Origin of the sequence: Ruegeria atlantica (assembly GCF_013032005.1) — a bacterium.
Lineage (GTDB): Bacteria > Pseudomonadota > Alphaproteobacteria > Rhodobacterales > Rhodobacteraceae > Ruegeria > Ruegeria atlantica_A.
The window spans coordinates 1-57671 of record NZ_WQBE01000007.1; the positions used below are offsets into that span (position 1 = coordinate 1).

At 58.6% G+C, this 57671-nt stretch carries 52 protein-coding genes (1 of these 52 running past the window's edge); 19 read left to right on the forward strand and 33 right to left on the reverse strand.

All coding sequences use genetic code 11. The features are described from left to right. Positions 1–147: 147 nt before the first annotated feature. The 4 genes from GOX21_RS13750 (at position 148) to GOX21_RS13765 (ending at position 4480) form a co-directional block, all read left to right on the forward strand. Entirely contained in the window at positions 148–1146 is a 999-nt protein-coding gene (locus tag GOX21_RS13750; RefSeq protein WP_170377919.1) for a helix-turn-helix domain-containing protein, read from the forward strand. Positions 1147–1269: 123 nt separating this feature from the next. Further along, a complete protein-coding gene (locus tag GOX21_RS13755; RefSeq protein WP_170377921.1) occupies positions 1270–2835 on the forward strand; it encodes a DUF4153 domain-containing protein in 1566 nt (521 codons plus the stop codon). After that, positions 2832–3509: a response regulator transcription factor gene (locus tag GOX21_RS13760; protein WP_170377924.1), complete on the forward strand. Its 678-nt coding sequence runs from the start codon at positions 2832–2834 to the stop codon at positions 3507–3509. Before GOX21_RS13755 ends, GOX21_RS13760 begins: the two co-directional genes overlap by 4 nt. After that, positions 3506–4480 carry a sensor histidine kinase gene (locus GOX21_RS13765; RefSeq protein WP_170377926.1) on the forward strand — a complete coding sequence of 325 codons (975 nt, stop codon included), beginning with the start codon at positions 3506–3508 and terminating at the stop codon, positions 4478–4480. Before GOX21_RS13760 ends, GOX21_RS13765 begins: the two co-directional genes overlap by 4 nt. An 89-nt stretch (positions 4481–4569) precedes the next feature. Here GOX21_RS13765 and GOX21_RS13770 read toward each other — a convergent pair whose 3' ends face one another. The 3 genes from GOX21_RS13770 to GOX21_RS13780 all read right to left on the reverse strand — a co-directional run bounded on the left by GOX21_RS13770 (position 4570) and on the right by GOX21_RS13780 (position 10692). Further along, positions 4570–6375 carry a BCCT family transporter gene (locus tag GOX21_RS13770; protein WP_170378160.1) on the reverse strand — a complete coding sequence of 602 codons (1806 nt, stop codon included), beginning with the start codon at positions 6373–6375 and terminating at the stop codon, positions 4570–4572. An 85-nt stretch (positions 6376–6460) separates the two neighbouring features. Beyond that, complete coding sequence (locus tag GOX21_RS13775; RefSeq protein ID WP_170377928.1) at positions 6461–9583, reverse strand: efflux RND transporter permease subunit; 3123 nt, start codon at positions 9581–9583, stop codon at positions 6461–6463. A gap of 8 nt (positions 9584–9591) precedes the next feature. Continuing rightward, positions 9592–10692, reverse strand: a complete 1101-nt coding sequence (locus GOX21_RS13780) for an efflux RND transporter periplasmic adaptor subunit (RefSeq protein WP_170377930.1) — start codon at positions 10690–10692, stop codon at positions 9592–9594. A 183-nt stretch (positions 10693–10875) separates the two neighbouring features. Between GOX21_RS13780 and GOX21_RS13785 the strand changes: the two genes are divergently transcribed. The 4 genes from GOX21_RS13785 to sstT all read left to right on the forward strand — a co-directional run bounded on the left by GOX21_RS13785 (position 10876) and on the right by sstT (position 13705). Next, on the forward strand, positions 10876–11289 hold the full coding sequence (locus GOX21_RS13785; protein ID WP_170362136.1) for a VOC family protein: 414 nt from the start codon (positions 10876–10878) through the stop codon (positions 11287–11289). A gap of 19 nt (positions 11290–11308) precedes the next feature. Beyond that, positions 11309–11776, forward strand: a complete 468-nt coding sequence (locus GOX21_RS13790) for a cysteine hydrolase family protein (RefSeq protein ID WP_170377932.1) — start codon at positions 11309–11311, stop codon at positions 11774–11776. Between the two features lie 38 nt (positions 11777–11814). After that, on the forward strand, positions 11815–12330 hold the full coding sequence (locus GOX21_RS13795; protein WP_170377934.1) for a hypothetical protein: 516 nt from the start codon (positions 11815–11817) through the stop codon (positions 12328–12330). 145 nt (positions 12331–12475) lie between these two features. Then, positions 12476–13705, forward strand: a complete 1230-nt coding sequence (gene sstT, locus GOX21_RS13800; RefSeq protein WP_170377936.1) for a serine/threonine transporter SstT — start codon at positions 12476–12478, stop codon at positions 13703–13705. A 30-nt stretch (positions 13706–13735) separates the two neighbouring features. On the opposite strand, the gene GOX21_RS13805 is transcribed toward sstT, so the two are convergent. Continuing rightward, positions 13736–15055, reverse strand: a complete 1320-nt coding sequence (locus tag GOX21_RS13805) for a tetratricopeptide repeat protein (RefSeq protein ID WP_170377938.1) — start codon at positions 15053–15055, stop codon at positions 13736–13738. A gap of 122 nt (positions 15056–15177) precedes the next feature. Here GOX21_RS13805 and GOX21_RS13810 point away from each other — a divergent pair, with 122 nt between their 5' ends. The 5 genes from GOX21_RS13810 (at position 15178) to GOX21_RS13830 (ending at position 20949) form a co-directional block, all read left to right on the forward strand. Then, positions 15178–15429: a hypothetical protein gene (locus GOX21_RS13810; protein ID WP_170362133.1), complete on the forward strand. Its 252-nt coding sequence runs from the start codon at positions 15178–15180 to the stop codon at positions 15427–15429. Between the two features lie 10 nt (positions 15430–15439). Then, a complete protein-coding gene (locus GOX21_RS13815) occupies positions 15440–17077 on the forward strand; it encodes a sulfatase-like hydrolase/transferase (RefSeq protein ID WP_170377940.1) in 1638 nt (545 codons plus the stop codon). Positions 17078–17181: 104 nt separating this feature from the next. Next, positions 17182–18849 carry a sulfatase-like hydrolase/transferase gene (locus tag GOX21_RS13820; protein WP_170377942.1) on the forward strand — a complete coding sequence of 556 codons (1668 nt, stop codon included), beginning with the start codon at positions 17182–17184 and terminating at the stop codon, positions 18847–18849. Positions 18850–18908: 59 nt separating this feature from the next. Then, positions 18909–20153 carry a DUF3179 domain-containing (seleno)protein gene (locus GOX21_RS13825; RefSeq protein WP_170377944.1) on the forward strand — a complete coding sequence of 415 codons (1245 nt, stop codon included), beginning with the start codon at positions 18909–18911 and terminating at the stop codon, positions 20151–20153. A gap of 49 nt (positions 20154–20202) precedes the next feature. After that, positions 20203–20949 (forward strand): outer membrane beta-barrel protein, encoded by a 747-nt coding sequence (locus tag GOX21_RS13830; RefSeq protein WP_170362130.1) that lies wholly within the window; start codon positions 20203–20205, stop codon positions 20947–20949. A 24-nt stretch (positions 20950–20973) separates the two neighbouring features. Here GOX21_RS13830 and GOX21_RS13835 read toward each other — a convergent pair whose 3' ends face one another. The 13 genes from GOX21_RS13835 to GOX21_RS13895 form a co-directional block, all read right to left on the reverse strand. Next, a complete protein-coding gene (locus GOX21_RS13835) occupies positions 20974–21369 on the reverse strand; it encodes a RidA family protein (RefSeq protein ID WP_170377946.1) in 396 nt (131 codons plus the stop codon). Next, positions 21366–21773, reverse strand: a complete 408-nt coding sequence (locus GOX21_RS13840; protein WP_170377948.1) for an acyl-CoA thioesterase — start codon at positions 21771–21773, stop codon at positions 21366–21368. The genes GOX21_RS13835 and GOX21_RS13840 overlap by 4 nt, the downstream gene beginning before the upstream one ends. After that, a complete protein-coding gene (locus GOX21_RS13845) occupies positions 21773–22459 on the reverse strand; it encodes an ABC transporter ATP-binding protein (RefSeq protein ID WP_170377950.1) in 687 nt (228 codons plus the stop codon). Before GOX21_RS13845 ends, GOX21_RS13840 begins: the two co-directional genes overlap by 1 nt. Further along, the gene (locus tag GOX21_RS13850) at positions 22456–23205 is read right to left on the reverse strand and encodes an ABC transporter ATP-binding protein (RefSeq protein WP_170377952.1); all 750 of its coding nucleotides are present in this window, start codon (positions 23203–23205) and stop codon (positions 22456–22458) included. The genes GOX21_RS13845 and GOX21_RS13850 overlap by 4 nt, the downstream gene beginning before the upstream one ends. Beyond that, on the reverse strand, positions 23198–24184 hold the full coding sequence (locus tag GOX21_RS13855; RefSeq protein ID WP_170377954.1) for a branched-chain amino acid ABC transporter permease: 987 nt from the start codon (positions 24182–24184) through the stop codon (positions 23198–23200). Before GOX21_RS13855 ends, GOX21_RS13850 begins: the two co-directional genes overlap by 8 nt. Beyond that, positions 24181–25101, reverse strand: coding sequence for a branched-chain amino acid ABC transporter permease (locus GOX21_RS13860; protein ID WP_170377956.1), 921 nt, complete (start codon positions 25099–25101; stop codon positions 24181–24183). Before GOX21_RS13860 ends, GOX21_RS13855 begins: the two co-directional genes overlap by 4 nt. Before the next feature lie 52 nt (positions 25102–25153). Further along, a complete protein-coding gene (locus GOX21_RS13865) occupies positions 25154–26284 on the reverse strand; it encodes an ABC transporter substrate-binding protein (protein ID WP_254428557.1) in 1131 nt (376 codons plus the stop codon). Positions 26285–26394: 110 nt separating this feature from the next. Continuing rightward, positions 26395–28026: an AMP-binding protein gene (locus GOX21_RS13870; protein WP_170377958.1), complete on the reverse strand. Its 1632-nt coding sequence runs from the start codon at positions 28024–28026 to the stop codon at positions 26395–26397. Continuing rightward, entirely contained in the window at positions 28026–29177 is a 1152-nt protein-coding gene (locus tag GOX21_RS13875; protein WP_170377960.1) for an acyl-CoA dehydrogenase family protein, read from the reverse strand. Before GOX21_RS13875 ends, GOX21_RS13870 begins: the two co-directional genes overlap by 1 nt. Then, a complete protein-coding gene (locus GOX21_RS13880; protein WP_170350926.1) occupies positions 29177–29977 on the reverse strand; it encodes an enoyl-CoA hydratase family protein in 801 nt (266 codons plus the stop codon). The genes GOX21_RS13875 and GOX21_RS13880 overlap by 1 nt, the downstream gene beginning before the upstream one ends. Then, complete coding sequence (locus GOX21_RS13885; RefSeq protein WP_170350925.1) at positions 29967–30434, reverse strand: MarR family winged helix-turn-helix transcriptional regulator; 468 nt, start codon at positions 30432–30434, stop codon at positions 29967–29969. Before GOX21_RS13885 ends, GOX21_RS13880 begins: the two co-directional genes overlap by 11 nt. Then, on the reverse strand, positions 30431–31162 hold the full coding sequence (locus GOX21_RS13890; protein ID WP_170377962.1) for an SDR family NAD(P)-dependent oxidoreductase: 732 nt from the start codon (positions 31160–31162) through the stop codon (positions 30431–30433). The genes GOX21_RS13885 and GOX21_RS13890 overlap by 4 nt, the downstream gene beginning before the upstream one ends. Further along, positions 31159–33453: a bifunctional salicylyl-CoA 5-hydroxylase/oxidoreductase gene (locus GOX21_RS13895; RefSeq protein ID WP_170378162.1), complete on the reverse strand. Its 2295-nt coding sequence runs from the start codon at positions 33451–33453 to the stop codon at positions 31159–31161. The genes GOX21_RS13890 and GOX21_RS13895 overlap by 4 nt, the downstream gene beginning before the upstream one ends. A gap of 141 nt (positions 33454–33594) precedes the next feature. On the opposite strand from GOX21_RS13895, the gene GOX21_RS13900 reads away from it, so the two are divergent. Continuing rightward, entirely contained in the window at positions 33595–35547 is a 1953-nt protein-coding gene (locus tag GOX21_RS13900) for a 3-hydroxyacyl-CoA dehydrogenase NAD-binding domain-containing protein (protein WP_170377964.1), read from the forward strand. 15 nt (positions 35548–35562) lie between these two features. Here the strand turns inward: GOX21_RS13900 and GOX21_RS13905 are convergent, their stop codons facing one another. Genes GOX21_RS13905 through GOX21_RS13915 form a run of 3 tightly spaced genes read right to left on the reverse strand, consistent with a single transcriptional unit; the run spans position 35563 to position 38721 of the window. Beyond that, on the reverse strand, positions 35563–36285 hold the full coding sequence (locus GOX21_RS13905) for an MbnP family protein (protein ID WP_170377966.1): 723 nt from the start codon (positions 36283–36285) through the stop codon (positions 35563–35565). Further along, positions 36285–37403: a cytochrome-c peroxidase gene (locus GOX21_RS13910; RefSeq protein WP_170377968.1), complete on the reverse strand. Its 1119-nt coding sequence runs from the start codon at positions 37401–37403 to the stop codon at positions 36285–36287. Before GOX21_RS13910 ends, GOX21_RS13905 begins: the two co-directional genes overlap by 1 nt. 19 nt (positions 37404–37422) lie before the next feature. Then, entirely contained in the window at positions 37423–38721 is a 1299-nt protein-coding gene (locus GOX21_RS13915; protein ID WP_170377969.1) for a hypothetical protein, read from the reverse strand. A 306-nt stretch (positions 38722–39027) separates the two neighbouring features. Between GOX21_RS13915 and GOX21_RS13920 the strand changes: the two genes are divergently transcribed. The 4 genes from GOX21_RS13920 to GOX21_RS13935 are packed head-to-tail and all read left to right on the forward strand — an operon-like array spanning position 39028 to position 44589. Then, the gene (locus tag GOX21_RS13920; protein WP_170377971.1) at positions 39028–41127 is read left to right on the forward strand and encodes a hydantoinase/oxoprolinase family protein; all 2100 of its coding nucleotides are present in this window, start codon (positions 39028–39030) and stop codon (positions 41125–41127) included. Beyond that, positions 41124–42773 carry a hydantoinase B/oxoprolinase family protein gene (locus GOX21_RS13925; protein WP_170377973.1) on the forward strand — a complete coding sequence of 550 codons (1650 nt, stop codon included), beginning with the start codon at positions 41124–41126 and terminating at the stop codon, positions 42771–42773. Before GOX21_RS13920 ends, GOX21_RS13925 begins: the two co-directional genes overlap by 4 nt. Beyond that, the gene (locus tag GOX21_RS13930; RefSeq protein WP_170377975.1) at positions 42770–43852 is read left to right on the forward strand and encodes a pyridoxal phosphate-dependent aminotransferase; all 1083 of its coding nucleotides are present in this window, start codon (positions 42770–42772) and stop codon (positions 43850–43852) included. Before GOX21_RS13925 ends, GOX21_RS13930 begins: the two co-directional genes overlap by 4 nt. Next, positions 43849–44589 (forward strand): maleate cis-trans isomerase family protein, encoded by a 741-nt coding sequence (locus GOX21_RS13935; RefSeq protein WP_170350916.1) that lies wholly within the window; start codon positions 43849–43851, stop codon positions 44587–44589. The genes GOX21_RS13930 and GOX21_RS13935 overlap by 4 nt, the downstream gene beginning before the upstream one ends. 9 nt (positions 44590–44598) lie before the next feature. Here GOX21_RS13935 and GOX21_RS13940 read toward each other — a convergent pair whose 3' ends face one another. The 11 genes from GOX21_RS13940 to GOX21_RS13990 all read right to left on the reverse strand — a co-directional run bounded on the left by GOX21_RS13940 (position 44599) and on the right by GOX21_RS13990 (position 53609). After that, the gene (locus GOX21_RS13940; protein WP_170350952.1) at positions 44599–45699 is read right to left on the reverse strand and encodes an alpha-hydroxy acid oxidase; all 1101 of its coding nucleotides are present in this window, start codon (positions 45697–45699) and stop codon (positions 44599–44601) included. Beyond that, positions 45699–46253, reverse strand: coding sequence for a sulfopyruvate decarboxylase subunit beta (gene comE, locus GOX21_RS13945; protein WP_170350915.1), 555 nt, complete (start codon positions 46251–46253; stop codon positions 45699–45701). The genes GOX21_RS13940 and comE overlap by 1 nt, the downstream gene beginning before the upstream one ends. Next, positions 46250–46756: a sulfopyruvate decarboxylase subunit alpha gene (comD, locus tag GOX21_RS13950; protein WP_170350914.1), complete on the reverse strand. Its 507-nt coding sequence runs from the start codon at positions 46754–46756 to the stop codon at positions 46250–46252. Before comD ends, comE begins: the two co-directional genes overlap by 4 nt. Before the next feature lie 48 nt (positions 46757–46804). After that, complete coding sequence (locus GOX21_RS13955) at positions 46805–47215, reverse strand: universal stress protein (protein WP_170350913.1); 411 nt, start codon at positions 47213–47215, stop codon at positions 46805–46807. A 23-nt stretch (positions 47216–47238) separates the two neighbouring features. Then, on the reverse strand, positions 47239–48219 hold the full coding sequence (locus tag GOX21_RS13960; RefSeq protein ID WP_170350912.1) for an alcohol dehydrogenase catalytic domain-containing protein: 981 nt from the start codon (positions 48217–48219) through the stop codon (positions 47239–47241). After that, positions 48216–48977: an SDR family NAD(P)-dependent oxidoreductase gene (locus GOX21_RS13965; protein ID WP_170377977.1), complete on the reverse strand. Its 762-nt coding sequence runs from the start codon at positions 48975–48977 to the stop codon at positions 48216–48218. The genes GOX21_RS13960 and GOX21_RS13965 overlap by 4 nt, the downstream gene beginning before the upstream one ends. Beyond that, a complete protein-coding gene (hisD, locus tag GOX21_RS13970) occupies positions 48970–50277 on the reverse strand; it encodes a histidinol dehydrogenase (RefSeq protein ID WP_170350910.1) in 1308 nt (435 codons plus the stop codon). The genes GOX21_RS13965 and hisD overlap by 8 nt, the downstream gene beginning before the upstream one ends. Positions 50278–50289: 12 nt before the next feature. Next, positions 50290–51618 carry a TRAP transporter large permease gene (locus GOX21_RS13975; protein ID WP_058282850.1) on the reverse strand — a complete coding sequence of 443 codons (1329 nt, stop codon included), beginning with the start codon at positions 51616–51618 and terminating at the stop codon, positions 50290–50292. Between the two features lie 11 nt (positions 51619–51629). Then, positions 51630–52142, reverse strand: coding sequence for a TRAP transporter small permease (locus tag GOX21_RS13980; protein ID WP_170350908.1), 513 nt, complete (start codon positions 52140–52142; stop codon positions 51630–51632). A gap of 111 nt (positions 52143–52253) precedes the next feature. Beyond that, positions 52254–53399, reverse strand: a complete 1146-nt coding sequence (locus GOX21_RS13985; protein ID WP_170350907.1) for a TRAP transporter substrate-binding protein — start codon at positions 53397–53399, stop codon at positions 52254–52256. Between the two features lie 24 nt (positions 53400–53423). Continuing rightward, entirely contained in the window at positions 53424–53609 is a 186-nt protein-coding gene (locus GOX21_RS13990) for a hypothetical protein (RefSeq protein WP_170350906.1), read from the reverse strand. A gap of 138 nt (positions 53610–53747) precedes the next feature. Between GOX21_RS13990 and GOX21_RS13995 the strand changes: the two genes are divergently transcribed. Then, the gene (locus GOX21_RS13995; protein ID WP_170378164.1) at positions 53748–54773 is read left to right on the forward strand and encodes a LacI family DNA-binding transcriptional regulator; all 1026 of its coding nucleotides are present in this window, start codon (positions 53748–53750) and stop codon (positions 54771–54773) included. Here the strand turns inward: GOX21_RS13995 and GOX21_RS14000 are convergent. Together GOX21_RS14000 and GOX21_RS14005 are read right to left on the reverse strand one after the other, a co-directional pair. Continuing rightward, positions 54770–55741 carry a LysR family transcriptional regulator gene (locus GOX21_RS14000; RefSeq protein WP_170350904.1) on the reverse strand — a complete coding sequence of 324 codons (972 nt, stop codon included), beginning with the start codon at positions 55739–55741 and terminating at the stop codon, positions 54770–54772. The genes GOX21_RS13995 and GOX21_RS14000 overlap by 4 nt on opposite strands. Positions 55742–55831: 90 nt before the next feature. After that, positions 55832–57671, reverse strand: partial view of a GcvT family protein gene (locus GOX21_RS14005; protein WP_170377980.1) — the 3' portion only. It continues 596 nt past the right edge of the window; only the last 1840 of its 2436 coding nucleotides appear in the window; its start codon lies beyond the right edge, outside the window; it ends in the stop codon at positions 55832–55834.

Here is a 57671-nt window from a genome sequence, read left to right on the forward strand (position 1 = left end):
CAACGCATATGGCGACAGAAACCTCGTCTGCACATGCCCACCAATGGACGCATACCTCGACGCAGCTGAGTAAATCACACCCCCCGCCAAAAGGCGGGGGGTACATCGACCAAAACAACGCAGCCAAATCAGGCAGGGGGAGGAGAAATGAAACACTATGTCCTCGGCAACAACCACGTACAGTTGGCCCGAACGGCCTCTGAACGGCTGCGAAGTATCGACGTTTTTCTAAACGATCCCGAGGCCGATGGTCCGGCCGAAATGGTTACCGAGTTTTTTCATGCTCTGAATGATCTTGTCGAAGATCACACCTATGCCGTCACCATTCGGAATACATCCGAAGCCTTTACTGGCGACCCCCTGTATTGGGCGGGTCGCACTGCGATTTTCTGGGGCGACATTCACAAACCTTGGCACTGCGCCAGACAGGACAAGACCCGCGTTGCGCAGATACTGAATCTGGCGTCACGCTCCATTCTGGTCGGGGGGGCTGCTCTGCTGCTGGCGCACAGCGCGAAGACTGATGAGCCCCTCGCCGCCATCCATCCGAATTTCTCGGCCGCAGCGCAGGAGATCGGACTTGCCGACTGTCACAAACCCACGCACAAATCACCCGATGGGCGGGTACACAGTGCCGCAACCAAACTGAGCGCCCTGCGCCTGCTGGCGGAATTCGTAGCATTGGACCACGGTGAACATCTAGCCGAAAGTCTACGCGGCTACATTGGCCTGACCGAACCAAAACGCGGCTGTGCAAGCCATTTGGCCAACCGCCTGATCCAACGGTCCGGGGCTGATCCGATGGTCCGGCAGGTGATCGAAAAGATGCTGAACAATGTCGAAGACCCGCTGAAAATTTCGGACCTGTCGCAGGCGCTTGGGGCCTCGACCCGTCAATTGCAGCGGCGGTTTCTGAACAAGACCGGTGTCAAATTGTTGACCACCTATCGCGAGCTGCGGCTTGAGCGCGCCTACAGCTTGCTGCGCTATACCGACATGCCACAGCTTGAGATTTCAACAGCAACCGGGTTTTCATCAGCTTCTGCCCTGGGGCGGGCTTTCAGGGCGCAGTATTCCACCACGCCCGAGGCCGTTCGCAGCTGCCGATTTGCCGGAGAACTTAGGGATCACGGCGCGCCACACTAACCTGCCAGACACCCCTTGCCGGGCCCGTAGGTCCGGGCCAATCTGCACGAATTCTGCACAACTGCTGCAAAGGTTCTGCGATCTGCCCCTGCAATCTTGAGGAAACTCAAGCAGGAGGCTGATATGCCCAATGAACTTATAATCCGGGGGGTGCCCCGCTCACTTGCCCATGATGGCTGGTGGCTGGCCAGTGAAAGTGGCACGTCGGTTGACCCAACGCCCCCGCCTGCGACCCCGGGAAACGTGCTGGACGGCGTCCGAAGGTTTCCGCGGGTTACTGCACTGATCCTGCTTGTTCTGCTGGGCGATCTACTGTTCTGGGGCCACAAACCCGGGCTCTCACTGGCCCTTTTCGCTTGGTGCATCTTTGCTGCCGTCTGGGTGAACAAGCCCACCCGCTCAAAACTACTGGTGCCCTCAGCTGTGTTGATGCTGGCCACTCTACCCTTGGTAGAACATGTCCAGCTTTTGTCGGTGACCTTCCTGATCGCGGGGCTGCTCAGCGCGATCGTGTTGTTGCAAATCCCACCAGAGGTCAAATACCGCAAGCTCTTTCCCTGGCTGGCCGGTGGAGTATTGCGCCTGATCAAAAGGGTTCCGACTGCCGGGCTGAAGGAATGCGCAACGCACGTTCGGGGATGGCGCCGTAATCCGGTAGCACATGGCGAAACCGGCCGTTCAATCGTTCATGTATTCATCCGCAACTGGGCCTTTCCGTTGGGTGGCTTCTTCGTGCTTGGGGCGTTGCTGATCAGTGCTAATCCGGTGTTGGAACATGCTTTGGTCCGAGTGCTTAAGGTCGATTTCGACCTGTTTGTGCTGATCCGCCGGATCACGTTCTGGGGCGGGCTGGCCTTGTTGATCTGGCCGTTCCTGACAGCCCCCGCGCCGGATGCGCCTATGGCAGCCCCCACCCTAAGCTGGAACATGTCACTCCTATTGAATGCCGGATCGGTTTTCAGGGCATTGGTTCTGTTCAACCTCATGTTGGCGGCGCAGAGCATCATGGACATCTCGATCCTGTTCGGCACCGCCGCCCTGCCCGAAGGTATGAGCCACGCCACATATGCCCATCGCGGCGCTTACCCCCTGCTGATGACGGCCTTGCTGGCCGGGGCCTTCGCACTGGCGGTGCGCCCCTTTCTTGGGCAAAGCTCAGCGTTGAAACCCTTGTTGCTTGTATGGCTGGCGCAGAACGTTTTGCTGACCTTGTCCGCAGCGTTCCGGTTGGACTTGTATATCGACGCGTTTGGCCTGACTTACCTACGAATCTACGCGCTGATCTGGATGGGATTGGTGGCAATTGGGTTGGCCATGGTGGCCTGGCAGGTGCAAAGGGGGCGTTCGTCTGTCTGGTTGATGCTGCGGGTCACTATGTTGAGCGTGGGAACCCTCTATATCTGTGCGTTCATAAATTTCGCTGCGCTGATTGCGGCGGATACATTGTCGCGTGCTGCAGATTCGGATACTGCGACCCGGACCGACTGGACCTATCTGTGTGGTTTGGGGCACTCGGCCTCCAAGGCAATTTCTACCCAGATTGCCAAACAGCCAATCATGCACATTCCCGACTGGGCGCAAAGCTGTGTGCATCCCGCCCCAACCCATCCGAACTGGCGCGAATGGGACTTTCGCACCGCACGTGTGAATGGCTATCTTACAGCGAACCCCAAAGGCGAGGCGCAATGAAAATCCTGTTGGTTGACGATGATCCCCGCCTGCGCGATCTGGCTGGTCTGGCGTTGGAACGCGCCGGCTTTCAGGTGATCACCGCCAGCGATGGCCAGATGGCCGTGACCCACGCCGCCCGCGAAGCACCGGATCTGATCGTCCTGGATATTGGCCTGCCCGAGATGGACGGGTTCGAGGTCTGCCGCCGCATCCGCGCCCGATCCGAGGTTCCGATCCTGTTCCTGACCGCGCGCGATGATGAGATTGACCGGATACTGGGCCTGGAAATGGGCGCGGATGACTATGTCACCAAACCCTTCAGCCCGCGTGAGCTGGTGGCGCGGGTGCGCGCGATCCTGAAACGTGCATCCGGGTCGCGATCCAGCCCAACCTTGACCCATGGGCGGATCACGCTGGACCCAGGCGCGCATGTCTGCAGGTTGGACGGAAACGCCGTATCGCTGACCGCAACCGAGTTCACTTTGCTGGCCACTCTGGTCGAACGTCCCAGTCAGGTACACACCCGCGCGCAGCTGATACAGGCGGTCTGGGGGGCGTTGTCGCAAGTCTCGGACCGTACTCTGGACAGCCATCTACGCAACTTGCGGGGTAAGCTGGCGCAGGCCGGTTGCACTGGGGTGATCGAAACTGTGCATGGTGTCGGCATCCGCATTCAGGACACCGCGGCATGAGGCGCAAGTGGCGCCCCAGCCTTGCCTTCGTGCTGGGCGGCGCCCTATGCGGCACATTGCTGTTGTCCCTGACCGGGCTGGTTGCGTTTCGGTATCTGGGACAGGAACTGGGCTATCGCAATGCCGCCGTTTTGCTGGCGGTGATCATCACGGCGGCCACGGCTGTTCTAGGCTGGTTGTTGGTGCGGCTATTGCTGCGACCGATCTTTGCGCTGGAACGTTTTGCCACGCAGGTTGTTCGGCACCCCGCCGATCCCCTCTCGCCGCCCTCACGTTTTGGCACTCAGGAGCTTGGCACCACCGCCCAGCGCGTCATCGACATGGCCGAAACCCTGCGCAACCGTGAAACCACTATCCGCAGTTTCTCGGACCATGTCACGCATGAGCTGAAGACGCCTGTTGCAACACTTAGGGTAGCGACGGAATTACTGCGCGATGATGACACGCTATCGGCTGAAAACCTGAGGCTAGTGGACCAGATTGCCGGCGCGGGCGTGCAGATGGAACAGCAGATCGACGCCATGCGTCAGGTAGCCCGCGCGCGCGAGTCGCGTCATGAGGGGGTGACCTGTCTGAACGCCGTGCAAGACGCATTGTGCCGCGATTTTCCCACTCTCGAAATGCGTTTTGACGGCGGCGATCTAATTATCCCGATTGGTTCCAATGGCTTGCTGGTCGTGTTGCGCCAATTGCTCGGCAACGCGCAAGAACATGGCGCGCAGGTTGTGACCCTGTCGGCAACAGGAGACGATACCGAAGTGATCCTGCGGCTTAGCGATGATGGGCCAGGAATTTCCTCCGGCAATGCAGCGCGGGTATTTGATCCGTTCTTTACCACCAAACGCGATCAGGGCGGGACTGGTATGGGGCTGTCCATCGTGCGCAATACACTGCGGGCACATGGTGCGGATATCTCGTTACTACCGACGCATGACGGCGCTGCTTTTTCGATCTGTTTCTCGACCAAATAGGCGCAGATCATTCCCAGGATCAGTCAGTTTTCTCGACGGTGCTAGTCGATCCAATCTGATGCGCCCCTGAAGGTCACGCTCAGATAAGATTAGGTTTCAGTCTCGTTTTCTTCGTGGCGCGCACGCCGCAGATCATTGATCATCGCCTTGGCCAGCGAGACACACATCAGCAACAAGACCACGCTAAAAGGCAGCGCACCAATGATCATGGAATTGGTCAATGCCTCAAGCCCACCGCCCCCGGCCATCAGCAGGGTTCCAATCACCAGCGTCAGCAATCCGCCCCACAAAACACGGTGCATGACCCCGGTTTTTTCGGCCCCGCCGGACATAATCGTGTTCATCACCAGGATGCCGGAATCCGCTGACGTGACCAGAAAGGTCATGGTCAGCACCACGCACATAAAACTGATGATTACCAGCAGATGTCCCGAGATCATCTCGCTGAGCGTCACAAACAGCGTCGCTGTGGTCGAGGCCGCGAGAATGGCGCCATCGGCGTCTCCGTTCAGTTCCAGATCAATGGCCGAGCCGCCCAGAATGGTCATCCAGGCAAAACAAACCAAAGACGGTGCAACCACTGCACCAAGGATGAATTCGCGCACTGTGCGCCCACGCGAGATGCGGGCCAGAAACAGACCGACAAAAGGGGAAAAGGCAATCCACCACGCCCAATAGAAGGTCGTCCAGCCCGATTGCCAGCCGAACAGCCGCCCCGGTGTACCTGCATCATAGGCGGCCTGCTTTGTCGTGTCAGGCAGGTCGGCCAAGTCCCCGCTTAACCCTGCCAAGAAGCTGTCACGCGTGTCCCAGGCATCAGTAGCGCCGGGAAATAGCTCGGCCACGAAGGGGGCGGCTTCAGGTGGCAGGGCTGCGGCATACTCGGATTGGGACATCGGGGAATGGGCCTGAAGGCTGAGCGGTATAAAATTGACGATATAGTCCACCAATGCCTGCCCATAGATCCTGATCGCAAAAGAAAACGAGCCAAAGAAAATGAACACCGCCAGAAGAATCAGTGACAGGATCAGATTGAGGTTCGAAAGGTACTTCACCCCTCGCCCCACGCCGGACACCGCCGAAAGGGTCGACATCATCATGACTAACGCCAGCGCCGCAATCAGACCAGCGGTCGAGGGTTTCATGACCCCTTCCATCAACCACTGCGCACTGGTGATCAGGAAGGCGCCGTCGACAAGCTGCGACACTCCGTACCCGATGGTCACCGCCACCCCGAGGATGGTCGCCACCACACCCAATATGTCGATCACGTGGCCCGCAACCCCGTTGGAATACTCGCCCAGCAGCGGCGTCAGCGCCGTTCTGATCGTCAGAGGCATGTCGCGAGTATAGGCGTAGTAGGCCAGGCTCAACCCTGTCACCACGTAGATTGCCCAAGCGTGGAACCCTGTATGCAGAAAGGTATAGCGATAGGCACCCTGAATCGCCTCGGCGCTTTTCGGGGCGACTTCACCAGACATGGTCAGCGGATTTGATTCCCACAGGCCTAGTGGTTCTGCCGTGGCATATACCATCAGCCCTACGCCCAGCCCGGCCCCGAACATCATCGAAAACCATGAGAAGTTGGTGAATTCGGGCCGCTCATCATCACCCCCCAACCGCATACGCCCGGTGGCAGGAAGGAGAGCAACCACAAACAGAAAGAACGCAAACAACGCGACCGAGAGGTTGTAGAAGACGTTGAACTCGCTCAGCAGCCCGGATTTCCACGACCTCAGCGTGTCATTCGCATTCAGCGGCCAGACCAACGCCCATAGCACCAGCAACGAGACCGCGATCTTGCTGACCAGCGCAATCGGCAGGTTGTAGCCCTTGTAAAACCCGCTGTCCTGCCGTTCGATTTTAAGATCCGTAAAGGGGTCTTGCAGCGACATTTTGCGTGGGCCCACCTCGGTTTCCGTGCCGTTCAGCATCCGAGAAACCCCGGAAGACTGCAACAATTTTCAAGTCTTGCGGGAACTACTCGTTGGCAGTTCGCAACCCAGACAGCCATTCCCGAACGGTCTGAAATGCCGCATACAGCACCGGGATCATAAGCAGACCCAGCGTGCTGTCCAGGATCATGCCAAACAGTACCGGATACCCCACCGAGACCCGCGCCGCCGCCCCTGCCCCGCTGGACAGAACCAGAGGCATAACCCCCACGATGAAACACAGGCCCGTCATCGTCACCGGCCGGAACCGGATTTCAGCCGCCTTCAGGGCCGCGTCCTTAATGCTGGCCCCGCTTTCACGTTGCTGATTGGCAAATTCGACCACCATGATCGCCTTTTTCGCGGCCAACCCGATTAGCAGCACCATCCCCACCTGCGCAAAGATATTGCTGGTCAGGAACGGTAATACCACCAATGGGATCAACGCGCCCAACAGGGCATAGACCGCCGACGTGATGATCGACAGCGGCAGAATCCAGCTTTCATACAGCACCACAAGAAACAGATAGGCCAAGACCAGCGCCGACAGCATGATGAAGGGCACAAGCCCCTGTGCCTTCACCTCTTGCTGGGTGACACCCGACCAGTCGATCCGAAACCCATCAGGCAGCGTCTTGTCGGCAATCGCCTGCATCGCGATGATTCCGTCGCCCGAACTGACCCCTTCAGCCAATTGCGCACTGACCGAGGCGGCCGTGAACAGGTTGTAGCGCGGGATCGTGTCCGGTGCGAGGACCGGTTCGCTGCTGACGAAATTGCGCACGGGCAGCGAGTCTCCGGCGCTGTTTTTGACATAGATGTTATCCACGTCATCCAGCGTCTGACGGAATTCGGCATCGGCTGAAATCACCACCCAATAGACGCGCTCGTCCAGTATGAAGTTGTCCACGAAGTACGAGCTAAGATTGGCCTGCAACGCGGTAAAGATATCCGCCACGCTGACGCCCAGCGTCTCGGCACGGTCTCGGTCGATGGACAGCTTGTATTGCGGGCTTTGGGCCGAGAAATCGCCATGTGCACGCGAAAACTCGGGCGCGGCATTCAGGGCGGTTACAAAGCCGTTCATTACCGCATCCAATTGTGCCCCGTCGCCTTTGCCCAGATCCAGCAGTTGGACCGAGATACCCCCTGTCGAGCCCAACCCGTGAATGGTTGGAAAGGGAAACACGTATGAGACCCCCTCTGGCAATGTCGCCAGCTGTCGTTCAAGTCCATGCATGATGGCGTACCACTGCAAATCCGGACTGGTGCGTTGATCCCATGGGGTGAGCGTAACAATGGCCATGCCCACATTCGAACGCCCCCCGGCCAGCATGGAATGACCCGAGACCGTTGTGACCGCTGCAACCCCTGGCGTCTGTTCGATCAGATTGCCCACCTGCGCCATGAAAGCCTGGGTACGCTGTAACGAGGCCCCGTCCGGCAGTTCCATCGACGCCATCAGAACGCCGTTGTCTTCCTGCGGAATCAGGCCGGTGGGCACAGTTTTGAACAGATACACCGTCACGCCGACGGCCCCGGCAAACACCAGCAGCGACACCGCCATATAACGCAGCATCAGCGCCACAAGGCGCAGGTATTGGCGCCGTAGCCAGACAATCACTGCCGGAACAATCGCCAGCGGACCGATGGGCTTGCTGTCAGTTTTCAGCATCATCGCGCACAAGACCGGTGCCAACGTCAGGGCGTTCACCGCAGACAGGACAAAGGCAAAGATGATCGTCAGCGCGAACTGGAAATAGATCGTCCCCGTCACGCCGGGAAAGAAGCACACCGGCACGAACACGGCCGCCAGAACAAAGGTCGTCGCCACGATCGGCCGGTTGACCTGAGACATCGCCTTCAGGGTCGCCGCACGCGGGTCCAGCCCCTCATCCCGTAGGATACGTTCGGCGTTCTCGATGATGATGATCGCGTCATCCACCACCAGGGTAATGGCCAGAACCAAAGCGAACAGCGTGATCATGTTGGCGCTGAACCCGATGGCATAAATCAGCGCCACAGCACCCAGCAGCGACACCGGGATGGCGATGGCCGGTACGATGGTTGCACGCAGGCTGGCCAGAAACAGAAAGGTCACCGCAATCACCAGCCCCGCCGTCAGGGCCAGCGTCGTCATGATATCGCGGATCGAAACACGCACCGCTTCAGTAACGTCATAGGTGATCTCATACGACACGCCCTTGGGAAATTTCGCCGACAGATCCTTCATCAAGGCGCGCAGTGAGTCTGAAATCTCAAGCGCGTTGGCGGCGCTTTCCTGATAGACGGCGATTGTGGCCGAGTCCTTGCCATTCAGCTTGGTCGACCCGGAATAGGTGGCCGCGCCCAGCTCGATTCGAGCGATGTCCTCAAGCCGCGTGACTGACCCGTCGGGGTTCGAGGCGACAATGATCCGCCCAAATTCCTCGGCATCGCGCAGCAGCCCCTCAGCCCGCAGCTTAAACTGGAAATCGGTTCGTCCCTCGGCAAATGGCGGAGCCCCGACCTGTCCGGCGGCGGCGATGACGTTCTGATCCTCGATGGCGTCGGCAACCTCGGACGCGGTGATATTCAACGCGGCCATACGCACCGGATTGATCCAGACCCGCATGCTGTATTCCAGCTGACCAAATTGCGACACCGTCCCTACCCCCGGCAATCGCTGCAACGGGTCGTGCAGGAAATCAGCACCGAAATTGCTGAGAAACAGCTCATCCCGCGATCCATCGGGCGAGGTCAGGTTGATCACCACAATCATGTTGCCTGACCGCTTGGTAACCTCGACCCCTTGCTGCAATACGGCCGAGGGCAGTTCGGAACTGGCCAGCGCCACGCGGTTTTGCACCTCAACAGCCGCCACGTCGGGGTCAGTGCCTAGCTCAAAGGACACGTTCAGCATATAGGTGCCGTCATTCGAGCTTTTGGACGACAGCGATAACATGCCCGGAATGCCGTTCACACGCTCTTCGATGGGGGTGGCGACGGATTCAAGAATGACCTGCGCGTCCGCCCCCGGGTAAGACGTATCCACATAGATCTGCGGCGGCGTGATATGCGGGTATTCGGTAATCGGGATCAGGCGTACACAGACCGCGCCGAACAGAACCATCAGGATCGCAATCACGGCTGCAAAATGCGGCCTGTCGATGAAGTAGCGTGCGATCAAACCGGCCCCTAACCCTGACTGTCTACTGCTTTCACGACCAGCCCGTCATGTATTTTCTGAAGTCCCTGCACCACCACACGGTCGCCTTCGCTCAGCCCGGATACCACCTGAGTGCGGGTCGCGGTCTGAGTGCCGATCTCGATATTCTGCCGGTGGGTTTTGCCGTCACCGTCGACCGAAAACACGAAATAACCCTGCTTGTCGAACTGCACAGCGTTGCGCGGAACGGTCAGCACTTTGGGCTCCTCTGAACCGGCCAAACCCACGGTCACGAATTGACCGGGGATCAGCACGCCGTCAGGGTTGGCGAAACTGGCGCGTAGCTCAATCGTGTCGGTGTTCTGGCTGACGCTGTCGCCCACGAATATGACTTTGCCCGAGGAGGCATAGGTTTCCCCATCCGCCAGTTTGATGTTTGTGGTCAGTTTGATGTTGCCCGGCGTGATGCGCCCTTTGCGGCGTTCTTGCAGCAAGACCGGCTCGCTGATGTAAAAACTCACCAGCATCGGATCAACGCTGTTAACCGTTGCCAAAACTCCGGTATCGGAGCTTACCAAATTGCCCGCATCCACCGCTGACAATCCGATGCGCCCATCAATGGGACTGAGGATTTCCGTGTAATCCAAATCAATCTGCGCGATTTTCAGATCGGCCCTCGCCTCATCCACCGCAGCCTGCCCTGCGGCATAGGTTGCCAATGCCGTGTCCAAAACAGCCTGTGGGACATCGCCCTTATCGAACAGAGCCTGCTGACGATCCAGCGCCGCTTTGTCGGTCTGCGCGCTGGCCAGCGCGCTTTTCAGCGCTGCCTGTGCGCTGTCCACACTGGCCGCGTATTTCTTCTTTTCGATGCGAAACAGCACATCCCCTTTGGCGACTGTCCCGCCTTCGGTAAAATTGACTTCTTCCAGAAACCCTTCGACACGGGCCTGCAGATCGACGCTTTGATCCGCCACGACCCGGCCAACAAACTGGGCCTTTTTCTGCAAATCCTCCAACGTCACCGGCGCGACGGTCACACTTGGCGGCGGCGCGTCGGACTGGGCCGCTGCCGGGCCCGGCAGAAACAGGGGGATCAATGCGCAAACAAACAGCTTGGTAGGGTTCATCAAAGACCCCCGGTAGTTTGTGATCCCTTCACTATCCCTGCATCCCCCACACGGTGCAACGGTTTTCTGACTGTCACGGCGCACGCATTTCCCTGCTATATCAATCCCTTTGATACAGGGCTTGCCTGTCGCTGGTTCTTGGGATTTTCTGACGCCAACCACCAATCAAAAGGCCGGGCCTTCATGAAACTTGAATTCCATCACATCAACTTTGTCTCGGACGATGTTGAGCGGTTGCACCGTTTCTACACTCAGGTTCTGGGGTTGGCCGATATCCCGATCGAGAATTTTCCTCGGCCCGATGAGACCGACGACAAGGGCTATAGCGGCAAGATCCGCTTTGCCACCGACGGGGCCATACAGATGCATCTGGCCGAAAAGAACCTCGACGTCGCGTTCAAACATGGTGAGACTATCAACCCTGTCGAACGCGGCCACATCGCGTTTCGCACCGATGATATCGAGGCGTTCAAAAAGCTGCTCGATGACAACGGCATTCCGTATTCGGACTATGGCACCGCATTCGCGAAAGAGTGGCACCAACTGTTCTTCTACGACCCCGAGGGCAATATCATCGAGGTTCATCAAGCGGTTTAGCCAGCATCGGAGGTATTGATTGAAACAGGCCGTATTGGTTGTCGACGTCCAACCCAGCTTTGACCCGCCTGATTGGCTGGTCGAACGCAGCCGTCTGTTGGCGACCAAATTCCCCTCGGTCGCTACCGTTGAACGCCATGACGAGGACAAAGTTCCCTTTTTTCGACAAATTGGGTGGAAGCCACGTTCTGTCGACGAAAGCCTTGTTCAGGCAGATCATATTGTCCTGAAATACGGCTACAGCCCGCCCCCGGAAGTCATCGCACAATTTCAAAGCTGGAAAGTCGACCGTGTGCTGGTCTGTGGCATCCAGGCCGACACCTGCGTTCTTGCCGCAGGGTTCGCCCTATTTGACGCGGGCCTGCAACCGACCATAATTGCCGATACGGTTGTTGGGTCTTCGCTTGATCGCAGCGGTAAGCTGGGCGTGGACCTGTGGCAGCATCATTTTGGCCAGGTGATTGATAGGCACTCTGATATTTTGTGACGTCGCAATCTCTGTCCGCATCAGAGAGGAGAGCTATTGTGACCTCGAACCCCATTTTAAGAAAAACAGCCTTTGCCATTTTTGTGGCCATCCCTTGTGCAGCATATGCAGAAGGCTTTTCACTGACCGGCCAATACGAAGGGCGCTATGCCTGTGACAGCACCACGGGTGGCGTGCCCTCAAGCTGGTCCGACCCCATGAGTGCCGGGATCGTTCAGGACGGAGACCGCATATCCATCGACCTGCGATACACGGACAAACAAGAGCTTGGGGCTGAATACTCGCTTTATACCGGATCAGTTGTTCTGAACCCCGAGGGCACCTTGGTCAGCGGCTATTTCGAAGCCTGCGGCGGCACTTTCCCGTCGAAAGAACTTGCGCGGTTTTTTCCCGCTGCTGCAAACACGCCATTCAGTTTTTCGGTGACCAGTGTTTGGGCTTCGGATCAGGTGCCAAACCTGCCAGGCCTAACTGTTCAAACCTGCACCTGGAGCCTGCAGCGCGTGTCCACGGAAACACCCACAGTCAGGCAGTGCGAGACGGCGGCTCAATAAGGAAATTTTCAATCTGGACCTATTTCTTAAGTCCAGATGTTTAAATTGGATCCAAAAGACCCATATAGCCGCAATCTTATTAATTAACCGTGCCTGAACAGCGACAATTCCCCTGTCAGGCCCCCAATCAAACTGGATGGTCCCGATGAACTTTATTCTACGCGGTAGCCTGGTTACGCAAATCATCATCGGTCTGGCAGCCGGTGCCCTTCTCGCCACCCTCTGGCCCGCTGCTGGTTCAGCCGTCGGTTTGCTGGGTGATTTCTTTGTCGACGCGCTAAAAGCCGTCGCCCCCGTTCTGGTGCTGATCCTTGTCTGCGCCGCAATCACCAACCACAAGAAAGACAGCCAGGCCCGCATGGGGCCGGTGGTGATGTTATACATTCTCGGCACGTTTGCCGCTGCACTGGTTGCAGTGGGCGCCAGTTTCCTGTTCCCCGTCTCTTTGCACCTGACCGGCACGCCCGAGCTTTTGGACGCCCCGGACGGGCTGGCAGAGGTGGTCAAGAACATCCTGTTGAAGATCGTGGACAATCCGGTGAACGCGGTGGCGCAGGCCAACTATATCGGCATTCTCGCCTGGGCCATCGGCCTTGGGCTGGTTTTCCGCCATGCCAGCGACTCGACCAAGACCCTGATGTCTGATCTGGATGGCGCGATCACCAAGATCGTGGCTGCCATCATCCGGGTTGCACCCATTGGTATCTTTGGCATCGTGGCCTCGACCATTGCTGAAACCGGCTTTGAAACGGTTGCCAGCTACGGCCAGCTGCTGTTGCTGCTGATTGGCTGCATGGCGTTCATGGCGCTGGTTGTGAACCCGCTAATCGTGTTCCTGCGCATTCGTAAGAACCCCTATCCGCTGGTCTTCACCTGCTTGAAGGAATCCGGGATCACCGCGTTCTTCATGCGCAGCTCGGCCGCCAATATTCCGGTCAACATGGAGCTGTGCCGCCGCATGAATCTGGATGAAGAGACCTATTCGGTCACCATCCCCATCGGCGCCACAATCAACATGGCCGGTGCCGCCATCACCATCACGGTGATGACACTGGCGACCGTGCACACCATGGGAATTCAGGTCGATTTCTTCTCGGCTCTGTTCCTAAGCATCATAGCTTCGGTTGCAGCCACCGGCGCGTCGGGCGTCGCGGGCGGGTCTCTGTTGCTGATCCCAATGGCCGCCAGCCTGTTCGGTATCGACAACGCAACGGCCATGCAGGTGGTCAGCATCGGGTTCATTATCGGTGTTCTTCAGGACTCGGCGGAAACCGGTCTGAACTCGTCCACCGATGTGCTGTTCACGGCGGCAGGATCGTACAAGCAAGGCGATCCCTATCCCCGCAAACTGCCGATGGAGCAGGTCGCCGCCTAAGCGGCCCTGACCCCCCACAACCGTCAGGTTTTACTCGGCGGTTGTGGGGTCTGCACTTCCCCACCCGGCGGAGCGCATTGCCGAAGTCAGATCCCGTACAGGACCTGGATCGGCAAATACCCTGGTTTTCAACGCCTCTAACGGAAAGTTTGGCCAGGTCCTGGCGTATAATTCGGCCAGTCTGCGTGCTTCACCCCGATCACCGTTTTTCCAATGTGCGGCCATCAGATAGGCAGTTGAAATTGGCCCGAATGGGCCGCCGCGCGCGATCGTATTCTCATAGGTTCGGATTGAGCCCGCATAGTCGCCGGTGTGAAACTGCGCCGCACCCAGCGCGTTTCCGGCCACCGACCCACCACCATCTTCAGCCAGCGCCTGATAATGCTGTGCCTGTGAAAGTACGCGTTCAAAGTCAGAAGTATAAAGCGATATCAGGGCGTCAAATTCCGCAATATGTGGATCATTAGGGGCCAGCTTGGTTGCCCTGTGATTCAGACTGACGGCCTGATCGAAATTGCCGGCAGCGAACTCAGACCATGCTCTGGCCGACAAAGCCCAGGGCGCATCCGGGGCCAGTTCAAGTGCATGGGCGCTATTCTTATCGGCAGTGCCAAGCAACTCCTCTGCGACAGGATCGTAGAACTGCAAAATGGCAAGCATGGTTTCCACCTGCGCAGCCCCTGCATAGCCGCAGTAATACAGCGGGTCCCGCTGTATAGCCGTTTCAAACACCATCAGAGCCGGGCGGAGCCGTTGTAAATCCACAACCGGGAAAATCAGGTCCTGACCAGCGCTACACAGGTTCATCGCCTCGACCCGGGTCGGAGAAACATCGTAGATCGTGGATTGATCGCCGGTGGTCGGTGGCGCATTGCGGCCGCTCAGATGCGTGGTTGCCACATAACCGCCAAGGCCCAGCAGAACCGCTCCGGTTACCGCTCCGACCAGCAGCAGGTTGCGCTTACCTCCAACCTCGGTCGCACCCGACCGAAACTCTGGCGCGTAGCTGCCGACGGGCAAGGTGATGACCACCGGGTCCGACGCGCCTTGCCCCCCGTAATACGCCTTAAGTTTGCGCCGAACGCGACCCGCGTCGACACGCACGACCCCTTCGCGTCGGGACAGGTCATCGGTGCTGTAACCATAGACGTCCATGGCAATCGTCTTGGCGCGGATTTCATCCGTGCGTCCGGCAAGCGCCTCGGTCACGACATAGGTCAGAAAGGACTGCATCCGCGCTGAACCCTTGAAATCCTTCGACGCGAGTACGCGATCAAGCGCCGTCTGGATCTGTTCCTTTGGGAACGATCCTGCATCCCGTTGAGCGGTGTCGTCGGTCGCGACAGTCAAGAACTATCCTTTCAAGGTAAGGACTTGGCGGCATGCTGCTACGGTAGCATGCGGTTTAATACGTTCAAGACATATTCTTGGACAGGCATGTTTGAATGGCGAATCCAGCGGATGCCGTTACAATGACAGATGATGACTTCTTTGCAGCACAGTTTCCCGGCGCGGCACATCAATTGCAGGCTTTGCGCGCGCGGGACAAGGAGTTTGACCAAATCTGCGCCGATTACCACGAGGTACTCCGCGAGTTGGCGCTTGCCCCGCGATCCGCAGGTGGAACGCAGACCCGTTACCTCGCGGATCTGGCCGAAAGTGTCTCGGACCTGCGAAGCAGTATTGAAAAACGGCTGCACGCCCCTGACCGCACAAATGAGTGAAAGGTTGACCATGAAACTCTGTACCCTTCTGCCCCTGCTGATCCTGACCGCCAGCCCGGCCATTGCCCAGGACACCCCGATCATTCACGATGGTGAGTTCGAATACCTGCGCGCGCAGTTCGGCACGGCCTGGGACGCACAGGATGTTGAAATTGACGCCAAGCTTGCCGAAATCCGCGATGCGAATGGCGGCCAACCACCCAATTTCCTTTACATCCTGATTGATGACGTGAGCTTTGGTCAGATGGGCGACCGCAAGATGAACTACGTCATGGGGATCGAGACACCGAACATCAACCAGCTGGCAACCGAGGGTCTGTCGCTGATGCGAATGTATACTGAACCCTCCTGCACACCCACACGCACGGCAATGCTGACGGGCCGCCATCCGGTGCGAGCCGGGGTGGAGGAGGTCAAGGTGGCGCTGGTGGGCGAGGGTCTTCCGGCCTCAGAAGTAACCCTGCCAGAAATCCTGAAACAAGCAGGCTATAACACTGCCCATGTCGGCAAATGGCATCAGGGCGATATCGAACAATCCTACCCCCACAATCAGGGGTTCGACTGGGCCGCCTTCCCCCTGCACCAACAAGTACAGCTGAGCCTCATGACCCCCGAGGCGATGCGGTCCAATGCCATGCTCGGCTATGTACCCGAAGGACAGAACAATCAGTTCCTTCTGGACGCGCGGTTCAAACCCTACGGTCTGGTCACAGGTGTCGAGGCCGAGGCGGGGGGCGTGGCCCGCGAAGTCGACATGGCGGCGGGCGAGGTTTGGACGCAGGCGAAATACGAAGACATGAACCTGCGCTATCAGCAGCAAGCTCTGGAACAACTTAAGCGCGTTGCGGCTGAAGATGCGCCGTTCTTCCTGCAATACTGGCCGCTATACCCGCTGAATTTCGTCTATCCCGATCAAGCGATTTCACGCAACGGGGGCTTTCACGCGGACAAGCTGCAATTGCTGGACGGCTGGATCGGTGATCTGCTGGCCGCGCTGGAAGAAACCGGCGAAGCCGACAACACAATCGTCGTCCTGATGGCCGACAATGGCCTGATGTATCACTACGAGGGCACCTCAGGCCTGAACCAACTGATCTATCGCGGCGGCAAGACCCAGCATCTTGAGGGCGGCGTACGCACCGATGCCTTTATCCGCTGGCCCAATGTGATCGAAGCCAATAGTGCGGCGGGCGATATCTTTCACGTCTCTGATATCTACACCACAATGGCCCGGATCGCGGGGGCGACTGACTATATACCGCGCGACCGCGTAATTGACGGCATCGACCAGACCGCCCTTTTGCTGAACGGCGAAGGCCACGGACGGCGCGATTATGTCTATGTTTACGAGGGGCCGGTCCTACGGTCTGTGGTCAAGCAAGAGTTCAAGATGCACCTGCCTGCCCCCGGACAACCCGGCGCTGGCGCACCGACCTACAACATCTATCGCGACCCGCGCGAACAACACCCGCTGGTGGGGTATTCCCTTTGGGCCGGGGCCTCGTTTCAGGACATGGTCAAACGCCATCAGAAAATGATCGCCAAATACCCGCATTCCGAGATTGGCACTGGCCTGCCCTATGAAGGGATCGAAAACCTGCGCCCAGAATCGGAACTGGCGCGCGAAACCTTCATGAGCTGGCAATGAGGTAAACCGTAGAATTTTAGAAATAAACATCATAATGTTTCAATGTGAGAATACCTCGACAGCCATAGGCCAAGAGAACATCTTGCATACAAGGGGAGTACGGAATGAAACTGGGATGGTTAATCACCTTGTCATCAGGTCTTGTGGCCACATCGGCATTGGCGCAGGAAAACCCCATTCAGCACGACGCAGAATTTTACGTTCTGCAAGCCCAGCACGCCGACCAATGGGCACAGGATGATGCTGCTGTAAACGAAGCATTGGCCGCGTTTAGGGACGGCAACGGTGGCAATCCTCCAAACATCATCAGCGTGTTGATCGATGATTTGGGTTTTGGCGACATGGGCATCCCCGAATTGAATGCAGTGCGGGGCTATGAGACGCCAAACATCAACGATTTCTCGGATCAGGCCATGCGAATGGTGCGTATGTACACCGAGCCATCATGCACGCCGACCCGTGTGGCACAGATGACTGGGCGTTTGCCGGTAAGGATGGGGATGGGCGACACCGCAGTGGATATAGCAGGGTTTGGCTTGCCCGGCGATGAGGTCACCCTACCGGAAGTTTTGAAACAGGCGGGCTATGCCACAAGCCATGTGGGAAAATGGCACATGGGGGACATCGCTGAAAGCTGGGCCATGAACCAAGGCTTTGACTACGCCCAAATGGCCGTACACCAGCAAGGACAACTGACCATTTTCAACGATGATGCCATAAAGGAACAGGTATCTGTCGCGATCCGCGATTATGACGACAAATACACTTTGGACAATTGGTTCAGACCTGATGCATCCGCGATGATGACAGTAATCGAAGGCGAGACCGACGGTCCGATCCGCGAAATCCGCATGGAAACAGGCGAACGTTGGAATGCCGCCAAATACGACGAGATGAACCAAGCCTTTCAGGACAAAACCCTGTCTGAACTTGAGCGTTTGGCCGGCGATGAAGAACCTTTCTTTCTCCAATATTGGCCAATGATTCCCCTGGATAACACGCGTGCTGGTCGTGACGGACCCGAAAGCGCCAACGGCGGGCTGTATGTCGACAAAATGCAGTTGCTGGATCAATGGCTTGGTGACCTATTCTCCAAAGTGGACGAGCTTGGGCTAACCGAGAACACCATCATTGTCGTAATGGGCGACAATGGCCATTTCACCAAGTATTCTCCGCAATCAGGGTTCACCCCAATGATCTTCCGCGGTGGAAAAGCTGACACGACAGAAGGTGGTGTTCGTGTTGATGCCTTTATTCGCTGGCCGGGAATGATTGAAGAAGACGCATTGTTGAACAGCATAGTTCATGTCTCTGACATGTACACAACGTTTGCACGGTTTGCTGGTGCGGAAGAGTTCATCCCTCGCGACCGGCTTGTCGATGGTGTGGACCAGTCGGCCGCACTTCTTTTTGCCGATGAATCCAAAGCACGCCGGGATCACGTGATCATCTATTCGGTCGCCAAGCCCGAAGCTATCGTCAAAGATCAGCTCAAGCTCAAGCTGCCGGGACCCGGTGAAAGCCCGATTGTTGCCAAGTTTTTCGACCTATATCGCGACACGCGTGAGGAGTATTCGGTGTCGACCGAAGTTGGTGCCTGGGGTGGACAGGAGTTCGTTCGGATTCTCGGGCGCCACAATGCGCGAAAGGAAAAATTCCCGGATACTCCTCCGGCCACGGGTGTTCCGTACGAGGGCATCGACAACATCCGCCCCGAGACACAGCAAGCGGTTGAAGCGTTCCTGGTCAAACGCCAATCGTCACAACAATAAGCTTAGACTGCCCGCAGTATTTCCGCGGGCAGCCTTTTCAACTGACAGCAGGTAAGGCGATGGCTGGAAACATAATCTTCGCACTTGGCATAGTGGTGTCGCTTGGCATTGGCTTTGTCTATTTCCGCGATCTGGGCGACATCTCGCAAATGCTGTTGAAGGTGAAGCGTGAAAATATGGTGCGGTTCATCCGGCATGAATACCGCCTGATCGGTATCGGGTTGGGTGCATTTGCCGTCTCCACGCTGACCTTTCTCTTTTTGGGTGGCGGATCGTTCTGGTTGTGGGCTTTGTCTGCGTTGCTGGTGCTGTTCTTTTACGGCTTCCCTTTTGTCTGGGTGCATCTGGGCCTGCGTAACCAGTTGAACGACGCGGCCTTCTTTCCGATCAGCGAGGCCCGCAAATATGTTGGCCCAACCGCGCCGGTCATCGTGATGGATCACAACGGCCATGCCCGCGCGCACCCGGATGCACAGATCATGCGACCTCATCTGGCCGGTGACGTCGATGGGTTGGGCGGTGAAGATGTGGTGATGACCTATTGCGCAATGGCCAACCTCGGCCAGGGATACACCCCACGGATCGAGGGCAAGCGGCTGGACCTTGAGGTGCTGGCCCAGCACGGCAACAACCTGATCCTACGCGACAATGAATCCGGCGAACCGATCCAGCATATCTATGGCTTCCGCGAAGCCGACCGCGACCCGAACGCTGATGGGCTCGCCTGCCCCCTGCGCCCCGAGGCGCAGATGAAGCCCTGGCCGACCTACCGGATGACGTTCCGAGGATTCCAAAAGGCCTTTCCCGACGGCGAAGTCTTTCTGAACAAACCCTCATCCAATCCTCTGCTGCGGCTGCTGGACATGGTGACCGAGATCACCTTTGGATGGGGCATCGGCCGCCAGCATCAGGAAGAAGCACCCGTGATGGACAATATGGATCGTTCCGATGACCGGCTGCCCAACAAGACCTATGTCTGGGGGATCACAATCGGCAAGGATGCCGCCTGCTGGACGGATGATTTCGTCATCGACAACAACTGGATCGTCAACGCCACCGTCGGTGGCCGCGATGTCGTAGTCAGTTTGGACCCGAAATACGAAAGCTTGGGCGTGTGGTATAATGACAGTGGTCAGCCCGTTTCACATTGCGATTTCTGGGGTGTGTCGGACCAGGGTCAGTTACAACGGGTAGAAACTCTGCGGGCCGGAATATTCTGGCACGTCTGGTCCGAGTTTTTCCCGGACACTGACATAAATCGCGTCGGCTCGGGCGCAACGGACTCTGAGGACGTAGCGGCATAGGACCCATTTCGGAAACACATAATTTAAGACAGAAATAGTGAGGGACAGAATGGTACAAACCAAAAAAACAAGGCTCGGCACCGTCGCAGCGGCCTTACTGACATCCGTGGCAGCACCCACCTCGGCGCAGCAGTCCGATTGGTCTTACGAGGCCACTATCTATCTGTTCATGCCCGAGACCGAGACCAGCATTGAAACCCCTAGGGGTACGCTTGACGCGACACTTAGCTTTACAGACGCGCTGGAAAATCTCGACTTTGCGTTCATGGGCGCGCTGGCGGCAACAAACGGGCAATGGAGCGTGCTGGCCGACTATAACTATACCAACTTGTCCTTTGGCGATACCGGGCCTGGCGGCGGCGACCTTGAAACTTCGGTCAAGACACAGTTCCTGACGGCCTTATTGGGTTACCGAGTGCGCAATGATCCAACCGTCAAGGTGGACCTTGCGGGCGGCTTCAGGTGGTACAGTACCGACACTGATTTCTCGCTGACACCTGTAGGAGGTCCCGCCTTTACCTCTACTGCCGACGAAAGTTGGGTCGACCCGGTAGTTGGGGTCCGGGCACGGTTTACGCTATCCGATTCATGGACCAGCACCGCTTATGTGGATTACGGAGGATTTCGCAGCGGCAGCCAGACCTGGTCGGTTCTGCTGACTGCAGACTACATCATAAACGACAGGTGGATGCTGCGGGGCGGATACCGTTACATATCTTTCGACCACGATATTGACGGCAATGATTACGAATTCGATCAATCCGGCCCGCTGATAGGTGCTACTTACCGGTTCTGAGTGCGCAATCTTTAACAACCGTGGTTACGACAGATGCGCTGTGGCCTCAATCTCAACCATGGCTTCGTCTTCGACCAAACCGGCAACGATGATCATCGACATGGCGGGGAAGTGCCTGCCAAACACCTCTCGGTAGGCTGCGCCGACTTCGGCCTGTTTTGCCAGGTATTCGCTTTTGTCGATGACAAACCAGGTCAAGCGGGTCACGTCGGTTACCTCACCACCTGCGGCTTCGACAATGTCCACGATATTTTGCAGGGCCTGTTTCATCTGGCCAATAAAGCCGCCGTTGACGAATTCCTTGTTCGCGTCCCATCCGATCTGGCCGCCAATATGCAAGGTTCCGTCCTTAGTCAGAACGCCGTTCGCATAGCCTTTGGCCGGAAGCCAGCCGTCGGGCTGAATGATCTTGTGGCTCATGTCGCGTCCTTTCTGAATGTTTTTAGCTTGCTGCGGATGGTATCTGGCCACGCCTCGGGGCGGCCATCGGCGTTGACGTGGACCAATGTCGCCAAAGTTGTCAGCCGCACCTCGTCCCTACAACGGGCGGTCATCGTGTACCCCGCCGAGCTGTTGCCGATCTGTGTGATTTCAAGTTGGAAAACCAATTGGTCTCCATGGCGGCTGGGTGCGGGAAACTGGGTCTGGATCTGAACAGTTGGTACAGCACCTGCGCGATGCAGATCGTGGAACGGCGCGTTCAAACCCTGATCAAAGAACGCCTCGACGCAATCATTGATCATCTCGAAGTAACGCGGAAAGAACACGATCCCGGCAGGGTCGCAATGTTTGAACAAGACTTTTTGATGAAACTCAAACGCCATCAGACCCCCACATATTTTTCGGAAATTTCAGGGGTCAGGTCAGTGATGGCACCGGTCCAGACGGTGCGGCCCCGCTCCAGAATGACTGCTTTGTCGGACACAGCCGCCAACTCCTTTAACGATTTGTCGATCAGCAGGATCGCCACGTTGGTCTCTTGCCGCAGGCGGTGCAGCGCTGCCCAGATTTCCTGCCGGACGATCGGGGCAAGCCCCTCGGTGGCCTCATCCAGGATCAGCAGTCGGGGGTTAGTCATCAGCGCGCGGCCTATCGCCAGCATCTGCTGCTCTCCTCCCGACAGGGAAACCGCCCGTTGCCCCTGCCGTTCACCCAACCGGGGAAACAACTCGGTCACACCACGCAGGGTCCAATCCCCTGGGCGTGCCGCCGCAATCAAGTTTTCACGCACAGTCAGGTCGGCAAAACAGCGGCGGCCTTCGGGCACCAGCCCCACGCCTTTGCGCGCGACCTTGTGACTGGGCAGCGCATGCAGGTCCTGACCGTCCAGCGTTAGCGTGCCGTCTGACCGGATCATCCGGCAAATGGCCTTTACCGTGGTGGTCTTACCCATCCCGTTCCGCCCCATCAGGGCAGTGACCTCACCCTGCGCAATCTCAAGATCCGCACCAAACAGGGCCTGACTGACACCGTAAGAGGCGCTGAGGTTTTCTATCCGCAGCAGACTCATGCCTCGTCCCCCAGATAGGCGTCGCGCACCTCGCGGCTGGTGCGGATTTCGTCCGCCGTGCCCGTGGCGATGACCTTGCCATAGACCAGCACGCTGATCCGATCGGCCAACGCAAAAACCGCGTCCATGTCGTGCTCGACCAGCAAAATGGGCGCTTCCTGCCTCAGCCCGTCAAGAAAACCCGTCAGTCGTTTCGACCCTCCGGCACCAAGCCCGGCCATTGGCTCGTCCATCACAAAGGCTTTGGGGGACAAGGTCAAAGCAACTGCAACCTCCAATTGCCGCCGCTGACCATGGCTGAGGTTAGCACAGCGCGTATCGCGGTCATCGCTGAGGCCCACGCGCTCCAACGCTGCCTCGGCCCGTTCGCGCAGCGCGGGTCGTTTCAAGGCAGGTCGCCAGAACCGCCAAGCCACATGCTCGGCCCCCATCGCGCCCAGCACGGCGTTTTCCAGAACAGTATCTTCCATGCACAATTGGGAAATCTGAAAGGTGCGCCCCAGCCCGGCCCGCGCCCGTGCTTGCGTGCTATGCCCCGAGACATCTTGACCATTCAGCAGGACACGCCCGGAATCTGACTGCAACCCACCGCAAATCTGTTGGATCAGCGTCGATTTTCCCGCCCCGTTTGGGCCGATGATCGCATGGATTTCGCCGGGTATCAGGTCAATCGACACGTCGTCCGTGGCCTTGAGTGCGCCAAAGCTTTTGTTCAGGTTCAGCGTGGAAAGGACGGGATCAGACATGTGCCCCCTCTTTCCCGGTCAGCAGACCGATCAGCCCCCCGCGCCCGAACAGCACAATACACAGCAGGACCACGCCCAGGTAGACGTGCCAGAAGTCAGTAAGCTCGCCCAAGAAATGTTCCAACGCGACAAAGACGCAGGCCCCGATGACCGGCCCCATCAAGCGCCCCACCCCTCCGATGATGATCAGCACGATCAATTCGCCCGACAATTGCCAACTGAACATCGTGGGGGAGACAAAGCGGTTCAGGTCTGCAAACAGCGCGCCTGCCAACCCGGTGATTGCCCCCGAAAGGACAAAGGCCAACAGCTTCAACCGCATCGGGTTCAGGCCCACGGTCTCAACCCGAGTGGGCGTCTGACGCGCCGCGTTCAGCGCCAATCCGAAGGGTGAGCCCTGAAGGCGGGCGAACAGAAATAACACCACACAAAGCAGCGTGAAACAGATGCCATAGAACTGGATCGGTGCTAGTGTGTTCAGACCAGGAAAGTCGTTGCGGACATAGATCGACAGCCCATCTTCACCCCCGTACTGCGCCCAGGAGATCGCGAAGTAGAAAAACATCTGCCCAAAGGCGAGCGTGATCATGATGAAATACACCCCGGACGTGCGCAGCGACAGCAGCCCGATAAAGAACGCCACCATCCCTGAAAGGATCATCGCCACCAGCCAGATCACCGGCATAGCTTTGGTGCCATCGGTGGTGAATAGTCCCAGATCAAGCGCCGTGTAGGTCTGCGCGTGATAGGCAAGGATGCCCATCGCGTACCCTCCGATCCCAAAGAACACGGCATGCCCAAAGCTGACCATGCCACCGATCCCAAGGATGATGTTCAACCCCACCGCCGCCAGCGCAAGGATCACCGCCCGCGTCACCAATGTGATCGTAAAGGGTTGATCAGCCACAACGGCCCAAAGCGGCAACACCAGCAGGCCCAAGATCATCGCGGCATTGAGGTATTTCTCATTCAACCTCATGCGCGTGCTCCGAACAAGCCAGTAGGTCGCCAGATCAGCACCAGCCCCATCAGCACATAAATCCCCATCGAGGCCAGCGCCGAGCCGCTTTTCTGTGCCGCGCCATTGTCCATGAACAGCTTGAACAATTCGGGCAGGAACACCCCGCCCAGCGTGTCGGTCAGCCCGACCAGCAGCGCGCCGATAAAGGCACCACGAACTGAACCGATCCCGCCGATGACAATGACCACAAAGGCCAGGATCAGCACCGGTTCTCCCATCCCGACCTGAACCGATTGAATCGCCCCGACCAAAGCGCCAGCCAATCCGGCCAGCGCCGCGCCCAACGCAAAAACCAGCGTGTAGAGTTTCGAGATATCGACGCCCAGTGCCGCGATCATCTCACGATCATTCTCTCCCGCTCGTATTTGAATGCCTAGACGGGTGCGTTCAATCAGCGCCCAAAGACCCACAGCCACGGCTAGCCCGATGCCAATCAGGGTCAGACGATACAGCGGGTATTCGATACCGCCGGGCAAGGTCACAGGCCCCGACAGCGCGTCGGGAATGTCCAAAAACAGCGGGAAAGAGCCAAAAACCCAGCGTGTTCCTTCGGAAAAGATCAGGATCAGCGCAAAGGTGGCCAGCACCTGATCCAGATGCGGCGCGTTATACAATCGCCGGATCACCACCATCTCGACAATCGCTCCGGCCAGCGCTGCGGCGGCCAGGGCGGCAACCAGCGCCAGCAGGAAAGACCCAGTTGCGCCCGCCACAGCCGCCGCCGCAAAAGCCCCCACCATATACAGCGAGCCATGGGCCAGATTGATAAGACCCATCACGCCGAAAATCAGCGTCAGGCCAGCCGCCATCAGGAACAGCATCACACCGAACTGCAGCCCGTTAAGGATCTGCTCGATAATCAGGATCGAGGACATGGGAACTCCGGTGGCCTGCCCGCCCCGCAATCGGGGGCAGGCAGAGGGTCAGTTACATTTTGCACTCGGCCGCATAAGCGTCAGAGTGGTTTTCCAGCGCAACGCCGAGGATCTTGTTGGTGAATACATCACCTTCCTTGATCACTTCACGCGCATAGATGGTCTGAACTGGATGATGGTTCGGGCCAAAGCTGAAATCACCGCGGGTACTGTCGAACTCAGCGGCCCGCAGCGCCTCACGGAAAGCATCGGCATCTGACGGGTCGGCCTTGTCCAGCGCCGACAGCAGCAAATTGGCGGTGTCGAACCCCTGGCTGGCATAAAGCGAAGGCAAACGTCCATATTCCGCCTGAAAGCTTTCCACAAACGCCGCGTTGGTTGGGTTGTCGATGTCCTTGTTCCACTGTGACGTGTTCACCACCCCCATTGCCGCATCACCAACCGCCTGCAGGATGCCCTGATCAAAGCTGAAGGCCGGACCGACCACGGGCAGGTCGATCCCACTGTCGGCATATTGCTTGAGGAAGGAAATCCCCATACCGCCCGGCAGGAAGAAGAACACGCTATCCGCATCGCTGGCTCGGATCTGAGCAATCTCGGCGGCATAGTCGGTCTGTCCCAGTTCGGTATAAATTTCACCGGCCAGATCACCTTCGAAGAACCGTTTGTAGCCTGTCAGAGCATCCACACCAGCCGGATAGTTTGGGGCCAAGATAAAGCTGTTCTTGTAGCCTGCACCGTTGGCATAGGCCCCGGCGGCCTCGTGCAGGTTGTCGTTCTGCCAGGCGACGTTGAAATAGTTCTGATGGCAACCTTTCCCGGCCAAGGGAGACGGGCCCGCATTGGGCGACAAATAGAACACATTCTGGTTCACAGCCGCAGGCACAACCGCCATGGCAAGGTTGGACCAGATGATACCGGTCATCACATCGACCCGTTCGGATTGGATCATCTTGTCCGACAACTGCACGGCGATGTCGGGCTTGCGCTGGTCGTCTTCGATTACAACCTCAATATCGTCGCGGCCCGATTGCGCGATGGCCAGCATGAACCCGTCCCGCACATCGATGCCCAACCCGGCCCCGCCGCCAGACAGCGTGGTGATCATCCCGACCTTGACCTCGGCCACCGCACCGGTGGCGCACAGCGCGGAAACCGCAGCGGCCGCTAGAAACTTTTTCATCTTCATCTCCCTTCGTTGGTCTTTCGAACGCGCCTTTTGCCAATCTTCCCCGCGTTCAGCCTATGCCCCTGACAGGGCGTTCTTTTTTGTTATGCCGCTATTCACACTGATCACGCCCCGTTCGTCGAGGGGGATTTCAACCTGAACCGCTGAATTTTTCCCGTCGCAGTCTTTGGCAACGCGTCGCAGAACCGGATCGAGCGTGGGTATTTGTAGGGCGCAATGACGGATTTGACGTGTGTCTGCAGCGCCTCGCGCAGGGTATCCTCTGCCACAGCACCTTCGGTCAACACGACATGCGCCTCGACAATTTCGCCCCGATCCGGGTCTGGGGCACCGATCACGGCGCATTCCAGCACGGCCTCGTGCGCCAGCAGCGCGGCTTCGACCTCGGGGCCTGCGATATTGTACCCGGCCGAGACGATCATATCGTCATTGCGTGCCGCGAAATGGAAATAGCCGCCCTCGTCCTGATAGAAACTGTCGCCGGTGATGTTCCAGCCGTCGTGAACATAATCCTTTTGACGATCATCATTCAGATATCGGCAGCCGGTCGGGCCTCGCACCGCCAACCGGCCGATGTCACCCGTTTTGGCCTCGGTCCCGTCGCGGTTCAAAACCTTCGCTTCGTACCCTTTGACCGGCCTTCCGGTGCAAGCGGGCCGGTGATCGTCGAACCGGTTTGAGATGAAGATATGCAGCAATTCCGTGGCCCCGATGCCATCGAGCATCGGCTTGCCTGTACGTGCAATCCAGTCGTCATAGACAGGTTTGGGCAACGTCTCGCCCGCCGAAACGGCCGCGCGCAGGCTGGACAGATCGGCCCCGTCCTCCATCGCTTGCAACATGACCCGATAGGCGGTTGGAGCTGTGAAACAGACGGTGGCTTTATACTTCTCGATGATCTCGATCATACCGGAGGGAGAGGCTTGTTCCAGCAAGGTCGCCGTTGCCCCAAATCGCAGTGGAAACACCGCCAGTCCACCCAGCCCGAAAGTGAATGCCAGTGGAGGGGACCCGACAAAGACGTCCTCAGGCTGCACGTTCAGAACCTCGCGCGCATAACCATCGGCGATGATCATCAGATCGCGGTGAAAGTGCATCGTGGCCTTGGGCTCTCCGGTCGAACCTGAGGTGAATCCCAGAAGGGCAACGTCATCGCGACCCGTTTGCACGCATTCGAACTGAACCGGTTTTTCCAGCGCCAGACGATCAAGTTCGGCATCGTGGTTTGAGGTGCCGTCGAACCCCACGACGCGCTCTAGGAACCGGCTATCCTGTGCGCAGGTTTCCATTTCCTCCATCAAACGTGTGTCGCAGAGGGCGAACTGGATCTCGGCCTTGTCCACATGTTTGGTCAACTCTCCCGCCCGCAGCATGGGCATGGTGTTGACGACTACGGCCCCAGCCTTGGTCGCGGCCAGCCAGCAGGCCACCATGGCCGGGTTATTTGCCGAACGGATTAACACCCGGTTACCGGGCTGTACCCCCAGATCTTCGACCAGCACGTGCGCCAGACGGTTGGTCCAGTCGGTCAGCTCTTTATAGGTCCTCTGCCGCCCGTTTCCGATCAGCGCGATATTGTCGCCAAACCCCTTGTCCACCATCGCATCGGTCAGCTCATACGCAGCATTTAGAAAGTCGGGATAGTCGAACCCGTCCAACAGAAAATCTGGCCACTGCTCCTCGGACGGCAAGCTATCGCGGCTGAACGTATCGATATGTGCGGACGGTCCCAACATCACTTCCCCTCCCTATGCGCGGCCATTGCCTGACGGGCGATGACCACTTTCTGAACGTCCGAGGCACCCTCGTAGATGCGCAACGCCCGGATTTCACGGTACAGCGCCTCGACCGGCATGCCCGATCGGACACCATCACCGCCGAACAGCTGTACCGCCTTGTCGATGACCTGCTGCGCGTGGTCGGTGGCAAAAAGCTTGGCCATTGCGGCCTCACGTGTGATCCGTGGTGCCCCACTGTCTTTGGTCCAGGCGGCGCGGTAGACCAGCAGCGCCGCCGCATCGACGTCCAGCGCCATATCGGCGATGTGACCTTGCACCATCTGCAGATCGAACAGCGGCGCGCCTTGCACATGCCGGGTACTGACCCGCGTCAACGCTTCATCCAACGCGCGCCGGGCGAACCCCAACGCCGCGGCCGCCACAGTCGAGCGAAACACATCCAGCACCGACATGGCGATCTTAAACCCGGCACCGGGCGCGCCGATCATCGCCGACTCTGGGATACGCGTATCAGAAAACCGCAGTGTCGCCAGCGGATGCGGAGCGATGGTGTGCAGCTGTTCGGCAACCTCAAACCCCGGCAAGTCGGGTGTTACCACAAAGGCGGACAATCCCTTAGCACCCGGCGCCTCGCCCGAGCGGGCGAACAGTGTGTAGACATCGGCAAGGCCCCCGTTCGATATCCAAGTCTTTTCGCCGTTCAGAACATAGTGATCGCCATCTCGTATTGCGGTCATAGTAGAATTCGCCACATCCGATCCTGACTGTGGCTCGGTCAGCGCAAAGGCTGAAATCGCCTGCCCGCTGCGCGTTTTTGGCAACCATTCGGCCTTTTGCTGGGGTGAGCCGAACAGGGAAATCGCACCGGTGCCAAGGCCCTGCATGGCAAAGGAAAAATCAGCTAACCCATCATACCGGGCAAGGATTTCCCGGGTCAGACACAAAGTCCGCACATCCAACTGGCCGTCTTCATCCGCAGTTGGCTGCAGCAGCCCCGCCGCGCCCAAGTCACGCACCAGCGCGCGGCAGGCGGCATCCGTGTCCGCGTGGTCGACCTTTAGCTCCTGCACGACCTCTTCGACTCGCGCGGCCCAGTTGCGGTGGCGTGGCTCAAAAAATGGCCATGACAGGAAGCTGCGATCTGCCATCAATCCCCCTCGAACTCTGGTTTTTCTTTGGCGACAAAGGCGTTGTAGGCACGCTCAAAATCGCCGGACTGCATGCAGATGGCCTGCGCTTGTGCCTCGGCTTCGATGGCCTGTTCGATCGACATGGACCATTCCTGCGCCAACATGGTTTTGGTCATCATATGCGCGAAATTCGGCCCCGCAGAGATACGCCGGGCCATGTTCTGCGCCGCGCCCTCAAGCTGATCCGCCTCGACCACGCTGTTGTAGAACCCCCAGCCAAGCCCCTCCTCGGCGCTCATAGACCGCCCGGTATAGAGCAGCTCTGCCGCCCGCCCCTGCCCGATGATACGGGGCAAGATGGCACAGGCTCCCATGTCACAACCAGCCAGCCCAACCCGTGTGAACAGAAAGGCGCATTTCGCCTGTGGTGTGGCGATACGCAGATCGGATGCCATGGCGATGATCGCTCCAGCCCCAACGCAGATACCGTCCACCGCCGCAATCACCGGCTTACCGCAATTCACCATCGCCTTGACCAGATCGCCGGTCATGCGGGTAAAGGCCAACAACTCTTTCATATTCATGCGGGTCAGCGGGCCGATGATGTCATGCACATCGCCACCCGAGCTGAAATTGCCACTATTCGACGCAAAGACCACGGCGTCCACATCATCGACATAGACCAGATCGCGAAACCAGTCGCGCAGCTCGGCATAGCTGTCGAAGGTCAGCGGGTTTTTCCGCTCAGGCCGGTCCAAGCTGACCGTGGCAACGCGGTCCTGCACCTCACACTGGAAATGTTTGACGTCACGGATCATTAGGCTCCTCCGGCAGGCTGAATTCGGTGGTGAGCGTCCTTGCATCCTCGGCCGAGAATTGGCCCAGCATATCGGCGATCCATGCCTCATGCGCAGCAGCCTGGCGGGCGAATTCCGCGCGGCCCTTTTGAGTCATACACACACGATGGGCGCGGCGGTCTCCGGGCACCGGCACCCGCACCAGCAGGCCATCGTCAGCCAGCCGGTCCACGATCCCGGTCACGTTGCCATTGGAGACGCGCAGCACGCCGGAAATCTCGCTCATTTTCAGGCCGCCCTCAAAGCGCGAGAGCGCTGCCATCACGTCGAACCGGGGCAAGGTCGTGTCGAACTCGGCCCGGAAATTCTCACGCAGTTTAGCCTCGATACCTCGGGTGGTTTTCAACAGTCGCAACCACAGGCGTAGCCGTTCTTTCGAGGCATCCTCAAGCGGGGGGTGTGCAAGAGTCGGGGTCATATTTCACCTCCCGAAAGGCTGAGCGTGTGTCCGTTCACGGATTTCGCAGCGTCCGAGCACAGCCATTTCACTGCGCTGGCGACCTCATCCGTTTCGATAAACCGGCGTTGGGGGTTGCCCCGGTGAAGCGAGGCGGCGGCGTCCTCTGCGCTCATCCCCGTTTTTTCGACGATGGTTTCGATCGAACGTTCCAGCATCGGCGTGTCTACAAAACCGGGGCAAACGGCGTTGACGGTGATCCCGGTCGGGGCCAGTTCAACTGCCAGCGCGCGGGTAAGGCCGATAACCCCGTGTTTCGCGGCGCAATAGCCAGAGACGTAAGGATAGCCTTTCAATCCCGCTGTCGAGGCGATGGCGACCAGACGCCCAGCGCCCGCCGTCTGCATGTCTGCCAGCCCGGCCTGCCAGACGTTGAATACACCGATCAAGTTGACCTCGGTCATGCCACGCAGGTCATCCGCCGTCATTTTGACAAACGGCACCGAATGCGCCGCGCCTGCGTTGGCGATGACCGCCGTGACCGGGCCGCGTTGGGCGCGGGCGGACTCGAAAGCGGCCTGTACTTGCACCGTGTCGGTCACATCGCAGACTTCGAAAGGTAGGCCCTGCTGTTGCAAGGTAGCCTCGGTCCGACCTAAAAGAGTGATCGCCACGCCATCCTCAGCAAACGTCTTCGCAATCGCTGCACCGACCCCGGTGCCACCGCCTGATATGACTACGTGACTCATACCTTACCTGCCATTTCTGCGTCGCGGTCGGCCAGTCGCCAGGCCTGATCGCGCCCGGCCTCATAGGGTTTTGGCCAGATCTCCTGCCGGTCGCCCAGCGCCGTGGCTGCGTGCAAGGTCCAATAGGGGTCGTACAGATGCGGTCTGGCCAGACAGACCAGATCAGCGCGCCCGGCCATCAAGATCGAATTGACGTGGTCGGCCTCGTAGATATTGCCAACTGCCATTGTCTTGATGCCACGTTCATTGCGGATACGGTCCGAGAATGGGGTCTGGAACATCCGCCCATAAACCGGCTGCGCCTGTGTCGAGGTTTGGCCTGCGGACACATCCACGATATCCGCCCCCGCCGCATCGAACATCGCCGCGATCTCAACGGCCTCTTCCGGTGTGATGCCGTTTTCACCCGCCCAGTCACTGGCCGATATACGCACTGCCATCGGCTTGGCCTCGGGCCAGACCGCGCGCATGGCCGCGAACACCTCAAGCGGATAGCGCATGCGGTTTTCCAGACTGCCGCCATAGTCGTCGTCGCGCGTGTTCGACAGCGGTGAGATGAAGGAAGAGATCAGATACCCATGCGCCGCGTGCAGTTCTATCATGTCGAACCCGGCGCGATCAGCCATTTGGGCAGCTGCTGCGAACTCAGCCATGACGCGATCCATATCCCACCGATCCATCGCTTTGGGTATGGCGTTGTCGTCTGACCACGCAATGGCCGAGGCGGAAATCAGGGACCAGTTGCCTTCCTCCAACGGCTGATCCATGCCCTCCCACCCGATGCGCGTCGATCCTTTGCGCCCGGCATGACCGATCTGGCAGCAAATCTTGGCGTCGGTCTCGGTGTGGACGAAATCGGTCAGGCGGCGCCATGCCGCCTCATGCTCGGGCGCATACAGACCGGGACAACCTGGCGAGATGCGACCATCGGCACTGACACAAGTCATCTCGGTATAGACCAGCCCTGCCCCGCCCTTGGCGCGCTCGCCATAGTGGATCAGATGCCAGTCGGTCGGGCAGCCAGCCACAGCCTTGTACTGTGCCATGGGTGAGACCACGATCCGGTTCTTCAACTCCATCCCACGCAGGCGGAATGGCGCAAACATGGGCGCGCGGGCGGGAGCGTTGATCCCGACCCCCGCTTGCGCCATGAACCAGGCCTCGGCCCGGCCCAGCCACCCGGCATCGCGTTCGCGCAGGTTTTCATGGCTGATCCGTTGCGACCGGGTCAGCATGGAATAGTTCAGCTGCACGGAATCCAGATCCAGATAGCGTTCAACATCCTCGAACCACTCAACCGAGTTCCGCGCCGCCGATTGCAGTCGCAGTACTTCGAGCCGCCGTTCGTCTTCATAACGGGCAAAGGCAGCCTCAAGCGTGTCTTCGCTGTGGATATACTCGGCCAGCGCAATCGCGCTTTCCAACGCCAATTTGGTTCCCGACCCGATCGAGAAATGCGCCGTAGCCGCAGCATCCCCCAGCAAAACGACGTTGTCGTGGCTCCATTTCTCACACAGCACGCGCGGAAACCGCAGCCAGGCTGAGCCACGGATATGGTTGGCATTGGTCATCAGAGCATGCCCGCCCAGATGATCCTTGAAGATGTCTTGGCAAACGGCAATCGAGTCCTGCTGGCTCATCTTGTCAAAGCCATAGGCATCGAATGTCTCTTGTGTGCATTCGACAATGAAAGTCGCGGTGTCTGGATCGAATTGATAGGCATGGGCCCAAACCCAGCCCTTATCGGTCTTCTCGAAGATAAAGGTAAAGGCGTCGTCGAATTTCTGGTGCGTTCCCAGCCACACAAACTGACACAGGCGCTGGTCGATATCCGGTTTGAACACATCCGAAAACTCGGCGCGGGTTTTCGAATTCAGCCCGTCCGACGCAATGACGACGTCATAGTTGGCCATATAGTCCAAGGCGGATGCAGCCTCGGTTTCGAACCGCATCTTCACATCCAATTCGCGGGCGCGGGCCTGCAGGATCAGCAACAGCTGCTTGCGCCCGATGCCGCAGAACCCATGCCCGCCAGACACAGTGCGCTGGCCTTTGTGAACCAGCGCCACATCGTCCCAATAGGCAAACTGTTCCCGAATTCTCTCAGCGCTGATCGGATCGTTGACCGCCAGATTGTCCAACGTTTCATCGGACAGAACGACGCCCCAGCCAAAGGTGTCATCGGGTCGGTTGCGCTCGATCACCTCAACCTCGGCCGCCGGATTTCGAAGCTTCATCGAAATCCCGAAATAAAGACCCGCCGGTCCGCCGCCAAGGCAAGCAATGCGCATCGCTAAACTTCCCTTCATCCGTCTGAATACCTTAAACGCTAGACCGAGTCGCTGATCCCTTCAAGTTAAAATATTTTATGCTTGAAGTTTTTTTGCGAGAAGTTACGCTTTCAATTATTCTCCAAAACGTCGGGTGGCTGGATGGTGGTGCGTGTCGAAACAAAGGACGATTTGGCGGTTGTGACGATCGACAACCCGCCTGTGAACGCAGCCAGTCAGGCAGTGCGCGCGGGGCTGTTGGCAGCCATTGCCGAGACCGAAGCGAACACCTCTGCCAAGGCCGTCATACTGTGCGCTGAAGGTCGGACATTCACTGCTGGTGCGGATGTACGCGAGTTTGACAAGCCGCCAATGGAACCCCACCTGCCGGACGTCATCCAGGCAATTGAAGACACAACAAAACCCTGGGTCGCGGCACTGCACGGTTCTGTCCTTGGCGGTGGACTTGAGATCGCGCTTGGGTGCAGTCACCGCGTGGCGCTGCGCAGCACCAGGTTTGGCCTGCCCGAGGTAACGCTGGGCCTGATCCCTGGCGCGGGCGGCACCGTTCGACTACCGCGCCTGATCGACCCGCTTGAGGCGCTGAACATGGTGACCAGCGGTAAGCCGATCTCTGCTACGGCGGCGCTGAACCTAGGTCTGATTGACGATATCGCCGACGGTGACCTGATGGCCTGTGCCAGTGCGCTGGCCCGGTCGGCCGCAAACGCTCGGCCTAGAACTGCATTGCGGAACCGGAACGCCAAACCAGTTATAGACCCAATAGCTTGGGAAGCAGCAAAGACCCGCATCATCACAAAAGCGCGCGGCGCACATGCGCCTGTCGCAGCAGCAAGGGCCGTGCAAACCGCGCTCGATCTGCCCGCGGATCAAGCTCTGTTTCAAGAGCGTGAGACGTTTTTGACCCTGAAATCCGACCCGCAAAGCGCGGCCTTGCGATACATCTTCTTTGCTGAAAGATCAGCGTCTAAACTGTCCGAACTGAAGGACATTGAACCCCATCCGCTCACAAGCATCGGCGTGATTGGTGGAGGCACCATGGGAGCCGGAATCGCCGCCGCCTGCTTGTTGGCAGGGCTGCCAGTGACCTTGGCTGAACGGGACGAAGCTGCCCGTGCAGCCGGGCAAGATCGCATCACAGCCATCCTAGACAACAGCAGAAAGCGCGGCCTGATTGACCAAGGCAAGCAGGAGGCTCTGACCGCCGCTTTATCAACCACGACCACATTCGAGGCTCTGATCGAAACCGATCTGATCATCGAGGCTGTATTCGAGGACATGGAGCTGAAAGCGCAGGTTTTTCAGGAGCTTGATAAGCATATCCGGCGCGACGCCATTCTAGCCAGCAACACGTCTTATCTGAATATCAGCGCCATGGCCGCCCAAACCAGACACCCCGAACGTGTGATCGGCCTGCACTTTTTCTCACCCGCCCACATCATGAAACTGGTTGAGGTCATCATCCCAGACAGTGCCGCCCTATCCGTTGTGGCCACAGGGTTTGCGCTGTCGCGTAAGCTTGGAAAGATCGCCGTGCCCTCCGGTGTATGTGACGGGTTTATCGGCAACCGCATCATGTCTGCCTATCGACGTGAATGCGAATACATGGTCGAAGACGGCGCCCTGCCTTGGGACGTTGATCGGGCGATGCGCGACTTTGGCTTTCCCATGGGGGTGTTTGAAATGCAGGACCTTGCGGGCCTCGACATCAGATGGGCCAAGCGCAAAAGCCAAGCTGCGAACCGCGACCCCGCCCAACGCTATGTTCACATTGCCGACAAGCTGTGTGAGGCGGGACGTTTCGGGCGCAAGGCTAGCCAAGGTTGGTACGATTACGCGGACGACAAAGCGACCCCATCGCAATGGGTGGAAAACCTTGTTCTCGCGGAATCCGCGCGCAAGAAGATCGCGCGCACTCCGATATCCGACACCGAGATCGTCCAGCGCATTCTGTCCACCATGCAGGCCGAGGCGCAGGCATTATTGACGGAAGGCATAGCGCGCCGCCCCGATGATATCGACGTGGTCATGGTCAACGGGTATGGCTTTCCACGCTGGCGCGGCGGCCCGATGTTCCTGAAACACCACCCTTAGGTGGATTGAACCCCCTCAGAAACTCGGCGCGATCATGTTGGCATAGTTGTTGGCCAGCACCTCGGCATCAGTGCGGTTGAACTTGACCGAGGGCAGCGCCTGCATGTCGATCTGTGCCGCATTGTCGAATAGTTTCGCCAGATCGACGGTCAGATGAACCTCTTGCTTTCCGTCTGCCAAAACCACTGCCGGAACTGAAAACTCGACCTCGCGCGCGTTCTCGGAAAACCCCACGTGATAGACCAGGGGGGACACGTCCCCACCCACTTGCAGCGCCCCTTCGAATACGACAAATTTGTACCCGACCTCCCAATTCCAGGCCATCTGACTGTTGGGGTCTAGGTCCCCGCGCACCTCAATCGAGCTGTTCGCAGCCGGGTCGACACCGATCAAGAACCGCACAGTTTCAATCGATGGCAATGGCACGGCAGGCAAGGTGATCGAATGCGCGCTGTCCGCATTGTCAAAGCGCAGCAAATGATAACTTTCGGGTTCGGCATAGGTCTCATCCCCGTGCCCGAAAGACAGGTTGCTGAGGTAGAACCTGAAGTCGCGAATCCTGAACTGACCCTGCCCGCCCGGATTATCATAGATGAATTGATCATAGATCAGAGGCTCATCCCCCATCTGGGCGTGGAATGTCAGCGTGATCGGCGTGGCTTTGTTTTGCCTCGGGTTCAGCACGAACCACCCCGCGATCAGGACCACCAAGGCTGAAATTACAATGATCGGACGCATCACGACCCTCCCTCGAACGGGTTGGAAAACTGCGGGTTGGTCAGAAATGCCTCATCCGTCAGAGTGTGCAGGAAGGCGATGATGGCCTGGATTTCATCGGGCGTCATACGCAGGCCCACCGTTTCCTGCCCCGCCTCGGGCGCGTTGTCGGCCTCAAGGATCAACGGGCTGAGTGTATCGCTGACCACGATACCATCGTTGTAATGGTCCATTACATCCTCCAGCGTGTCGAACCGACCGTCATGCATGTAGGGAGCTGTGACGGCGATGTTGCGCAGGGTCGGAACCTTGAAAAACCCCTTATGCACCGGGTTGCCCGTCACCGCCATCAGACCGTCGGGCAAGGTCTCATCCGGATCCAGCCCGTTGTTGGAAAACCCGTCCAGCGCATCGCGAAAGCCCGAGGTCAGGAACTGACTGTGGCAATCGATGCAATTGCCGCCCCGCAGGGACACCTTGGTATCGGGATGCGCCATGAACAGCTTGCGCCCATGTTCTTCCTGCGCGGTCAGCCGGACCTCACCCCGTAGGTATTGATCGTATTTCGAGTTTGACGAGATCAAAAGCCGCATGAAAGTCGCCAGCGCCTTGGCTGTATTTTCAGGCGTGACCGCACCATAGGCCTGACGAAACATCTTGCGATAAGACCCTGAGGCCTGAAGCTCCTCCATCAGCGCATCGATATCCTGCCCCATCTCATCCGGATGTTGGATCGGCATCAAAGCCTGCTCTTCCAACGAGGTCGCACGGCCGTTCCAGAAAAACCTCTCCTGCCCCCAAAGCAAATTGGCGAGGCTCATCGAACTAAAGTCCAGCTCACCCCCGGACAATGTCGGCGACTTTGCCAGCCCATCGGTAAACGCCAATTCCTGCACGTGACAGGTTGCGCAGGACACCTCATTGTTGCCCGACAGGATGGGGTCATAGAACAGGTGCCGGCCCAACGTGAACGCCTCTTGCGTCAGCGGGTTGTCGGGCGGAACGGCAAACCGCCCGAACACAAAAGGGGCTGAGAAGTCGGCAATGGGCGTTGCCGTCAGGCCGCGCATCCGATCCCAGACCATCCAACCAGCCACCGCAATCCCTGCGGCGGCCAGGATCAACACAACCCAACGCATTCCGCCCCCCCAACGGCCGTCAGTGGTGGTGAACAAACCCCGAGCCGAACAGTCCTTCGAGGTTATCCACTCCCTTGTTGTAACGCTCTTTGAAATCAATCGTGGCCAGACGCTCTCCGGTCTCCAGATCATGAACCGAGATCGTATGGCTGGCCAGATCGGCAATGAAATCCACATCGGTCGGATCATCTTCAGCCCCGTTGCCCAGATTCAGCAGATTGTTCTGAACGGCAATCAAATCGCGCCCCGAAGCCGAGGTGAAAAAGATCATATGATGCGCCCCCGGATCGGCGACGATATCCGGCCCGCTGGGCACCAGCTCGGGCAACGCGGCCAATTCATAGCGTTTCACCACACCCGGCAGGGCATGCGAGATGAACAGCTCATCCTCGGTGCCGTAGAATTCCAGAGGTACAGCCGTTTCATTGGCAACACCGCTATAGATCACTTCGGCCTCACCAAAACTTTTGGAACTGGCGTCATAAGGTACTTTCCACGTCTCGAACCCGAACATTGTATTGGCCAGAATGGCCGGTTCGATATCTGGATGGATGCCCGGGCGGGCAAACAGCACCTCGACCGGAGAGGACGGAAAGTCCAGCGGCTTTTCTTTCTCAACCAAGATGTTTTCAATGGGCTCCAGCGCGTTCAGATCAATGATCGTCAGCATGTTGCCAACACCGGTGGCCAGATCCGGATGCACGGTCGACGTCACGACCATGCGGTCCTCAAAAGCCGAGATACCATGCGGATACATGATATAGGGCGCGCCTTCGCCCACCTGGCTTTTGCGGGCTTCGATCACTTTTACGACCTCATTCGTCTGTGGATCAAAAACGCCCACCGAACCGCCATCATCGCCGCCGGTTCCGCCCATGAAGGTCACGAACATGTATTCCTGACCGTTCGAATTGGCCCACATGATGTCTTCACCCACCATCTGTCCCTGCGTATCCAGACAGGTGAAGCCCGAAATCACCGGCGCACCGCCCGCATCGCGGGCCAACCCGACCTCGGCCAGGCTGCACGAGGGATCAAGCCCCGTGGCATAGAGCCTGCCATTCGGGCTGTAATACAGATGGTGCAAGGGATGCTCCATCTCAGGCTGTTCTACTTCGCTGAGGATTTCTCCGAACCGATCCGACTCCGGGTCCAGCTCAATGATTGCGATACTGTGACTCGTATCCAGCGTCGGCAGCCCGCGCAGCAGCACCATGCCCTGGCTTTCCTCGCGGTCCTGCGACAATGCGGGCGACAGACCTGCCAGTATCAGGCCCGCACCGATCAGAACACTACGTGTAGTATGGCTGAATTTCATAACTTCCCCCCCTGAGATGAAATTTAGGAATACTTGTGAATAAGATGCACCTTACCCGACGTCATATCACAATACTGGAATGGAACCAAATTCATGGGGGCCGAAAGATTTGTTGACGGATGGGGCATTCCTCACTCAATGTTCTAGGCATCAGAGGATAAGGAACCGAAGCTGTGACAGCCACCCTTCGACAACCGATGATGCGTCGCGACACCGGGTGCGATCTGGTCGTCTAACCCGCGGGGACAGACCGTTATCATCTGACCCGACTTCGGGTTTGTTCCACCTTTTCAGGCTGATACCCAAATGATCCAACCAGATGGATTGCGCATGGCAATCGATATCGGCGGTACGTTTACTGATACCGTCCTGCTGAACAGCGCATCGCAGGTGGTGGCAACCACCAAAACTCCCACCACTCCACATCGCCCCGCCCTTGGTGCCGTTGCGGGTGCCACGCATGTGCTTGAAGCCGCTGGTGCCGATTGGCATCGGGTAACCGGGTTCATTCATGGCACCACGCTGGCCACCAACGCGTTGATCGAACGACGCGGGGCCACGACCGCCACCATCACCACGCGTGGGTTCCGGGATATCCTCGAAATCGCTTATGAGCGGCGCTACAGCCAATATGCGATTGATTTGGTCAAACCCGACCTGATCGTGCCGCGCACCCATTCGCTGACCATCGGTGGGCGCATGGACGTCAACGGGCAGGAACTGGAACCGTTGGACGCGGCGGCCATCGCGCCTTTGGTGGACGAACTGACGGCGCTTGAGGTCGAGGCCGTCGCCATCTGCCTGCTGCACGCCTATGCCAACCCTGCACATGAACTGGCCCTGCGCGATCTGCTGGCGCTGCATATGCCCGATTTGGTCATCTCACTCAGCCACGAGGTCAGCCCCGAAGCGCGCGAGTTCGACCGGCTGTGTACCACCATTGCCAATGCCTACGTGCAGCCGCTCATGGCCGGATATCTGCAGGATTTTGAGGCGCGCTTTCGGCAGATGGGATTAACCTGCCCGATCCTGATGATGACGGCAGGCGGCGGCATGACCACGCTCGACACCGCTGCCCGGCTACCGATCCGTCTGGTCGAATCCGGCCCCGCCGGTGGCGCCGTTCTCGCCGCCCGCATCGCCGAGGCCACTGGAGAGGCGGACGTGCTGTCCTTTGACATGGGCGGCACCACGGCCAAGCTGTGCCTGATCGACGAGTACCGCCCTCAGACCGCGCGCAAGTTCGAAATCTCGCGGGCTGAACGCTTTATCAAAGGCTCAGGCATGCCGGTTCGGATACCTGTGATCGAGATGATCGAAATCGGCGCTGGGGGCGGTTCCATCGCCAGCGTCGACCGTCTGGGCCGCATTCAGGTCGGCCCCCATAGCGCGGGATCAGACCCCGGCCCGGCAGCCTTTGGAAAGGGCGGGGAAAACCCCACCGTCACCGATGCCGATCTGACGCTGGGTCTGATCGAGCCTGGGCGTTTTGCCGAAGGACGGCTGCAGATCGATCAGAGCGCAGCGCAACAGGCGATGGCGAAAGATGTGGGCGACCCTTTGAGCCTTAACCCCGATCAGGCCGCCTTTGCGGTCAGTGAGATTGTCGACGAAAGCATGGCCAGCGCAGGTCGTATGCACGCGGTCGAATCCGGCAAGGACCTTGGCAATCGGCTTATGATCGCGTTTGGCGGCAACGGTCCACTGCACGCCACCCGTGTGGCCCGTCGCGCCCAGATGCGGCGCGTACTGATCCCGCGTGATCCGGGCGTCGGGTCGGCCGTCGGGTTCCTGTTTGCACCAGTCTCTTATGAGGTCATCCGGTCACGCTATGCCCGATTGGACAGTCTGGATATCGACGGGTTGAACCAGTTCTTCGACAGTATGCAGGCCGAAGCGGAACAGGTTGTCCGCGCCGGTGCGCCCGACGGCGAATTGCTGCAACGCCGGATCGCCTATATGCGATATCACGGGCAAGGGCATGAGATCGAAATCAGCCTGCCGGATCGGGCTATGGCCGCCTCAGACCTCGACGCGCTAAGGCAAGCTTTTGAGACGGAATACAGCCGACAATTCAGCCGTATCGTGCCCGGCATGACCATCGAGATTCTGAACTGGGGACTGTCCGTTTCATCGCCAGCACCTACACATGAGCCGTATCTTGGAAACCCGGGTCATCGGCAGGCGGAAACGACCGAACAGCGCCAGATCCTGTGCGACATTACCGGGGAATGGCGCTCTGCAGGCGTCTACAGCCGCACCGACCTGACGCCGGGATCAACGCTCAGCGGTCCGGCGCTGATTGTCGAGGCACAAACGACCACATTTGTTAGCGCAGATTTCGGCGCAACCGTGGATGGCCAGGGCAATATCTGGCTGACGCGGCAAGAGGAGGCACAGGGATGATCCAATCAGATACACGCCTGCAAGTGATGTGGAACCGACTTCAGGCCGTGGTCGAGGAACAGGGGCAGACGCTGATCCGCGCCGCCTTCAGTCCGATCGTGCGCGAATGCGGCGATATCTCGGCCGGGATATTCGACATGCAGGGTCGGATGCTGGCACAAGCTGTCACCGGCACGCCGGGACATATCAACACCATGGCTGAGGCGGTCAAAACCCTGCGCGCCAGATTTGCCCAGACCGATATGAAACCCGGCGACATCTATATGACCAACGATCCTTGGATCGCCTCGGGTCACCTGAACGACTTTTTGCTGATGATGCCCGTGTTCCACGGCGATACCGTCATCGGCTATACGGCCTGTACCTCGCATCTGGTCGACCTCGGCGGGTTGGGCATGGGACCGGAAGGGTCGGATATCTATGACGAAGGGCTGCTGATCCCGCCCTGCAAACTGGTCGGCCAAGGCGAGGTCAACGCGCTGGTGCTTGAGATCGTCAAAGCCAACTCTCGCGAGCCCATCGCCAACGAGGGCGACATTTATGCCCTGATCGCCTGTTGCGAGGCCGGGTCAACAAGGCTGGTTCAGATGATGCAGGAATTTGGCATCACCGACCTGAGCGCGCTGTCCGAATACATCATCGAAACGTCACGTCGCGGCACGTTAGAGGCCATCGCCGGCCTGCCCAAGGGCACATGGCAACACGTGCTGAAAGTAGATGGTTACGACGAAGAGATCGAGCTGCACGCAGCGCTGACCATCGCCGATGATCACCTGTTGCTGGACTTCGACGGCACAGCGGCATGTGTGAGTAAAGGGATCAACGTGCCACTGAACTATGCAACCGCCTATTCCGTCTTTGCCCTGCGTTGCATCATCGAGGCGGATATCCCGAACAATGCGGGTTCGCTCGATCCGTTTCGGGTGACGGGCCCCGAGGGTTGTATCCTGAACGCGCAACCTCCGGCACCGGTGGCGATGCGGCATACGTTGGGGCAGATGACCCCCGACCTGGTCTATGGCTGCCTGTCGCAGGCCCTGCCTGAAAAGGTTCCGGCCGAGGGGGCATCATGCATGTACGATCTGCCCCTGCGCCACGCGCCTGAAGCGATCGACCGGGGCGATGACCAGTTTGCGTTGGAATTGGTGTTCAATGGCGGCACAGGCGCACGCCCCGGTCTGGACGGTCTGTCGGCAACGGCCTTTCCCAGCGGCGTTTGGGGCAGTCAGGTCGAAACCACCGAGGCGGTTGCCCCTGTGCTGTTTCACCGTCGTGAACTGCGGCCCGATTCCGGTGGCGCCGGGCGTCTGCGCGGCGGTCTGGGGCAGCATATCGAACTCAGCGCGTCCAAGGATCAGGATTTGATGCTGTTCCTGTCGGTCGAGCGGATCAAGAACCCTGCCAACGGCCGAGAAGGTGGGTTGGACGGCGCGCCCGGTCGCATCACCGTGATGCCGGAAAACCGCCAACTGCCGGGCAAAGGTGAGGTTCGGATCAAGGCCGGTGAAACGCTGATCTTTGAAACTCCGGGTGGGGGTGGCTTTGGCCTGCCCGAGGAACGCCCGGAGGAGGCGGTGCAAAGCGACGTCCGCGCGGGTCTTGTCAGCGAGGCGATGGCCCAAACCCAGTATCGGAGGCAAACATGACCCAACCTCACCCGCATATTGCGTGCATGTCCCCCTATGCGCTGGCCAACCTTGACGCGCCCGAGGGCAAAACCCTGATCTCGCTGTCGCAAAATGAAAGCCTGCGCCCGCCCAGCCCCAAGGCGACCGAGGCGGCAGCGCAGGCGTTGGGCAGCTCGATGCTCTATCCCGATCCGGACTGGACGGACCTGCGGCACGCACTGGCCGAACTGCACGGAATAGATCCCGATGGTATTTTGTGCGGCAACGGATCGCTCGACCTGATCGGTTGCCTTGCGCGCGTGTTCGCAGGGCCAGACCGGGCGGTGCTGGCGCCCGCCCATGCCTATCCGTTCTTTCAAACGGCGGCGCAGGTGACAAACGCGCGGTTCGACCCTGCCGCCGAAGTAGATGCCGTCGTCAGTGTCGACGCCATGCTTGCCGCGGTCCAACCGGATACCGGGATCGTCTTTGTCGCAAACCCCGGCAACCCGACCGGCACGCGCATTCCGAAAGCCGAACTTGTCCGCCTGCGTCAGGGCCTGCGGCCTGACATCCTGTTGGTGATCGATGAAGCGTATGGCGAATTTTCTGATCACCTAGGCGAGCGGTTTTTCGATCTGGTTCAGGGCGGCAATACGGTCGTTTTACGCACGTTTTCAAAAGCATACGGCATGGCGGGGTTTCGCGTCGGGTGGGGTCTGTTCCCACCTGCCATCGCCAGCGAGTTGCGTAAAGTGATGAACCCGAACAACGTCCCGGCCAGCGCCCAAATAGCTGCCGCGGCAGCCGTGCGGGACGATGCCTATATGCGCGAAACCTGCGCGATCACCGCAAGCTTGCGGGATCAGGCAACGGCCCAGTTGAAACAGGCCGGGTTCGCGCCTTATCCCAGTTTCACCAACTTTGTGCTGCTCAACATGGGCAGCACCGAAGCCGCAGCAAGCGCGGATCAAAGGTTGCGGTCCGAGGGCGTATTCCTGCGCCCGCAAGGCGGCGCGGGCCTGCCTCATACCCTGCGCATGACCGTCGGTCCGCAGGCGGCGATTGTCAAAGCGATAGAAATCCTGACGCAATGGAAACAGGAGGGACAGATATGACAGCGTCCAGAGGGCGGGCCCGGTTCGGCCTGCTGGTGCCCTTCACCAACACCAATTTTGAGCCTGACCTGGCCCTGATGTCCCCTGCAGGCGTTTCACTACACGTAGCCCGATTGGGTGGGTATGACGAGGACGAAATTCCCGACGAATCCCAGATGCACGATCTAGGGGCCGCCGACTTGGATGAGCCTTTGCGCCTGTTGATGGGAACCAAGCCGGACGTTGTCTTTTATGGATGCACCTCGGCCACGCTGACTCATGGCCCCGAGTTCGACCGAGATCTGGCCAACCGGATCAGCGCCGATAGCGGGGCCAAGACGGTGACCGCAGCGGGGGCGTTGGTGCATGCGTTGTCCACCTTGGGGGCCAAGCGTATCGGTTTCGCCTCGCCCTATGTTCCGGCGATCAACGACATGGCGATTGCTTTTCTGGGCAAGCTGGGGGTGGACTCGATCCAACGCTCGGAAGTGTCTGAACCGCTTGGCAATGAAGGCCAGGGGGCGTTAGAGCCGGATGCCGTATTCGAACTGGGCCGCGGGGCTGATCACCCCGAGGCCGACGCGCTGGTTCTGTCCTGCACCGACATGCGCAGCGTCGAGGTCATAGCCCGGCTGGAAGACGCGGTTGGGAAACCGGTGATCAGCTCGAACCAGGCGATGCTGTTTCAGGCGTTGCAACTGTTGAATATCGATGAACCCATCCCCGGGTACGGACAGCTATTGGAACGCGAAAGGTGATCCGAGCGGTCAATCCTTCAGTTCACCAACGGATGTCACTCCGATTTGGGCCATGGTAATGCTGAATTCTTCGCTCAACACATCCCAAAGCTGCTGCAGGCCCGCCTCGCCTGCGGCGGCCATGGCAAATTGCAGGATGCGGCCAAAGAACACATAATCCGCACCCGCGGATATGGCCTTTATGGCGTCCTCACCGGACTGCAACCCGCTGTCATAGAACAACGGGTATTCGTCGCCCACAGCGGAGCGTATCTCTCGCAGCGCTTCAATCGCTGCCGGGGCGCTGTCCAGCTGCCGCGCGCCATGGCTTGAGACCTGAAGGGCATCAGCGCCCGCTGCTTTCACGGCCAGCGCGTCCTCGGGGTCCAGCACCCCTTTGACGACCAGCTTGCCCTCCCATTGATCGCGCAGACGGGCCAGCGTCTCCCATGTTGCCTTTGCGCGGCTTTCGGTGCGGTCGAACTCGTAACCCTCAGTCAGAAAGTTCGCCATCTGAGGTTTACCTGCCATCAGGGTTGAAAGGGACCACTTCGGATGCAGGGCAAAGTCCACGAATTGGCGTGGGCCGATCCGAAAGGGCATCTTGAACCCATGGCGCAGCTCACGTGGGCGCCGCCCGACCTCGGGAACATCCACGGTCAGCACCAGCGTCTCGTAACCTGCAGCGCGGGCGCGATCGACCAGCTTGAACGTGCCCGAGCCGTCGCCGCTGAAATAAAGCTGGAACCAGGCGTTGCCTTCGGCTTCGACAACAATCTCCTCCATCGACGTCGAAGCGACCGTGGACACACCCAACGGCACGGAATACCGCGCGGCCAGACGGGCCAGCATCAGATCAGCCCCGGGTGCGGACAGGTTACACATGCCCATTGGCGCGATGCCGAAGGGGCGTTGTGTGGGCTGGCCGAAGACTTCGGTCGCCAGAGACCGTTCGCTGACGTCCCGCAACACCCGCGGGCGTATTGTCATAGCGTCCAGGGCGGCACGGTTGCGGGCCGCGCCGGTTCCAAGCCCCGCCGCGCCGTCAATGTAGTCGAATACCATCCACGGCAGACGCCGCCGCGAAATGCGGCGAGCGTCTTCTGCGCTGTGGATCGCGTTGCTTGGGATCAAGCCTGAACGGCCTTCATAAAGCGGTCACGGATGACTACCGGATCCATTGTGATGACAGGCATCTTGGCATTCCCGCTTTCGCATTTGCTGACAATGATGGTCATCTGTTTGGCATCCAGCGCCTCTTGCAGCACACGGCCTGTATCTTCGGCCTGGCATTCGATCACACGTTCGCACCCGGCGGCCTCGGCCATTTTCGCCAGAGATGTTTTTTGCCCCGCATAGGTCGGTTGATCCCCGGTTGAGCCATAAGAGCCATTGTCGACGATCAGCAGGATATAGTTATCGGCCACGTTGTTGGCGATGGTCGGCAGCGTGCCAAGATTGGTCAGGATCGAACCATCCCCGTCAATCACGATCACCGGCTTCGGCTGCGACAGCGACAGCCCAAGACCGATGGATGAGGCCAGCCCCATCGTGCCCAGCATATAGAAATTGGTCGGCTGATCATCGATTGCGTGCAGTTCCTGGCTGGGGATACCGATGTTGCAGACAACCAGTTGATCACGCAGGATCGGGGCGATTTCTTTCAGAATCTCAGAACGGATCATTGGTCGCCGTAGCCTCCCCAGAAATTGGCATCGGTCAGGATTGCGACCGGCTTGTTGCACATGAAGGTGTATTTCAGGATCGCATCCAGCTCCTCGACATCCGCCTGATGGTGAAAGTGGTAGGTCGGGATGTTCATCTGCGCCAACAGGGCCTTGGTATGCACCGCCATTTCCACCTGACAGGCAACGGGTTCGCGCAATTCTCCACGGTATGAGATCAGCATGGGCAGCGGCATGCGATAATACTGGATCAGCGTTGCCAGCGTGTTGATGGTCACACCAATCGCCGTGTTCTGCATGATGATGGCCGGACGCTTACCGCCCATCCACGCGCCTGCGCACAGGCCCATCCCTTCGTCTTCCTTGTTTGACGGGATGTGGAAAATCTCTTCCCGCGCGTCGATCTCCTCGATCACGCCAGCAAGCTGCTTACACGGGACGGTGGTCACAAACGAAATATCGTTCGCCACCAGATCGTCAGTGATCTTCTTGTCTATGTTCATTTCCGGTCTGTCAGTCCTGTTTGGGGCGCCCGGGGCGCGATTGATGGTTCAGATGCCACGATGCACATGCACCGCACATCCGGCATGACGGACGACGCGCGACGCGGTCGATCCCAGAAAATAGTCGCTGAGGCCCGGCTTGTGCGAACCGATGACGATGCAGTCAAAATTATTGCTGTTGGCGTAGTCAATGATGCTCCGGGCGGTGTGGCCCTTGACGATCTCGGGCTGGATGCCCTCAAGATCCTCAGTCTTTTCTTTCAATACTCTGGCAGCGGCCCGAAAGCCTTCCGCGACCATCTCTTTATCCAGATAGGCACTGACCGAACCCTGTGGCATCTCATAGACGTGCAGCGCGACGATCTCGCCACCCTCGGCGGTCAGCGCGCGGGCGACCTCTAGCGTGTGTTGCGAAATATCGTGATCCAACGCCATTGGAACCAGAATTTTCTTATACATGAATCCCTCCGTTTCTTCCGGGCCTATGCCCACGGCATGAGGATGATTTTCGGTGCCGCAACGACCCCATTGCGCAAGTCACGAAACGCCTCGGCGCCTTCAGACAGGGCCCGTTCTTCAACCCAATCCAAACCACCCAATCGGCCATCAAAAATGGCCTGCGCGGTTTGCCGGAAATCCTCGGCCGTATATGTATAGGTGCCGATAAAAGTGATTTCCTGCAAGGTCATGCGGCGTATATCCAGCCCTCCGGCGTCTTCGCCCAACCCGACATGGGCAATTACCCCGCCCGGCTGAACCATCGTTGAGGCCATGGACCTAGTGGCAGCAAAACCGACCGCGTCGATCACAAGGGGGAAGTCTTGCATCGTCTCTTTGACCACGTTGAACGCACCAGTGCTCTGCAAATATGCGCGCCGTCCGTCGCTGGGTTCGACGATAACCACATCATCAACATCCATCGCAGACAATGCCAGCGCTGCGGCCACACCGATGGCGCCGCCGCCAATCACCAACGCTTTGCGATCCATCGTGGGATGCAGCGCCTCAAGGCCCAGCCGGACCGCGTGCCAACTGACCGCCAGAGGCTCGGCCAGCGCAGCCATTGCAAAGCTCACATGTGCCGGTACTTCGACCAGATTGCTGGCGGGCATGGCGACATATTGGGCAAAGGCCCCTTCACGCGGTGGCATTGAAATGATCTGACGGTCGGCGCACAGGTTCTCGCGCCCCGACTTGCACGCGCTGCACTTGCTACAACTCACCAGCGGGTTGATGGTGACGCGCGCGCCATCGCGTGGGCCGCCTACAATCGTGCCTGCGGCCTCGTGCCCAAGGATCAAGGGTGCCGGGCGGCGTGCATCGTGGCCCAGATAGGCGTGCATGTCCGATCCGCAGATGCCAGCGGCCTCGATCCGGATAAGATGTTCGGCTTCCCGCGGCGCAGCATCCGGGACATCCCGAAAGGCCACTTGTTCTACACCTTCATAGACCAGAGCTTTCATTTCGCCGTAAACCCTCCGTCAACCATCAGAACCTGCCCGGTGACGTAATCCGAGGCTTTCGAGCACAAAAACAGGATCGGCCCGTCGATATCCTCAACCCGCCCGTTGCGCTGGGTACAAGTCTGAGCCGCGTTGCGAGCGGCACGTTCGGCATCATCGAACACGGCTTGGGTCAGTTCGGTCGGGAAGAACCCCGGCCCGATGGCGTTGGCGGTGATCCCGTGCGGCGACCAGGCCTCGGCCATGGCGCGGGTCAGTTGCCCGATCCCGGCCTTGGTTGCACCATAAGCAATGCCCCCCGGAAAAGCCCGTGTGGTTTGCAGCGAGGCGAAATTCACAATCCGTCCCCAGCCGCGTTTCTTCATGGCAGGCACCATCGCCTGGCTCAGGAAAAACGGCGCGCTCAGATTCAGCGCGAGCGTCGCATCCCAACCTTCAGCGCTGACATCATCCGCTGCTTCACGCGTGTTTACCCCGGCCGCGTGAATAACAATGTCCGGCGCCCCGAATTTCGAGCCTATCTGTTCCACCAACGCCCCTGTCACCGACCGGTCCGCCACATCGGCAACCACGGTTTCGGCACGCTCACCGATTTCGCGTTTCAAATCTGACAGCGCCTCGGCCCGGCGGGCCACGCCAACCACCTGAGCACCGGCAGCAGCCAGAACAACCGCCACCCGGCGACCAAGCCCCGAACTGGCCCCGGTCACGCAGGCCACCCGCCCCGTCAGATCAAAGAGAGATCGGGGGTCATCCATCTGAGGTCAGATCAAACTGTTCATCAGGAAAATACTTGGCCAGACGAACATCTGCCGCCCGGGCGTGCCCCTCCATCCCTTCCAGGCGGGAAATCCGGGCAGTTGCCACAGCAATGGGCTTTGAACCTTCGCGCGTGGCCCTCTGCCAGGTGACGATTTTCATGTACTTGTGAACACTCAGCCCGCCGGTATAGCTGGCGGCACCCGATGTCGGCAGCACATGGTTGGTTCCGGTCGCCTTGTCGCCGTAAGAAACCGTCGTTTCCTCACCCAGAAACAACGAGCCATAGCAGGTCAGCCGGTTCAACCACCAATCCAGATCTTCGGCCTGAACGGTCAAATGCTCGGGCGCGTATTCGTCAGAACAGGCCGCCATTTCTTCACGATCCGAACAAACGATCACTTCGGCATAGTCACGCCACGCGGCTGAGGCGTTTTCGCGGTTCAGTTCCGGCAAGTCTTCAATAAGCGTTGGCACCAACTCCATCACTTTTTCGGCCAGGGCACGATCATCGGTGACCAGCCAAACCGGCGAGTTGTAGCCGTGTTCAGCCTGAGAGACCAAATCGGTCGCAACCACATGCGCATCGGATGAACTGTCGGCAAGGATCAGGCTGTCAGTAGGCCCTGCGATCATGTCGATGCCGACCTTGCCGTAAAGGATACGTTTGGCTTCGGCGACAAACTGATTGCCAGGACCAACCAGGATATTGGCGCGCGGCAATCCGAACAGGCCATAGGTCATCGCGGCCACACCCTGCACGCCGCCCATGGCCAGAATGCTGTCGGCCCCGCAGATATGCGCCGCATAAACAATCGCCGGGGCAACCCCTGCGCCGGGACGCGGAGGGGAACAGGCCGTGATATGGCGGCACCCGGCAACCTTGGCCGTCGTGACCGTCATGATCGCGCTGGCGATATGGCTGTACCGGCCACCAGGCACATAGCATCCCGCCGCATCCACCGGGATCGCCTTTTGGCCAGCGACGAAACCCGGCACGATCTCCATCTGAACATCGGACACGGTTGCCTTTTGCGTTTCCGCAAAGCGGCGCACGTTATCATGGGCAAATCGGATGTCAGCCTTCAGTTTTTCCGGCACCAGCGCGATGGCGGCGTCAATCTCGTCCTGAGTCATTAGGACATTGCCATCGAATTTGTCGAACTTGGCGGCATATTCCATGGCCTTGGCGTCGCCACCTGCCTCGATATCGGCAAGGATGGTCTTGACCGTTTCATGCACTTCGGACGCATGAGATTCAGGGGTCAGCGTCGCCTTTTTCAGATAGTCACGAGGCATAGTCAGCAAGTCCTATTGGTAGATTTCAGGTAGCAAAGTGGTCGACACCGCCGGGACATACGCAATCAGCAGTACCACGATCAGCATCGTTAATACGAAAGGCACAGCACGCGCGGCAATCTTCAGAATGGACTCGCCTGTAATGCCAGATACGACAAACAGGTTCAGGCCCAGAGGCGGGGTAATGAAACCCACACCCAACGCAGTGATCATCATGATACAGAACTGAATTTCGTTCATGCCGATATTGTCCGCCAACGGCTTGAGGATGGGGGCAAGGATGACGATATTCGGTGTCGTTTCCATGACGCAGCCAGCGGCGATCAGGATGCCGATCATCAGCAGGATCAACAGATAGGGGTCATCGGTCAACGATGTGATCGAGGCCACGAAACCCTGCGGCACACCCATGATCGCCAGCGCCTCGGCTAAGGGGGCAGAGAAAGCGATGATGGGCAGGATAACGCCGTTCACCTTGGCGGAACTGACCAGCATTGAGGGGAAATCGGCCAGCGTCAGCGTACGCAGGATAAAGCCCATGATGATAGTGACAACAACGGCGGTGGCGCCGGCCTCGGTCGGAGTCAGACGCCCCGAGAAGATACCGTAAAAGATAATGCCTGGCACGATAAAGGCGTACCAGCCGGATTTCAGCGCTTTGCCTAGATTGGCCAGCCATTCGCCCATGGTCATCATGCCGCCGCCCTCATAGGCATAGAGGCGATTCATGATGATGTTGGTGACCAGAATCGACACCAGAATGGCCAGACCGGGGATCAACGCCGCCAAGAACAGGGTCGAGGCAGAAATACCCAGAACAAGGCCGATGATGATATAGGCGATGGACGGCGGGATCAGGATACCAGTACAGGCACCGGCGGCCACCAGCGCGCAGGCATAGGGGCGCGGATAACCACTTTCGACCAGCCGGTTGATGGTCATGCGGCCAACTGCGGCAGCCCCCGCCGCGTCAGAGCCGGAAATGGCCGCGAACATGCCGCAGACCAAAACGGTGGCGGATCCGAAACCGCCCTTGGCGAAACAGGTCAGCGCCTCGGCTACATCCAGAAACTTGCGCGATAGCCCAGTGCGCACCAGCACGTCGCCGGTCAGGATAAACAGCGGCACGGCGGTCAGCGCAAAAGCGTCGATGCCGGTGAACAGGCTTTCGCCAACAAGGCTGAGCGGCAGGTCGCCCGACATAATCAGCATGACAATCGCAGCCGTACCAATCGCGGCCCATACCGGAACCGCAAGCGCGATCAGGCCCACGAACATGATTACAGGCAGATAAAAATCCCAGCCCAGCTCAACGGTTTGATTGAGGGAATTCCAGAGCATCCTGTTTCTCCTCAGTCAAACAGCTTGTCGCCTTCGAAAACGGGCGTGCCGTCACGAAGCGATTTCAAATCACGCAGGAAGGATTGGATCAGACGCCAGATCATCAGCGCGAATCCGGTGGGCACCGCCATCAGGAACCACACCTTGGACACTCGCAGCCCGTCCGTCACCGAGCCGAACTTGGCCGAAACGTGGACCGCCTCGAACGACCAGTAAAGTGCAATGATCGCCACGACGAACATCACAAGGTCACCGAAGATATACAACAGCGCTTTGGGTCGTTGCGGCAAGTAATGCATGATTACGTCGATGCGGATATGGGCGCGTTCCCGGACCGCAGCCGCAGCCCCGATCCACGCAAGATAAATGAAGGAATAGCGAACGATTTCCTCACCCCAGATCGAGGAAAACGCGAAAATCTCTCGTCGCAGAACCTCGATGGCCATCGTAATCACCAGCATCACGTAGAACACCAGCAGCAGCCAGCGTTCGGCGTTGCGGTCTATGTTTTGAAGAACGGTCATCGTATCCCTCGACAAAAGAGCAGTCAGGCGTTGGCCTTCTGTTACGGGCCGGTTTCGGCCTGACTGCTAAGGATGATAGCGGGCACGTTGGCTGCGCCCGTCGGCTTGGTATTACGCGTCGTGGACGTAGTATTTGCCCTGCGTTCCGGCCGCTTCGACCAGCTTTTCAAAATTGTCCATTGATCCGGCCAACTCGGTCTTGAACGGATCCCATTCCGACCGCTGATAGCCACCGACATCTTTCCACTCGGCCAACTGATCATCTGTCAGCGACTGGAATTGCACACCGGCCTTGTTCAGTTCAGCCATGGCAAAGGCGCGGGCCGAGGGTACTTTGGACAGGTTCTGGTGGCTGGTCATTTCCGCCCCCCACATGATGCCTTCCTGCACATCCGCAGGCATCGAGTTGAACCATTCAAGGTTACAAGAATAGACCTGACTGTCTGGCACCGCCTGCGTGAAGGTCACGTTGCTGAGAATGTCTTTAAACCCAAAGACATAAAGCGCGCCGACCGACGGATCGAGCGCATCGGCCACGCCTTGTTTGATTGCCGAAGGTGTTTCACCCCAGGCCACCGGCGTCGGGTTCGCGCCAACCATCCGGTAGTATTGTTGCAGCATTTTTGAGCCCGGCACGCGGAACTTCACGCCGCTCATATCTGCTGGTGTGACAATGGGGTTCCCGCCCTGACGCACCGCAACGACACGCGGGTCGATCACCACATAGAACAGCGCCTTGAACCCGGCGGCCTCGACCTTGGGATGGACCTCATTCTTCCAAGTTTCGGAATGCACCAGATTGGTGAAACGCTGGTTCGAGCCGCACAGATACGGCATGTTAATCAGGTCAACGGTGGACGCGAAAGGCGCAAAGTTCGACAGCGAATGTTGCGCGGCCTGAATGGTGCCACCTTGCACTTTCTGCACTAGCGAACCGCCTGCACCCAACTGACCACCCGGCGCCAGTTTCACATAAACTTTGCCGTTGGTAGCATTCTGGATGTTTTCCTTCAGATCCAGCTGCATGATCGGATAGCTGCGCGACGCGCCCAGCACATAGGCCGTGGCGATCGTCATCACATGATCCGCAGCGTTTTCACGCTCTTTTTCCTCTTTTGCGGTTTGCGCTGCCGCTTCGGATGACCACAGCACGCCGCCTGCTCCGGCCACGAGTGCAGCAGTGAATGCACCGCTAGCGCTGAGCTTCAGGAAATTGCGGCGCTCTGCCGAGGCCAGTTCTTTTTTGTCGTTGTTCATTAATTGCCCTCCCAAGCAAAAAAGTCAGCCGTCGCTTTCTGCGTCGCGGTCAGCTTCCCTTTTCAGAATTGCGACAACGAACAGGATCGACGCCGCGAACAGGACCAACATCTCTCCTACGTCCCCAAGAAACGCGCTGCCCGCAAATGCCCCCATGGCAACGTTCGCAAAATAGATGACGAACACGATGATGGATGCGGTCAGAAACATTTCTCAGGACTCCCTTTGGAATCGGTCCGGCCTCATTTGTAAGCGCTTACATAAAAAATGCAAGCGCTTACATAACAGCTTTCCTTGCGACCCGGTTAAGTTTAGACTTATTGGCAAAAGTGAATGGCGGATTTGAAAATGTCGAAACTTGGATCGGCGCCAACATTGGATGATGTGGCCAAACTGGCTGGCGTTTCGACCGCAACCGTATCACGTTGCCTCAATAACCCAGATCAGGTGGTCAAGGCGACGCGCCAGCGCGTTCAGTCAGCTGTAGACGCGCTGGGTTACGTGCCAAACTTTGCTGCGCGCGTGATGGCAGCCAAGCGGTCCTCGACGATTGGTGCGATTATTCCGACGATGGAGAACGCCATCTTCGCCCGTGGCCTGCAGGCGTTTCAGGAAGAATTGCACCAGCACGGATATACGCTGCTGGTCTCAAGTTCGGCCTACAAACCGGAGATCGAGGAAGAGCAGATCCGAACGCTGGTCGCGCGTGGCGCGGACGGCTTGCTGTTGATCGGACATGACCGCAAACCGCAGATTTACGAAAACCTTGAGCGATGGAAAATTCCAACTTTGGTCGCTTGGTCATACCTGCCCGATGGGCAGCTTCCCTGTATCGGCTTTGACAACCGTGCGGCAATGGCCGAACTGGCAAACCGTGTGATCGGTTTGGGCCACAGAAGGATCGGCGTGATTTCAGGCATCAGCGCAGGCAATGATCGCGCCCGCCTGCGGATCGAAGGTGTACAGGATGCGGTCAGACAGAATGATCTGGCCTTGTCAGACCTGACTATCATCGAAACCCCTTATGAGATTGAAAACGGGGCCGCGGCTTTCTCGGGCTTGATGGCGCAGGATATGCCGCCCACCGCGATCCTGTGCGGCAACGATGTTTTGGCCGTGGGCGCCCTGCATCGGGCGCAGGAAATGGGATTGAGTGTGCCCGGGGATGTCTCCATCACCGGATTTGACGATATCGAGCTGGCCCGGATTGTCACGCCCCGCCTGACAACCGTACACGTCCCGCACCGGGAAATGGGCCGCAGGGCCGCATCAGAGCTGATCGGAATGCTTGAAAACCAGGCAGGTGGCAGCGGTAAGCGGCTGGACACACATATCGTAGAGGGCCAATCCCTCGGGCCGCCTGCTGACAGCTAGGCGGCTTCGGCCTCCATGGTGCGGAAATCGTCTTTTAGCCAGGCATGACTCGCACTCATGGGGTCGGTGAAATGCTGCCGTATCAGCGTCGCCATTACCTTTTGGATCAGTTTCGAGGTTGTTTCGGGATACACCTCGGTTGTGAACAGCGACACAGTGCGCACAAAGTTCCGCCCCGGAAACGGGATCGCCCTAAGACTGTCGTGGAACCTCTGAGCGCGATGGAAACAGGCGGCAGTCGTAATTGCCCAGCCGCTGCCCTCGGCAACCAGCCCGATGATCGAGTGATTGCATTCCAATTCGAACCGGTTGGGCAGGTTGTATTTGCTGCGGGTCAGCTGAATCTCGATCTGTTTGCCGATCATAAGGTCGCGTGAATAGCGCAGCAGAGGCAACTCTGCATCAGGCGTCAGCAGATCTTCGGGTGTACCCTGATATCCAATGGGCAGGATCACAATAAACGGATCGCGCATCAGCGGGTATTCGATCAGCCCTTCCGTCCGTTCCGAAGGCCGCGTGGCGACGCCAGCGTCCAGTTTATGCTCTTGCAGGTTGGCGATTATCTCGTGACTAGGGCGCGTATAATGGCGGAAACTGCATCGCGGCAGGGCCTGAGCCAGAAAGCGGAATAAATCCGGCGCGATCTGATTGTCGAAATCGTCGATTAGGGCCAGCCGCAGGTCTGTTGCATGCTGCCAGTTGCCGGATCGGATTTCAGCCTCGCCCCTTTTCAGCACGGTCAGCCCATCGCGAACATATCGCGCAAAAACCTCACCCGCAGGGGTCAGACCCATTGGGCGACGCCCGTGATCGACCAGATCGACACCCAGCGCGCCCTCAAGGCTACGCAGGTGGTTCGAGACGGTGCTGATCGACAGCCCCGTCTCGGATGCGACCTGTTGGATCGACCCTGATTTGGCCACCAGTCGGAAGACTTCCAGCCAACGAAGGCTCAGAGATTTCGACACCGCGAACACCCATTGTTTCGATTTCTTCGAAACGAACCCAAGCAAAGTTTTGCGCTGGCGGCAATGGTGAAGTTGACTGACGTGCTGGAATTACTCTCGCATCCGCTCGAATCCCGGATCGTAGGGTGACGGCGGTATGACCGTAGCGCGCACGCGATGACCGCAGGAATCCAGCTCCATTTCAGCCCCGATATCGGCCAGTTCGGGATCGACAAACCCATGTGCCAGATTGAGCCCGGTGCGGTGCCCCCAATCGCCCGAGGTAATTGTGCCCACAACACGCTCACCTTGCATTAATGACGCGCCGGGATGCGCAGGCTGTTGTGTTGCGTGGACCTGCAGAGCAACCAGTTTTTTGCGCGCGCCCTCTGCCTGCCGTTTCAGTAATGCGTCGCGCCCGATAAATTCACCCTTGTTCAGCTTCACAAAGCGATCCAGCCCCGTCTCAAACGGATCAAATTCGGTGATCAGATCGGCCTTCCAATGTAGAAAGCTCTTCTCCATGCGCATGGATTCCACTGCCCGCGCGCCGAACAGTTTCAACCCGTACGCGCCCCCGGCCTGACGCAATGCCAGATAGGCTGCATAAAGCGAGGCGTTGGGCACATGTATTTCATAAGCTAGCTCGCCCGAGAAACTGACACCCATTACCGTCGCCGGGGCGAACCCGACGAAACATTCTCGCACGCTGAGCCATGGGAAAGCCGCGGCGGACCAATCGCCACGTGCGCAGACGGACAGTACTTCGCGGGCTTTCGGGCCAGCAAGCACCAGAATGGTCTGATCGCTGGTCAGGTTGCGCAGTTGCACATCTTCACTGGCCCTAACATGCTGTGCCAGCCAATCCATGTCGTGAAATTCACTGGCGGCGGCCGAGCCATACCACAGACGGGCGGAACCCCGATCGCTGGCGGGCAGGTTGGCAACGGTCGCCTCGGCCTTGACCATGCCGTGATGGTTCAACAAATACCCCAGCCCCACCCGGCCCTCGCGCCGGGTGACGGTGCCGCAGAACATCCGGTCCAGAAAGGCATGCCGATCCGCACCCGTGATTTCGATCCGGTTGAAACCATTCACCTCGGCCAGCCCGACGCCGGTTTGCACATTTGCCACCTCAGCCGCGACCAGATCAAAGGTTTCGTCAAAATCGAAACTAAGCGTCGGAGAAAAGCTGGGGGAAGGCTTGATGTACTCCACCCTTTCCCACCCGTTGACCACGGTGAATTCCGCCCCTTCTGCCGCCAACACTGGCGTTAACGGCGTCGTCTTGGCCGGTCGTCCGGCAGGGCGGTGTTCATGGGGGAAGTGAAACCGGAATTCGTTCTGATAGTCTTCAATTGCTTTCAGCGCCGTGAGTTCCACATTCGCATGACCCGTGAACCGGCGCGGGTCCAGACACCACGTGTCATAACAGGCCTCTCCATGCACGATCTGCTGGGCCAGCAACCAGCCATGGCCACCGCCTTCGCCCAACCCCGCACGCAACCCGATGATACAGAACGCATTGCGTTTGCCGGGGATCGGCCCGACCAAAGGCGCGCCGTCAATCGTATAAGTAATCGGCCCGTTGACAATCGTGTGGACCCCGACCTCCATCAGTGCGGGCATTCGGGCAAACGCGCCTTCGAGCACGTCAGTCACCCGGTCCAGATCATCAGGGCACAAGGCGTTGACAAAGTTTGGGTCGATCCCGTCCATCCCCCAGGTCTTGCAATCCTGTTCGTAAAACCCCAGCAGCAGCCCGTTTTTTTCCTGTCGGCAGTAATAGTCGCTGATCGGGCAGCGCAGCAGAGGCATCCGGTGCCCCGCATCTCGGACGGCCGGGATTTCTTCGGTCAGGAAATACTGATGCTCCATCGACGCGACCGGATGGTGAACCCCCATCATCGCGCCAACCTCGTTAACCCTGTAGCCGCAGGCATTCACCACA

What these genes read in the sequence shown, in the direction of transcription:
- GOX21_RS13750 (WP_170377919.1), top strand. Translation starts at nt 148, where the DNA reads ATGAAACACTATGTCCTCGGCAACAACCACGTACAGTTGGCCCGAACG.
- GOX21_RS13755 (WP_170377921.1), top strand. Translation starts at nt 1,270, where the DNA reads ATGCCCAATGAACTTATAATCCGGGGGGTGCCCCGCTCACTTGCCCAT.
- GOX21_RS13760 (WP_170377924.1), top strand. Translation starts at nt 2,832, where the DNA reads ATGAAAATCCTGTTGGTTGACGATGATCCCCGCCTGCGCGATCTGGCT.
- GOX21_RS13765 (WP_170377926.1), top strand. Translation starts at nt 3,506, where the DNA reads ATGAGGCGCAAGTGGCGCCCCAGCCTTGCCTTCGTGCTGGGCGGCGCC.
- GOX21_RS13770 (WP_170378160.1), bottom strand. Translation starts at nt 6,375, where the DNA reads ATGTCGCTGCAAGACCCCTTTACGGATCTTAAAATCGAACGGCAGGAC.
- GOX21_RS13780 (WP_170377930.1), bottom strand. Translation starts at nt 10,692, where the DNA reads ATGAACCCTACCAAGCTGTTTGTTTGCGCATTGATCCCCCTGTTTCTG.
- GOX21_RS13785 (WP_170362136.1), top strand. Translation starts at nt 10,876, where the DNA reads ATGAAACTTGAATTCCATCACATCAACTTTGTCTCGGACGATGTTGAG.
- sstT (WP_170377936.1), top strand. Translation starts at nt 12,476, where the DNA reads ATGAACTTTATTCTACGCGGTAGCCTGGTTACGCAAATCATCATCGGT.
- GOX21_RS13810 (WP_170362133.1), top strand. Translation starts at nt 15,178, where the DNA reads ATGACAGATGATGACTTCTTTGCAGCACAGTTTCCCGGCGCGGCACAT.
- GOX21_RS13815 (WP_170377940.1), top strand. Translation starts at nt 15,440, where the DNA reads ATGAAACTCTGTACCCTTCTGCCCCTGCTGATCCTGACCGCCAGCCCG.
- GOX21_RS13820 (WP_170377942.1), top strand. Translation starts at nt 17,182, where the DNA reads ATGAAACTGGGATGGTTAATCACCTTGTCATCAGGTCTTGTGGCCACA.
- GOX21_RS13825 (WP_170377944.1), top strand. Translation starts at nt 18,909, where the DNA reads ATGGCTGGAAACATAATCTTCGCACTTGGCATAGTGGTGTCGCTTGGC.
- GOX21_RS13830 (WP_170362130.1), top strand. Translation starts at nt 20,203, where the DNA reads ATGGTACAAACCAAAAAAACAAGGCTCGGCACCGTCGCAGCGGCCTTA.
- GOX21_RS13835 (WP_170377946.1), bottom strand. Translation starts at nt 21,369, where the DNA reads ATGAGCCACAAGATCATTCAGCCCGACGGCTGGCTTCCGGCCAAAGGC.
- GOX21_RS13840 (WP_170377948.1), bottom strand. Translation starts at nt 21,773, where the DNA reads ATGGCGTTTGAGTTTCATCAAAAAGTCTTGTTCAAACATTGCGACCCT.
- GOX21_RS13845 (WP_170377950.1), bottom strand. Translation starts at nt 22,459, where the DNA reads ATGAGTCTGCTGCGGATAGAAAACCTCAGCGCCTCTTACGGTGTCAGT.
- GOX21_RS13850 (WP_170377952.1), bottom strand. Translation starts at nt 23,205, where the DNA reads ATGTCTGATCCCGTCCTTTCCACGCTGAACCTGAACAAAAGCTTTGGC.
- GOX21_RS13855 (WP_170377954.1), bottom strand. Translation starts at nt 24,184, where the DNA reads ATGAGGTTGAATGAGAAATACCTCAATGCCGCGATGATCTTGGGCCTG.
- GOX21_RS13860 (WP_170377956.1), bottom strand. Translation starts at nt 25,101, where the DNA reads ATGTCCTCGATCCTGATTATCGAGCAGATCCTTAACGGGCTGCAGTTC.
- GOX21_RS13865 (WP_254428557.1), bottom strand. Translation starts at nt 26,284, where the DNA reads ATGAAAAAGTTTCTAGCGGCCGCTGCGGTTTCCGCGCTGTGCGCCACC.
- GOX21_RS13870 (WP_170377958.1), bottom strand. Translation starts at nt 28,026, where the DNA reads ATGTTGGGACCGTCCGCACATATCGATACGTTCAGCCGCGATAGCTTG.
- GOX21_RS13875 (WP_170377960.1), bottom strand. Translation starts at nt 29,177, where the DNA reads ATGGCAGATCGCAGCTTCCTGTCATGGCCATTTTTTGAGCCACGCCAC.
- GOX21_RS13880 (WP_170350926.1), bottom strand. Translation starts at nt 29,977, where the DNA reads ATGATCCGTGACGTCAAACATTTCCAGTGTGAGGTGCAGGACCGCGTT.
- GOX21_RS13885 (WP_170350925.1), bottom strand. Translation starts at nt 30,434, where the DNA reads ATGACCCCGACTCTTGCACACCCCCCGCTTGAGGATGCCTCGAAAGAA.
- GOX21_RS13890 (WP_170377962.1), bottom strand. Translation starts at nt 31,162, where the DNA reads ATGAGTCACGTAGTCATATCAGGCGGTGGCACCGGGGTCGGTGCAGCG.
- GOX21_RS13895 (WP_170378162.1), bottom strand. Translation starts at nt 33,453, where the DNA reads ATGCGCATTGCTTGCCTTGGCGGCGGACCGGCGGGTCTTTATTTCGGG.
- GOX21_RS13900 (WP_170377964.1), top strand. Translation starts at nt 33,595, where the DNA reads ATGGTGGTGCGTGTCGAAACAAAGGACGATTTGGCGGTTGTGACGATC.
- GOX21_RS13905 (WP_170377966.1), bottom strand. Translation starts at nt 36,285, where the DNA reads ATGCGTCCGATCATTGTAATTTCAGCCTTGGTGGTCCTGATCGCGGGG.
- GOX21_RS13910 (WP_170377968.1), bottom strand. Translation starts at nt 37,403, where the DNA reads ATGCGTTGGGTTGTGTTGATCCTGGCCGCCGCAGGGATTGCGGTGGCT.
- GOX21_RS13915 (WP_170377969.1), bottom strand. Translation starts at nt 38,721, where the DNA reads ATGAAATTCAGCCATACTACACGTAGTGTTCTGATCGGTGCGGGCCTG.
- GOX21_RS13920 (WP_170377971.1), top strand. Translation starts at nt 39,028, where the DNA reads ATGATCCAACCAGATGGATTGCGCATGGCAATCGATATCGGCGGTACG.
- GOX21_RS13925 (WP_170377973.1), top strand. Translation starts at nt 41,124, where the DNA reads ATGATCCAATCAGATACACGCCTGCAAGTGATGTGGAACCGACTTCAG.
- GOX21_RS13930 (WP_170377975.1), top strand. Translation starts at nt 42,770, where the DNA reads ATGACCCAACCTCACCCGCATATTGCGTGCATGTCCCCCTATGCGCTG.
- GOX21_RS13935 (WP_170350916.1), top strand. Translation starts at nt 43,849, where the DNA reads ATGACAGCGTCCAGAGGGCGGGCCCGGTTCGGCCTGCTGGTGCCCTTC.
- comE (WP_170350915.1), bottom strand. Translation starts at nt 46,253, where the DNA reads ATGATCCGTTCTGAGATTCTGAAAGAAATCGCCCCGATCCTGCGTGAT.
- comD (WP_170350914.1), bottom strand. Translation starts at nt 46,756, where the DNA reads ATGAACATAGACAAGAAGATCACTGACGATCTGGTGGCGAACGATATT.
- GOX21_RS13955 (WP_170350913.1), bottom strand. Translation starts at nt 47,215, where the DNA reads ATGTATAAGAAAATTCTGGTTCCAATGGCGTTGGATCACGATATTTCG.
- GOX21_RS13960 (WP_170350912.1), bottom strand. Translation starts at nt 48,219, where the DNA reads ATGAAAGCTCTGGTCTATGAAGGTGTAGAACAAGTGGCCTTTCGGGAT.
- GOX21_RS13965 (WP_170377977.1), bottom strand. Translation starts at nt 48,977, where the DNA reads ATGGATGACCCCCGATCTCTCTTTGATCTGACGGGGCGGGTGGCCTGC.
- hisD (WP_170350910.1), bottom strand. Translation starts at nt 50,277, where the DNA reads ATGCCTCGTGACTATCTGAAAAAGGCGACGCTGACCCCTGAATCTCAT.
- GOX21_RS13975 (WP_058282850.1), bottom strand. Translation starts at nt 51,618, where the DNA reads ATGCTCTGGAATTCCCTCAATCAAACCGTTGAGCTGGGCTGGGATTTT.
- GOX21_RS13980 (WP_170350908.1), bottom strand. Translation starts at nt 52,142, where the DNA reads ATGACCGTTCTTCAAAACATAGACCGCAACGCCGAACGCTGGCTGCTG.
- GOX21_RS13985 (WP_170350907.1), bottom strand. Translation starts at nt 53,399, where the DNA reads ATGAACAACGACAAAAAAGAACTGGCCTCGGCAGAGCGCCGCAATTTC.
- GOX21_RS13990 (WP_170350906.1), bottom strand. Translation starts at nt 53,609, where the DNA reads ATGTTTCTGACCGCATCCATCATCGTGTTCGTCATCTATTTTGCGAAC.
- GOX21_RS13995 (WP_170378164.1), top strand. Translation starts at nt 53,748, where the DNA reads ATGTCGAAACTTGGATCGGCGCCAACATTGGATGATGTGGCCAAACTG.